General features: G+C 43.1%; 46 protein-coding genes and 1 tRNA gene (1 of these 47 running past the window's edge). 24 read left to right on the forward strand and 23 right to left on the reverse strand.

Annotated features, from left to right (window positions below; all coding sequences use genetic code 11):
• Nucleotides 1–277: 277 nt before the first annotated feature.
• Complete coding sequence (locus NI468_RS00005) at nucleotides 278–646, forward strand: endonuclease domain-containing protein (RefSeq protein WP_253098926.1); 369 nt, start codon at nucleotides 278–280, stop codon at nucleotides 644–646.
• Between the two features lie 702 nt (nucleotides 647–1348).
• Complete coding sequence (locus NI468_RS00010) at nucleotides 1349–1525, forward strand: hypothetical protein (protein ID WP_155237102.1); 177 nt, start codon at nucleotides 1349–1351, stop codon at nucleotides 1523–1525.
• Nucleotides 1526–1572: 47 nt separating this feature from the next.
• Here NI468_RS00010 and NI468_RS00015 read toward each other — a convergent pair whose 3' ends face one another.
• The gene (locus tag NI468_RS00015; protein ID WP_253098928.1) at nucleotides 1573–4467 is read right to left on the reverse strand and encodes a valine--tRNA ligase; all 2895 of its coding nucleotides are present in this window, start codon (nucleotides 4465–4467) and stop codon (nucleotides 1573–1575) included.
• Nucleotides 4468–4641: 174 nt separating this feature from the next.
• Here NI468_RS00015 and NI468_RS00020 point away from each other — a divergent pair, with 174 nt between their 5' ends.
• Nucleotides 4642–5313: a hypothetical protein gene (locus NI468_RS00020; protein ID WP_253098930.1), complete on the forward strand. Its 672-nt coding sequence runs from the start codon at nucleotides 4642–4644 to the stop codon at nucleotides 5311–5313.
• Between the two features lie 20 nt (nucleotides 5314–5333).
• A complete protein-coding gene (locus tag NI468_RS00025; protein WP_253098932.1) occupies nucleotides 5334–6140 on the forward strand; it encodes an SDR family oxidoreductase in 807 nt (268 codons plus the stop codon).
• Between the two features lie 18 nt (nucleotides 6141–6158).
• Here NI468_RS00025 and NI468_RS00030 read toward each other — a convergent pair whose 3' ends face one another.
• A complete protein-coding gene (locus NI468_RS00030; protein ID WP_253098934.1) occupies nucleotides 6159–7265 on the reverse strand; it encodes a GGDEF domain-containing protein in 1107 nt (368 codons plus the stop codon).
• A 342-nt stretch (nucleotides 7266–7607) separates the two neighbouring features.
• Here NI468_RS00030 and NI468_RS00035 point away from each other — a divergent pair, with 342 nt between their 5' ends.
• Nucleotides 7608–8882: a glutaminase gene (locus NI468_RS00035; protein ID WP_253098936.1), complete on the forward strand. Its 1275-nt coding sequence runs from the start codon at nucleotides 7608–7610 to the stop codon at nucleotides 8880–8882.
• 121 nt (nucleotides 8883–9003) lie between these two features.
• Here the strand turns inward: NI468_RS00035 and dhaK are convergent, their stop codons facing one another.
• Nucleotides 9004–10734 (reverse strand): dihydroxyacetone kinase subunit DhaK, encoded by a 1731-nt coding sequence (gene dhaK, locus NI468_RS00040; RefSeq protein WP_253098938.1) that lies wholly within the window; start codon nucleotides 10732–10734, stop codon nucleotides 9004–9006.
• A gap of 435 nt (nucleotides 10735–11169) precedes the next feature.
• Between dhaK and NI468_RS00045 the strand changes: the two genes are divergently transcribed.
• Entirely contained in the window at nucleotides 11170–12318 is a 1149-nt protein-coding gene (locus NI468_RS00045) for a RelA/SpoT domain-containing protein (RefSeq protein WP_253098940.1), read from the forward strand.
• A 50-nt stretch (nucleotides 12319–12368) separates the two neighbouring features.
• Here the strand turns inward: NI468_RS00045 and metH are convergent, their stop codons facing one another.
• Nucleotides 12369–16055 (reverse strand): methionine synthase, encoded by a 3687-nt coding sequence (gene metH, locus NI468_RS00050; RefSeq protein ID WP_253098942.1) that lies wholly within the window; start codon nucleotides 16053–16055, stop codon nucleotides 12369–12371.
• Nucleotides 16056–16591: 536 nt separating this feature from the next.
• Between metH and NI468_RS00055 the strand changes: the two genes are divergently transcribed.
• Complete coding sequence (locus tag NI468_RS00055) at nucleotides 16592–18211, forward strand: inorganic phosphate transporter (protein ID WP_253098944.1); 1620 nt, start codon at nucleotides 16592–16594, stop codon at nucleotides 18209–18211.
• A 430-nt stretch (nucleotides 18212–18641) separates the two neighbouring features.
• Here the strand turns inward: NI468_RS00055 and NI468_RS00060 are convergent, their stop codons facing one another.
• A complete protein-coding gene (locus NI468_RS00060; RefSeq protein WP_253098947.1) occupies nucleotides 18642–20183 on the reverse strand; it encodes a hypothetical protein in 1542 nt (513 codons plus the stop codon).
• Nucleotides 20184–20402: 219 nt separating this feature from the next.
• On the reverse strand, nucleotides 20403–21020 hold the full coding sequence (locus NI468_RS00065) for a rhomboid family intramembrane serine protease (protein ID WP_004646259.1): 618 nt from the start codon (nucleotides 21018–21020) through the stop codon (nucleotides 20403–20405).
• Between the two features lie 158 nt (nucleotides 21021–21178).
• Between NI468_RS00065 and nfuA the strand changes: the two genes are divergently transcribed.
• Both nfuA and NI468_RS00075 read left to right on the forward strand, forming a co-directional pair.
• On the forward strand, nucleotides 21179–21817 hold the full coding sequence (gene nfuA, locus NI468_RS00070) for a Fe-S biogenesis protein NfuA (protein ID WP_044111637.1): 639 nt from the start codon (nucleotides 21179–21181) through the stop codon (nucleotides 21815–21817).
• 193 nt (nucleotides 21818–22010) lie between these two features.
• Nucleotides 22011–24074: a TonB-dependent receptor domain-containing protein gene (locus NI468_RS00075; RefSeq protein ID WP_253098949.1), complete on the forward strand. Its 2064-nt coding sequence runs from the start codon at nucleotides 22011–22013 to the stop codon at nucleotides 24072–24074.
• Nucleotides 24075–24116: 42 nt separating this feature from the next.
• On the opposite strand, the gene NI468_RS00080 is transcribed toward NI468_RS00075, so the two are convergent.
• Complete coding sequence (locus NI468_RS00080) at nucleotides 24117–25118, reverse strand: hypothetical protein (RefSeq protein WP_253098951.1); 1002 nt, start codon at nucleotides 25116–25118, stop codon at nucleotides 24117–24119.
• Between the two features lie 14 nt (nucleotides 25119–25132).
• Nucleotides 25133–26170 carry an alpha/beta fold hydrolase gene (locus NI468_RS00085; RefSeq protein ID WP_044111633.1) on the reverse strand — a complete coding sequence of 346 codons (1038 nt, stop codon included), beginning with the start codon at nucleotides 26168–26170 and terminating at the stop codon, nucleotides 25133–25135.
• Between the two features lie 315 nt (nucleotides 26171–26485).
• Here NI468_RS00085 and NI468_RS00090 point away from each other — a divergent pair, with 315 nt between their 5' ends.
• Complete coding sequence (locus tag NI468_RS00090) at nucleotides 26486–27100, forward strand: carbonic anhydrase (RefSeq protein ID WP_004646264.1); 615 nt, start codon at nucleotides 26486–26488, stop codon at nucleotides 27098–27100.
• A 43-nt stretch (nucleotides 27101–27143) separates the two neighbouring features.
• Here NI468_RS00090 and NI468_RS00095 read toward each other — a convergent pair whose 3' ends face one another.
• Nucleotides 27144–27773, reverse strand: coding sequence for an arylesterase (locus NI468_RS00095; RefSeq protein ID WP_253098953.1), 630 nt, complete (start codon nucleotides 27771–27773; stop codon nucleotides 27144–27146).
• An 11-nt stretch (nucleotides 27774–27784) separates the two neighbouring features.
• Here NI468_RS00095 and NI468_RS00100 point away from each other — a divergent pair, with 11 nt between their 5' ends.
• Both NI468_RS00100 and NI468_RS00105 read left to right on the forward strand, forming a co-directional pair.
• The gene (locus tag NI468_RS00100) at nucleotides 27785–28510 is read left to right on the forward strand and encodes an ABC transporter ATP-binding protein (RefSeq protein WP_253098955.1); all 726 of its coding nucleotides are present in this window, start codon (nucleotides 27785–27787) and stop codon (nucleotides 28508–28510) included.
• Nucleotide 28511: 1 nt separating this feature from the next.
• Nucleotides 28512–31004 (forward strand): ABC transporter permease, encoded by a 2493-nt coding sequence (locus NI468_RS00105; protein WP_253098957.1) that lies wholly within the window; start codon nucleotides 28512–28514, stop codon nucleotides 31002–31004.
• A gap of 34 nt (nucleotides 31005–31038) precedes the next feature.
• Here the strand turns inward: NI468_RS00105 and NI468_RS00110 are convergent, their stop codons facing one another.
• Nucleotides 31039–31857 carry a rhomboid family intramembrane serine protease gene (locus NI468_RS00110; protein WP_114541160.1) on the reverse strand — a complete coding sequence of 273 codons (819 nt, stop codon included), beginning with the start codon at nucleotides 31855–31857 and terminating at the stop codon, nucleotides 31039–31041.
• A 77-nt stretch (nucleotides 31858–31934) separates the two neighbouring features.
• Here NI468_RS00110 and mtgA point away from each other — a divergent pair, with 77 nt between their 5' ends.
• Complete coding sequence (mtgA, locus tag NI468_RS00115; RefSeq protein ID WP_004279409.1) at nucleotides 31935–32609, forward strand: monofunctional biosynthetic peptidoglycan transglycosylase; 675 nt, start codon at nucleotides 31935–31937, stop codon at nucleotides 32607–32609.
• 111 nt (nucleotides 32610–32720) lie between these two features.
• On the forward strand, nucleotides 32721–34802 hold the full coding sequence (gene ppk1, locus NI468_RS00120) for a polyphosphate kinase 1 (RefSeq protein ID WP_005246972.1): 2082 nt from the start codon (nucleotides 32721–32723) through the stop codon (nucleotides 34800–34802).
• A gap of 39 nt (nucleotides 34803–34841) precedes the next feature.
• Here the strand turns inward: ppk1 and NI468_RS00125 are convergent, their stop codons facing one another.
• From NI468_RS00125 to rubA, 5 genes are all read right to left on the reverse strand, one after another.
• Nucleotides 34842–35453 (reverse strand): response regulator transcription factor, encoded by a 612-nt coding sequence (locus tag NI468_RS00125; protein WP_005262366.1) that lies wholly within the window; start codon nucleotides 35451–35453, stop codon nucleotides 34842–34844.
• Nucleotides 35454–35637: 184 nt separating this feature from the next.
• Nucleotides 35638–36546, reverse strand: coding sequence for a LysR family transcriptional regulator OxyR (gene oxyR / locus NI468_RS00130; protein ID WP_005262365.1), 909 nt, complete (start codon nucleotides 36544–36546; stop codon nucleotides 35638–35640).
• 13 nt (nucleotides 36547–36559) lie between these two features.
• Complete coding sequence (gene estB, locus NI468_RS00135) at nucleotides 36560–37498, reverse strand: esterase EstB (RefSeq protein WP_005262363.1); 939 nt, start codon at nucleotides 37496–37498, stop codon at nucleotides 36560–36562.
• Nucleotides 37499–37555: 57 nt separating this feature from the next.
• Nucleotides 37556–38734: a rubredoxin reductase RubB gene (gene rubB, locus NI468_RS00140; RefSeq protein ID WP_034439193.1), complete on the reverse strand. Its 1179-nt coding sequence runs from the start codon at nucleotides 38732–38734 to the stop codon at nucleotides 37556–37558.
• 91 nt (nucleotides 38735–38825) lie between these two features.
• Entirely contained in the window at nucleotides 38826–38990 is a 165-nt protein-coding gene (gene rubA, locus NI468_RS00145) for a rubredoxin RubA (protein WP_004646274.1), read from the reverse strand.
• 487 nt (nucleotides 38991–39477) lie between these two features.
• Between rubA and NI468_RS00150 the strand changes: the two genes are divergently transcribed.
• Complete coding sequence (locus NI468_RS00150; RefSeq protein ID WP_005262359.1) at nucleotides 39478–40020, forward strand: adenine phosphoribosyltransferase; 543 nt, start codon at nucleotides 39478–39480, stop codon at nucleotides 40018–40020.
• A gap of 44 nt (nucleotides 40021–40064) precedes the next feature.
• Here the strand turns inward: NI468_RS00150 and NI468_RS00155 are convergent, their stop codons facing one another.
• On the reverse strand, nucleotides 40065–40559 hold the full coding sequence (locus NI468_RS00155) for a YqiA/YcfP family alpha/beta fold hydrolase (protein WP_004730287.1): 495 nt from the start codon (nucleotides 40557–40559) through the stop codon (nucleotides 40065–40067).
• Between the two features lie 388 nt (nucleotides 40560–40947).
• Between NI468_RS00155 and lysS the strand changes: the two genes are divergently transcribed.
• On the forward strand, nucleotides 40948–42477 hold the full coding sequence (gene lysS, locus NI468_RS00160; protein ID WP_253098959.1) for a lysine--tRNA ligase: 1530 nt from the start codon (nucleotides 40948–40950) through the stop codon (nucleotides 42475–42477).
• Nucleotides 42478–42831: 354 nt separating this feature from the next.
• Here the strand turns inward: lysS and trpS are convergent, their stop codons facing one another.
• Nucleotides 42832–43845, reverse strand: a complete 1014-nt coding sequence (gene trpS, locus NI468_RS00165) for a tryptophan--tRNA ligase (protein WP_004279419.1) — start codon at nucleotides 43843–43845, stop codon at nucleotides 42832–42834.
• Between the two features lie 189 nt (nucleotides 43846–44034).
• On the opposite strand from trpS, the gene NI468_RS00170 reads away from it, so the two are divergent.
• Together NI468_RS00170 and ypfJ are read left to right on the forward strand one after the other, a co-directional pair.
• Complete coding sequence (locus tag NI468_RS00170) at nucleotides 44035–44961, forward strand: DUF808 domain-containing protein (protein ID WP_004279420.1); 927 nt, start codon at nucleotides 44035–44037, stop codon at nucleotides 44959–44961.
• 48 nt (nucleotides 44962–45009) lie between these two features.
• Entirely contained in the window at nucleotides 45010–45915 is a 906-nt protein-coding gene (gene ypfJ / locus NI468_RS00175; protein WP_004279421.1) for a KPN_02809 family neutral zinc metallopeptidase, read from the forward strand.
• A 37-nt stretch (nucleotides 45916–45952) separates the two neighbouring features.
• On the opposite strand, the gene NI468_RS00180 is transcribed toward ypfJ, so the two are convergent.
• Nucleotides 45953–46507: a hypothetical protein gene (locus NI468_RS00180; RefSeq protein ID WP_005246964.1), complete on the reverse strand. Its 555-nt coding sequence runs from the start codon at nucleotides 46505–46507 to the stop codon at nucleotides 45953–45955.
• A gap of 216 nt (nucleotides 46508–46723) precedes the next feature.
• Between NI468_RS00180 and NI468_RS00185 the strand changes: the two genes are divergently transcribed.
• Together NI468_RS00185 and NI468_RS00190 are read left to right on the forward strand one after the other, a co-directional pair.
• The gene (locus NI468_RS00185; RefSeq protein WP_253098961.1) at nucleotides 46724–48223 is read left to right on the forward strand and encodes a cation:proton antiporter; all 1500 of its coding nucleotides are present in this window, start codon (nucleotides 46724–46726) and stop codon (nucleotides 48221–48223) included.
• Between the two features lie 159 nt (nucleotides 48224–48382).
• Entirely contained in the window at nucleotides 48383–48724 is a 342-nt protein-coding gene (locus NI468_RS00190) for an MGMT family protein (RefSeq protein WP_253098963.1), read from the forward strand.
• Nucleotides 48725–48764: 40 nt separating this feature from the next.
• Here NI468_RS00190 and NI468_RS00195 read toward each other — a convergent pair whose 3' ends face one another.
• Together NI468_RS00195 and NI468_RS00200 are read right to left on the reverse strand one after the other, a co-directional pair.
• The gene (locus tag NI468_RS00195; RefSeq protein WP_004279425.1) at nucleotides 48765–49205 is read right to left on the reverse strand and encodes a universal stress protein; all 441 of its coding nucleotides are present in this window, start codon (nucleotides 49203–49205) and stop codon (nucleotides 48765–48767) included.
• A gap of 240 nt (nucleotides 49206–49445) precedes the next feature.
• On the reverse strand, nucleotides 49446–49790 hold the full coding sequence (locus tag NI468_RS00200) for a hypothetical protein (protein WP_253099239.1): 345 nt from the start codon (nucleotides 49788–49790) through the stop codon (nucleotides 49446–49448).
• A 235-nt stretch (nucleotides 49791–50025) separates the two neighbouring features.
• Between NI468_RS00200 and NI468_RS00205 the strand changes: the two genes are divergently transcribed.
• A tRNA-Met gene (locus tag NI468_RS00205) sits at nucleotides 50026–50102 on the forward strand.
• Nucleotides 50103–50318: 216 nt separating this feature from the next.
• On the opposite strand, the gene NI468_RS00210 is transcribed toward NI468_RS00205, so the two are convergent.
• The 3 genes from NI468_RS00210 to gltA all read right to left on the reverse strand — a co-directional run bounded on the left by NI468_RS00210 (nucleotide 50319) and on the right by gltA (nucleotide 54251).
• Nucleotides 50319–51944 (reverse strand): NAD+ synthase, encoded by a 1626-nt coding sequence (locus NI468_RS00210; RefSeq protein WP_004646285.1) that lies wholly within the window; start codon nucleotides 51942–51944, stop codon nucleotides 50319–50321.
• Between the two features lie 372 nt (nucleotides 51945–52316).
• Complete coding sequence (locus NI468_RS00215; RefSeq protein ID WP_253098965.1) at nucleotides 52317–52820, reverse strand: hypothetical protein; 504 nt, start codon at nucleotides 52818–52820, stop codon at nucleotides 52317–52319.
• 156 nt (nucleotides 52821–52976) lie between these two features.
• On the reverse strand, nucleotides 52977–54251 hold the full coding sequence (gene gltA, locus NI468_RS00220; protein WP_004279429.1) for a citrate synthase: 1275 nt from the start codon (nucleotides 54249–54251) through the stop codon (nucleotides 52977–52979).
• A 1006-nt stretch (nucleotides 54252–55257) separates the two neighbouring features.
• Here gltA and sdhC point away from each other — a divergent pair.
• The 3 genes in view from sdhC to NI468_RS00235 are tightly spaced (at most 12 nt apart) and all read left to right on the forward strand, a layout consistent with a single transcriptional unit that may run on beyond the window.
• Entirely contained in the window at nucleotides 55258–55656 is a 399-nt protein-coding gene (gene sdhC / locus NI468_RS00225; RefSeq protein WP_004279430.1) for a succinate dehydrogenase, cytochrome b556 subunit, read from the forward strand.
• Nucleotides 55656–56021 carry a succinate dehydrogenase, hydrophobic membrane anchor protein gene (sdhD, locus tag NI468_RS00230; RefSeq protein ID WP_004279431.1) on the forward strand — a complete coding sequence of 122 codons (366 nt, stop codon included), beginning with the start codon at nucleotides 55656–55658 and terminating at the stop codon, nucleotides 56019–56021. The genes sdhC and sdhD overlap by 1 nt, the downstream gene beginning before the upstream one ends.
• A gap of 12 nt (nucleotides 56022–56033) precedes the next feature.
• Nucleotides 56034–57671: the 5' portion of an FAD-binding protein gene (locus tag NI468_RS00235; RefSeq protein ID WP_004279432.1), read on the forward strand. The gene runs 261 nt beyond the window's last position; the window shows 1638 of its 1899 coding nt (coding positions 1–1638); its start codon is at nucleotides 56034–56036; its stop codon lies off the right edge, out of view.

Genomic DNA, 57671 nt, shown 5'->3' on the forward strand with positions numbered 1-57671 from the left:
ATGGCGTTTTAAAACATCAGACTGCCTATCAAAGAGATTATTTATTGGTCGAATAATCTCAAAACCTGATTGACTACCAAGACGGTATCTCATCACTTGCGCTTCGTTTTAAAGCAGGACTTTAAAACTTGCTCAGGATAGGGAACATCCATTACAGAATAAATTTAAGCTAGAATTTCAATATTGGAATTAAATAACAATAATTAAAGTCACAATGAAAGTTCCCTCTCCCTTTGGGATGAGAAGCACTGCTTCGCAAGGGGGAGAGAGAATAACAATGAAAATAGATCCCCAATTACTCACTTTCGCCAAATCAATGCGCCACACCGCCACTGATGCAGAATACCTCATGTGGCAAATTTTACGCGCTAAGCGTTTTATGAATCTGAAATTCCGCCGTCAGCATGTGATTAAGCCATACATTTTGGATTTTTACTGTCATGAAATTGGTTTAGTCATTGAGCTGGATGGCAGTCAGCATGGAACAGATGATGCGATTGAATACGATGTTGAACGAACCAAGTTTTTAGAGGCTGTGGGTTTAACTGTTGTACGGTATTGGAATCATGATGTTTTAGGAAGGACGGATGTGATTTTAGAGCATTTATGGCAAGTATGTACTGAAGTAAAGCAGACCTCTCCCTAACCCTCTCCTAAAAGGAGAGGGAATATTCATTACTAAATTCATGCAGGCATTAAATCCAATGACACTCCCTCTCCCTCGGGGAGAGGGCTGGGGTGAGGGTAATTGATCTTTTACTATATATAGTGTTTTTAATTATTAAATTATCTATATATAGTGTTTTTAATTTGACATTACATTAATGGATTTATATGATTAAAACTTAGAATAAAAAGGTATAAATATATCGATATTGAGTTGGGATGATAGTAATAGTAGTTCCTCGTTGCTCAGTAGAAATAGTAAGTTAAAACTCGCATTAGATATATTAGCAGGTGTTTTATCACGTCTAGGTAATACTGAGTGTGAAAGAACTATATTTGCCCATTTCCAAAAGATGTATCACAATCTATTATCAAAAATAGGCATTCTCGTTGATTTAGATACTTTCCTTTATCACTATATCAATAGAGAAGTTTCTAAATTTTTTTCAAAATCCTTAAAGGGTAATGAATCGGTAAGTTTACAAACATTCTTTAAAATTATTCTATTAGTAGCTTTACCAATTATTTTTATAACCACTCGTAATTTTTCAATTCAAAAAAATCTCTCTATCTCTGCTTGAGTAACTCCTATGACCAAACTGTATTTATTTACACGTTTGGGGCATATCATTAAAAAACTCAGACGTGTAGTCCAAAATTCTATTTAGAAGGTAAAGAATTTATGGCTAGACGTAAAAAGTCAAAAGCTAAAAAAAGAACTAAGGTTGTTAAATCTCAGCCAATTATCATTATTAATGAGCAACCAGAAAGTTTGCGATATTGGCAGCAGGTGTTAGTAATATTAATAGTTCCGCTATTTAATTGGATAAAAGAAATTATCCAAACATATTGGAATTAAAAAAATCCCCTCACTAAGAGGGGATTTTTTTGAATCAAACTACAGCCTTAAAGCGCCGCAATCTGCTCCATATTCGCTTTAATCTTCGCTAACTGATCAGCAAACTCAGCAAGTTTTACTTTCTCGCCTTCAACCACAGCCGCAGGTGCTTTTGCCACAAAACCTTCATTCGAAAGTTTATTGGCAATTTGATCATGCTGTTTTTGAACCTTGTCTAAGTCTTTTTGCAGACGACCCAATTCCGCTTTCGGGTCAATTAAGCCCTTCATTGGAACGAATACAGATACATGACCCACTACAGATGAAGACGACAATGGTGGTTGTTCACCGTCAGCAAGGAAAGTAATGCTCTCAACTTTAGCCAATGCTTTAAACAACGCTTCAATACGTGTGATCTGTGCTTTTTCAGCATCAGTGGTGTTTTGCAGAAGAACAGGCAATAAACGCGCATTACCTAAGCCCATCTCACCACGGATGTTACGTACCGCACCAATCAAACCTTGAAGCCATTGCATATCTGCTTCAGCCTGGTCATTAATCAATGCTTGCTCAGCAACAGGGTACGGCGCCAACATAATGGTTTCGCCCGAAATGTTGAGTTTCGGTGCAAGCGTTTGCCAGATTTCTTCAGTCAGGTAAGGCATTAACGGATGGGCCAAACGTAACGAAGCTTCCATTACAGAAAGAAGAACACGACGCACTTCAGCTTTACGCTCAACCGATACGTTTTCGTCATTCAGAACAGGCTTAGTCAGCTCTACATACCAGTCACAGTATTCATTCCAAATAAACTCGTAAATCGCTTGTGCAGCCAAGTCTAAACGGTAAGTAGCAAATGCTGTTTGCACTGCTTGTTCCACTTTTTGTAGACGGCTCACGATCCATTGTTCAGGCAATTCCCAAAGATCAGGACGTACTTCTGAACCAATCGTTTGACCTTCGACATTCATCATTACGAAACGGGTTGCGTTCCAGATTTTGTTGGCAAAGTTACGGTAGCCTTCAACACGCTTCATGTCGAACTTGATGTCACGACCGGTGTTTGCAAGCGCACAGAAGGTGAAACGAACCGCATCTGTACCGTAAGACTGAATCCCTTCAGGGAATTCTTTACGGGTTGATTTTTCAATCTTCGCCGCTTGTTTCGGGTTCATCAAACCTGTGGTACGTTTTTGTACTAAAGTTTCAAGATCAACACCGTCAATCAAATCTAATGGGTCAAGGACGTTACCCTTAGATTTAGACATCTTCTGACCTTCGCCATCACGTACCAAACCGTGAACATACACCGTTTTAAACGGCACTTGTGGCGTACCATCTTCATTTTTCATGAAGTGCATGGTCATCATGATCATGCGGGCCACCCAGAAGAAGATGATGTCAAAACCTGTCACCAATACATCTGTTGGGTGGAATGTATTTAAGAAGTAGTTTGCTTTGTCTTTTGCTTCGTCGCCAGTCCAACCTAAAGTTGAGAATGTCCAAAGACCTGAAGAGAACCATGTATCCAGTACATCTTCGTCTTGGTTTAATTGAACATCGGCAGGGATGTTGTTTTTCGCACGAACTTCAGCTTCGTCACGACCAACATATACATTGCCTTGTGCATCGTACCAAGCCGGGATACGGTGACCCCACCACAATTGACGCGAGATACACCAGTCTTGGATGTTGTTCATCCATGCCATGTACATGTTGCTGTACTGCTCAGGCACAAATTTAATGTCGCCATCTTTTACAGCTTTAATTGCAGGCTCAGCAAGCGGTGCAATTTTCACATACCATTGGTCAGTTAATAGTGGCTCAACGATCACGCCTGAACGGTCACCGCGAGGTGGCTTCAGCGTATAGGGTTGAATTTGGTCTAACCAGCCTTCAGCTTCCGCTTGTTCTACTAATTTTTTACGTGCTTCAAAACGCTCTAAACCAATGTAGTCCGCAGGCGCAGGGATGGTTTTAGAAATTTGTTCGCCCGCTTTTGCGATGTATTCAAACTCAGCCAACACTTCAGCATTTTTGTTGAAGATGTTGATGATTGGCAATTCGCAACGTTTACCCACTTCATAGTCATTGAAGTCATGAGCAGGGGTGATTTTTACACAGCCTGTACCGAATTCTTTATCTACATATTCATCTTTAACGATTGGAACAGCACGACCTGTAATTGGCAGGATGATGTTCTTACCAACTAAAGCTGCATAACGCTCATCATCAAGTGCAACCGCAACTGCTGTATCACCCAATAGTGTTTCAGGACGAGTGGTTGCCACAACGATGTAATCTTTACCATCGTGGGTACGAAGTGACTTATCTTCAAAGAAGTATTTGAAGTGCCAGAGTGAACCTGCTTCTTCTTTATCAGACTCAACTTCTAAGTCAGAAAGGGCAGTTTGTAATTTTGGATCCCAGTTCACCAAACGTTTGCCGCGGTAGATCAGACCTTCTTCGTGAAGTTTTACAAACACTTCTTTTACTGCGTTTGATAAACCCTCATCCATGGTGAAGCGTTCACGTGACCAGTCAACTGAAGAACCTAAGCGACGGATTTGACGGGTAATGTTACCGCCAGACTGTTCTTTCCATTCCCACACTTTTTCGATGAACTTTTCACGACCCAAGTCATGACGGCTAATACCTTGCGCACCCAGCTGACGCTCTACAACCATTTGCGTTGCAATACCTGCATGGTCAGTACCCGGTTGCCATAAGGTGTTTTTACCTGACATACGGTTGAAACGCGTCAAGGCATCCATGATGGCATTGTTGAAACCATGACCCATGTGCAGGCTACCAGTGACGTTTGGTGGCGGAATCATGATACAGAAAGATTCGCCTTTTTCAGACGGCTTAAAGTAACCACGCTCTTCCCAAGTTTGGTACCATTTTTTCTCGATCTCGGTCGGATCGTAGGTTGTCGCGATATTTTGCGCTGAGTCAGTCATAGTCTAAACAGATCAAAAGTGAATGAAAAATTGCATCTATTGTAGCAAAAAAAATAGTGCATGCGGCAGCTTAACCAAATGCAAACTTTAGCCAATTGGCATGTATAGCAACTCATCGTATGATAGATTGATAAAAAACGCGACTCATCGCAGCATATCAAAAAGGATAATAAGATGAGCTATAACATTTCCCTGAAGCTTCAACCCGAAACCCATCAGCGCTTTAAAGACCTTCATTCCAGATTAAATGCCGGCGAGCGAGACAGTCTTGCCAGACCCTTAGGTGAAAATCTGGCCGATATGGCCTGTGAAATTATTGACCAGATTTTTGGTCAGGTGGTGCAGTTGGCCAATTCACCGGACAGCGAGTCCGAAAAAGTGATTCAGCAGATTATGCATAACACCCGTAAATATATGCCGTGGTCGGTTTCGTTGTTTGGCAATGAGCGTCTGATGCCTATGGTGAACTATTTGCATCGCATGACCTATGAGCATCAAGGTGATGCTTTTGTTCGATATCCGGTGGAAAAATTGCTGGTGATGGAGTTGCTCGGCTGTATTGACCAGATGAAAAATGGTAATCATCAATATGTATCACCAGCTTTAAAAGCCTTTACTCAGGTGGTCGATCAAGGGGTGACACATCTGATCCGTGAACCGAAAAAAATGTTGAAATTTAATGTGGTGGTCGATAAAACCTTGAATGGGGTGATTCATATAACCACCCAGTTAGGCTATAAACGTTTTGACAAACTCGGTAGCATCTATGATGCCGATACAATGAGTTATTATTTTGAGCATTTGTTGGTATTTCTGGAAGATGAAATACCGCACCATATTCATTAAAACAAGGGAAAGAGGATTTCATGGCGAAAGTTGAAGACTTAAATGGAAAAGTGGTCTGGATTACCGGCGCATCTTCAGGGATTGGCAAGGCGATTGCACAACAATGTGCTGCACTCGGAGCACAGGTGGTACTGACTGCACGCCGGCATGCAGAACTGGAAAATGTTCGCCAAAGTCTTGCTCATCCAGATCAGCATATTTCAGTCATTGCCGATATCACCGATGAAAGTCAGGTTCGTCATGCTTATGAGCAAGTTTTGCAACAAAAAGGCCGGATCGATTGGCTGATTAATAATGCTGGGCTAAGTCAACGTGCCCTGATTCAAGACACCACCATGCAGACTGAACGCGCCATTATGGAAGTCGATTACTTCTCTCAGGTGTTTCTCACCAAAATGGTATTATCGACCTTTCTGGCACAAAAATCTGGTCGTATCGTGTTTATTTCCAGTGTGGCAGGTTTGCTCGGCACCCAGTATCGAGCTTCTTATTCAGCAGCCAAAGCAGCGATTCACATGTGGGCCAACAGCTTGCGTGCTGAAGTGGCTGATCAGGGCGTGCAGGTCTCGGTGATTTTCCCGGGCTTTGTTCAAACCAATGTGTCGTTTAATGCTTTAAATGGGGAAGGCAAGCCACAAGCCAAGCAAGATGAAGCGATTGAAAATGGTCTGTCGGCAGAGGATTTTTCCCGTCAAACAGTACAAGCCTTGCAGTGTGGCGAAGAATATATTGTGATTGGCGGCAAGAAAGAAAAACTCGGTGTGCTGGTTTCGCGTATTTCACCCAAGGTGTTATACAAAATGATTCGCAAAACCAAGGTCAAATAATTTAAAGCCTGATCAAATTCAGGCAATTTTCTCTTGCGCGAAATGAACCTGATTGCGGCCCATCTGTTTGGCCTGATACATGGCATGATCGGCCGCTAACATGGCTTCTTTAATTTGAGTAGGATGGTTAAAGAAGCTGACCCCAATACTGATAGTAAGGTAAATATGCTGCTCTTCATGATGTAATGGAGTTTCTTCAAGCTGCAACCGGATCCGTTCAGCAATTTTAAAGGCGGCATCCTTTTGAATATTATGCAAAACGAGCAGAAATTCTTCACCGCCAATCCGTGAAACCTGATCTTTACTGCGAATGTTAGCTTTAAATATCTGACTGATATGTTGTAAAACCAGATCACCGACCTGATGTCCATAACGATCATTAACTGCTTTGAAATGATCTAAATCTGCCATCAAAACTGCATGCTGTAAGGCAGGATTAGGATCTATTTTTTGAATATAGGCTTCAAAGCCACGGCGGTTTAATAATCCGGTCAGCGGGTCGTGATGGCGCTCCCGTTGCAACTTTCGCACCAGATCCAAAATTGCACAGCCAATGAATAAACCTAAAAAGATCAGATCAATCAGCAGCAGGAGCAGCTGCGTAAATGCCCATGCCGGTTCGTAATGGGCGACAAATCCCTGATCCTCAAGCAAAACAGAGAACAGCAAAGCACGTCCCATGATGATGAACGTGGTCGCGAAGGTAAAAATTTTCAGGTAACTGTCGATACGTAAGCGTGTACTCGTCCGAATAAAGGCAATCGGGCGATGCAAATAAATTGCCGCAGTAATGCTACCAATAATCAGCAAACGGACAGTCTGGTCAGCAGTCACTTGGGTAAAGTAGTAAATGCCAAACGCACCCAAGGCAATCAGGTAAATATAGTTTGGCCATACATAGTCGATTTTTAAACGCTCATAAATGGCTTTGCTGTGAAAGGTACAGGACAAGAAGTAAAGAGCAGCAATGAAACTGGAGATTTCAACTAAAACTGATGCAGATAAAACGGTATTGAGTAATATCGTCACGCCAATCAGAATTAGTGCATAAGCGTAAGATCTTAAATAATTGGGTAAGCCTTTATAATAGGAAATACTCAGCGTGATGATCCCCAGGCTCGACATGATGCTGGGCACGAGTAGACTGTAAAAATTCAAATCCGGGATCAGCATGTTGGATTATAATGTGAGCAGGTGGGTGAATAATATCATTTATTACGATGAAAAATATAAATAAAATTGACAATCAAACTGATCGAAATGACCTATAGAACTGCTTGATATTTTATAAAAATCAAAAAAATATTATCAAAATTCCTCTCACGCCTGATGATCATGGAGCTGAAAAGGCATTTGTTTTAGTTCAAATCAATGGACGTATTTATAAAATGCTACCAATTTGGACTTGTAGTTTTATCCTGAAAATTTAAGGTAGAAAAAGGATAAAAATATAAAGGATCTATCTGAATGAAAACCCCGGTGCCCGATTATCTCCAGCATGTATTAACGGTCTGTCATGATAATAATCAGGGCGCTTTGGCTGATTATATCCCTGAACTGGCAGCGGTAGATCCAAACAAGTTCGCTTTGGCGCTGACTACGGTGGATGGCACGATTTATTCCACGGGAGATGATGAAACCGAATTTACCATGCAGTCGATGTCCAAGCCTTTTGCCTATGCCTTGGCATTACAGCATTTGGGAATTCCAGCAGTACTGGAAAAGGTCGGCGTTGAACCTTCAGGAGAGGCTTTTAATCAGATTTCACTGGATAAAGAAACCAATCTTCCGAAAAATCCAATGATTAACTCGGGTGCGATCACCACGCATTCTTTGATTCCGGTACAAAAAGGCATTTCACGTGCGGAATGCTTGCGCCGTTTTTTAAGTGAGCTGGCAGGCCGTCAACTGGAATTCGACAAGCAGGTATATAAGTCGGAAGTCAAAACTGCATTCCGGAACCTATCGATTGGCTATATGCTGCGTACTGTAGGTGTGCTTGATTCGGATCCTGTGGAAATCGTCAATGGATATATTAAGCAATGTGCGATTAAGGTGACGGTCAAAGATCTGGCAAATATCTGTAGTGTGCTCGCTAATGGTGGTGTTCAGGCCAAAACTGGCAAACAGTTGTTAGAGCGTGATGTAGTGCGCCAAGTGCTCAGCGTGATGATGACCTGTGGCATGTATGATGCGGCGGGTGACTGGCTGACGACGGTGGGCATTCCTGCCAAAAGTGGTGTGTCGGGTGGAATTATCGGGGTATTGCCTGGGCAGGTGGGAATTGTGGTTTTTTCTCCTAAAATTGATGAGCATGGGCATAGTGTACGTGGGGTAGATATTTTTGAGCGTTTGTCGCGTGACATGGGCTTGCATCTGATGGAAGGGACGCCATCGGCACAGACCATTTTGCAAAGTCGTTATACAGCAGGTAAGAACAATGACATTATCGTGTATGAGCTGCGCGGTGTATTGCAATTTACCGAATCGGAAATGTTGCTGCGGATCTTGCAGGATGAGCCAGATGCTAAAACACGTATAGTCATAGACCTGACCAATTTGACTCTGATTCATGATGTGGGTGCACGCATGTTATTTGAAGGCGTTAAACGTTTACAAGCAGCTGGACACAAAGTGGTAGTCATTGATTCTGAAGGCGTATTGAGTGAAGAACAGGTAAAAGGCAATAAGCGGGTAGTAGTGACAGAAGAACTAGAGCGCTATTTGGACAAGTTGCATTAAGCCAAATCCATAGGAATGAGTATGCCTTTCATTATTTGTGCTTTTAAACTTACTCAGTAGAGGAAATGAAATATAAAAAAGCCCCGAACAGTGTCGAGGCTCTTTTCAAATCTTGAAAAGTTTATTTAATATGCTCGGCAATGTCCGTAAAGATCACGCCTAAGCCGTGTGCGCCTGCGTCCGGATAGCTTAAGCTACGATCACCGACTGTACCAGCACGGCCCATACGCGCCACGATCTCTTTGGTCGATTCTGCACCTTTTACCGCAGCCTCTGCACCAAGTATAAAGTTCTCTTTAAAAGGTTTGTCTGTATTGGCAGACCATGAATCTGCACAAGGAAACAAAGCATCAATCAGGGTTTTGTCGCCCACTACAGCGCCACGACCAAATGAACGCTCACCTGTCACTTGAATGCCTTTGACTGCTGCTTGAAGCATCTCGGCAAAATCTGCCACGCTTAGGGTTTGTTTCCCTTGAATGGTTTTACTGGCCGCACGGAATGCTGAACCCCAAATTGGACCGGACGCACCGCCACAGTGTTCCATAATAATCATGGAACTATTCAGCAGGAATTCATCCATGTGCTGCGCTTGAATCAGGCTTTGCCATTCGCGTTTCAGCTGTTTAAAACCTTTGGCAACACTCATACCAAAATCACCATCGCCTGCATGGGCATCCAGCTCGCAGAATGGCACTTCATTTTTGATAATACAGGCTGCCATCACATCGACCACATAACGCATATTTTCTATCGTGAATTGCTCATTCTGAATTTCAGCATGTTCAGCTTGGGTTTCAACCTCGGTATTGGCGGTTTGTTTTACTGCTGCTTCTTGTGCTGCAAATTCAAATGGTAGAGCAGGCGAGCCGTCAAGCTTAAAGGCAGGGGTATTGGCTTCTGCATCCAGATAGATTTTCAGTTCATCATCCACAGCAAGCAATGAAACCGATGCACCATTCATGTCGATACTGGTCATATAGTTGCCAACGAATGTGCGATAAATTTTGATGCCTTTACGCGCCAGATGTTCGCATACATCATTGTTAAACACATACAGTTCTTGCATTGGTGTTGAACCAAAGCCATTCACCAACACCGCAACTTCTTGCATGTCAGGACGGTCAAGGAATAAGTCATCGACCATACGTTGTGCCATTTCTTTCGATGGTAAGATTTTTTCACGACGAATGCCCGGTTCACCGTGGATGCCGACGCCGTATTCCATTTCATCATCGGCTAGGGTAAAGGTCGGTGTACCTTTCGCCGGAACGGTACATGAGCTATAAGCAAAACCTAAGCTAATCACGTTATCTGCCGCTTTTTGAGCCACAGCTTTGACTTCCGCAAGCTCTAAACCTTTTGATGCTGCTGCACCTGCAATTTTGTGCACGAAGATGGTACCAGCAACACCACGACGACCCACAGTGTAGAGGCTGTCTTTTACTGCGATATCATCCGCCACTTTGACATAATCGACTTTAATGCCATCTTCCATAGCTAAAGCTGCACCATTCTGGAAATTCATCATATCGCCAGAATAGTTTTTGATAATCATCAGCACGCCTTTGTCTGTTGCGACATGCTGTAGGGCTTTATAGACTTGAATTTGAGATGGCGATGCAAATACGTCACCACATACGGCAGCGTCTAACATGCCTGTACCAACAAAGCCTGCATGTGCAGGTTCGTGACCACTACCACCGCCACTGATCAGTGCGACGTTATTGTGTTTTTGTTTACGTGAAATGATTTTATGCGATTCGGTAAATTGTAGTTCAGGGTGAGCAAGGACAAAGCCTTTGCACATTTCGACAACCAGATTTTCTGGGTTGTTGATGAGTTTTTTCATGGAGGAAAGCCTTCACGTATTCTGGGAGATGTCTAAAGTCTTATTATTATGGAAATGTTTGAAATTTGCTGACTTAAAAATGTAAAAACAGATGATTTTGGGGTGAGCGTTCAGAAAAGGGGCAGTTTCAGATTTTTTATTGGTTGTTAAATTTTACCTCTCCCTAACCTTCTCCTAAAAGGAGAGGGAATGTCTATTCATAAATTCATGTCAGCATTCAAATAGTAATGAATGCTCCCTCTCCCATTGGGAGAGGGTCGGGGTGAGGGTGGAAACAGTGATTGAGTATGATTGTAGTCAATACTTCACTGATGATGGATTAGAAGCAGATCGAAACTGAGATGAAGCTTTGGCACAACTTAGGTTAGTCAATTAAATGAACTACATTTTTTCTGTAAACTATTATAAAATTTAAAAAATAAGAAAATTAGTGCTATGAAGTATTCGAAAAAACAAATCGAAAAAGCTGGATTTGACTTAATTGGTTCAGCTATTGAATTTGATAAAAAATTGTTGTCTGAAACGATGAGTGTTTTGACTGATTGGAGAGATAGTCATATTACTGCATTGGATACATGCGAAAATTTTCTAAAAAGTAAAGTCTATTCAACTGATAGCGCTGCTTTTATTGCTAAAAGAATAAAAAGAACTGAATCTATCGTAAAGAAATTAAAAAGATTTAATAAAATGAGCCTGAAAAATATGCAGGACATTGGAGGTATTAGAATTGTCTTGGCAAATAATAAAAAAGTAAAAAAATTATTTGATGAATTGTGTAAAGAACCAAATTTTATGAACGATGATGGCAATGTTAAATTCAAAGACTATATTCTAGAACCTAAAGCTGATGGATATAGAAGTATCCATATAATTGGAAAATTTTTAAATGATGATCAGGAACTCAAAAATATAGAAGTTCAATTAAGAACAGCATTACAACATTGTTGGGCTACTAGTTTAGAAATTATAGATTTATTTACGAATCAAAATTTGAAGTTGAATGAAGGCACAACAGAGTGGCGTCTATTCTTCAAGTATGTAAGTAATCAGTTCGAAATTATCGAAAGTTTAAAAGGATTTAAAAGAAATGATCAACGATCAATGGTTACAGAATATATAGAGTTTATAAAAAAAGAAGAGAACTTAAATTCGATGAATGAAGCTGTATATATACATAACTTTGTGACGAAATTAATACCAGGTAGTAGTTATACTATTGAGTCCTTATTGCAAGAATATGCGAGATCATTGCATTCAATTGATGAGAAAATTCTTAAGGGGAAATCTAAGCAAGGCTATGTTTTACTAAGGTTAAATGTTTTTACAGGGCGGTTGGATACAGAATACTATGATAAATCTCAATATTCTGAAGCGTCTAAACGATACAGTTTTTATGAAACTACTCTAGCTGCTAATAAAAGTTGGGTTGTCGCATTAGTTTCATCGAATGCCGTTGGTGGGATTAAAGAAGCTTATCCAAATTATTTTGCTGATTCGAAGGTTTTTTGGAATTACATTGCGTTAATTAGACAAGCAGCGTTTATTGGATACTTTACTAATCAAGCAAGAAAAAAAGTAAGTTAAAAAAATCCCCTCATTCGAGGGGATTTTTGCTTCTCTAAATTAGAGGGTTCTTAAACCACAGAATCATCCAAATTTGGCGCTAACCAACGTTTCGCTTCATCCAGCGTCCATCCTTTACGCTTCGCATAATCTTCTAACTGATCGCCAGAGATTTTACCCACGTTAAAGTATTCGGTTTCAGGGTTCGCATAATAGAAACCGCTGACTGATGAAGGTGGCCACATCGCAAAACTTGTCGTTAAGTACGTACCAATCTTGTCGGTTGTACCTAACCAATCAAACAATGGCGCTTTTTCAGAATGTTCAGGACACGCAGGGTAGCCCGGTGCAGGACGAATACCCACATACTTCTCTTTAATCAAATCTTCATTTGAAAGTTGCTCGTCTGCTTGGTAGCCCCAGAACTCTTTACGAATACGCTCATGTAAGTGCTCCGCAAATGCTTCTGCAAAACGGTCACCCAAGGCTTGAACCATAATTGCGTTATAGTCATCGCCTTTGGCTTTGTATTCTTGAGATAACTCTTCCGCACCGAAGATTGACACGGTAAAGCCACCCAAGTAATCCTGAGCTACATCTTTTGGCGCAACAAAATCAGCTAGAGAATAGTTGGCTTTACCTGTGACTTTGTCAGACTGCTGACGTAAGTGTTCGAAACTGTGAGTTACATTGCCTGTTTCATCCACAACAGCAACTGTATCTGCTGCTACACGGTTTGCAGGATAAATACTAAACGTCGCACGCGCATCGAAACGTTTATTCTCGATGATGTCTTTCAGCATGGCTTGAGCTTGTTCATACAAGTCACGCGCCGCTTCACCCACCACTTCATCTTCAAGGATTTTCGGGAATTTACCCGCCAGGCTCCATGAAATAAAGAACGGTGTCCAGTCAAAATATTCCACCAAAGCTTCAAGCGGATAATTTGTGAAAGTTTCAGATCCAATGAAGTTTGGTTTAACCGGTGCATTCTTGTCGAAGTCGATCTTGAAGCCATTTTCAACAGATTCTTGATAAGACAATTTCGCCGCTTTCGGTTGCTTGTTGGCAAGACGGGTACGAATTTTTTCATAATCCGCTGCATAGTCAGCCAAAAGCTTAGGTTTCATCTCAGGAGAGAGCAACTGCGTGGCTACACCCACGGCACGTGAAGCATCCGCGGTATAAAGCACGCCATCATTATGATATTGCGGTGAGATTTTCACTGCGGTATGCGCTTTAGAAGTCGTCGCACCACCAATCATTAACGGAATATTAAAGCCTTTGCGCTGCATTTCTTTGGCAACAAAGACCATTTCATCCAGAGACGGCGTGATCAGACCAGACAAACCGATGATATCGACTTTTTCATCAATCGCAGTTTGTAGAATTTTCTCACATGGCACCATCACGCCCAGATCCACGATGTCATAACCATTACAGCCTAATACTACGCCAACGATGTTTTTACCGATGTCGTGTACGTCGCCTTTCACCGTAGCCAGCAGGATTTTACCTTTTGCTTCGGCTTGGGTTTTCTCAGCTTCAATGAACGGGTTCAACCACGCTACAGCCTGTTTCATCACGCGTGCAGATTTGACTACTTGTGGCAAGAACATTTTACCGGCACCGAACAGATCGCCGACTACGTTCATACCCGCCATCAATGGACCTTCAATCACATCCAGTGGACGTGTAGAGTTTAAACGCGCTTCTTCAGTATCTTGATCGATATAAGTCGTGATGCCTTTTACCAATGCATATTCAAGACGTTTTTCAACAGACTCATTACGCCATTCCAGATTTTCTTCGGCTTTTTGCGTACCACTTTGACCACGGTATTTTTCAGCAACAGCAAGCAGTTTTTCGGTTGCTTCCTGACCGCTTTCACCCTGGTTCTGGTTTAAAACAACATCTTCAACCGCTTCTTTCAATTCTTTATCGATGTCATCGTAAATCGCCATCTGACCGGCATTTACAATACCCATAGTCATGCCTTGCTGAATGGCATGGTACAGGAACACCGAGTGAATCGCTTCACGTACCGGTTCGTTACCACGGAACGAGAACGATACGTTCGACACACCACCAGAAATCATCGCATTTGGCAGGTTCTGTTTAATCCAGCCAGTCGCTTCAATAAAGTCCACGCCATAGTTGTTGTGTTCTTCAATACCGGTCGCAATCGCAAAGACGTTCGGGTCAAAGATAATATCTTCAGAGGGGAAGCCCACTTCATTCACCAGAACATCATATGAACGCTTACAGATTTCTTTTTTGCGCGCAGCTGTATCGGCCTGACCATCTTCATCAAATGCCATCACGATGACCGCAGCACCATATTGACGGCAGAGGCGGGCACGTTCGACAAACTCGTCATGACCTTCTTTCAGGGAAATCGAGTTCACCACGGCTTTACCTTGTACACATTTCAGGCCTGCTTCGATAATCTCCCATTTAGAAGAATCCAGCATGATTGGTACGCGTGAAATATCTGGCTCAGAAGCAATCAGATTCAGGAAGTGCACCATCGCACCTTGCGAATCGAGCATGCCTTCATCCATGTTGATGTCAATGATTTGTGCACCGGCTTCAACCTGTTGACGAGCAACATCAAGCGCTTCGGCAAAGTTTTCTTCACGAATCAGACGCAGAAATTTTTTCGAACCGGTGACGTTGGTACGTTCACCGACGTTCACGAACAGTGAATCTTTGGTGATGTTAAATGGTTCTAAACCGCTTAAACGACACGCCGGTTCAATTTCAGGAATTTGACGTGGCGCAATGCCTGCAACAGCATTTGCAATCGCGCGGATATGATCCGGCGTAGTACCACAGCAACCACCGGTAATATTAATTAAACCGCTTTCTGCAAATTCTTTAATAAATGCGGCAGTTTCTTCCGGCGTTTCATCATATCCACCGAAGGCATTTGGCAACCCAGCGTTTGGATGCGCTGAAACAAAGGTATCGGCAACGTCAGACACGGTTTTCACGTGTGGACGCATTGCATCTGCACCCAGCGCACAGTTAAAGCCGATAGATAACGGCTCTGCATGACGCATTGAGTTCCAGAAGGCTTCTGCGGTTTGACCTGTCAATGTACGACCAGAGGCATCGGTAATCGTGCCTGAAATCATGATTGGCAATTCATAGCCTAGTTCTTTAAAGACTTCTTTCACCGCAAAGATCGCGGCCTTTGCATTCAAGGTATCGAACACGGTTTCGATCAGGATGATATCTGCACCACCTTCAATCAATGCTTTGGTTGATTCGATATAGTCAACTTTGAGCGCATCAAAAGTGATGTTACGGAACGCCGGGTCATTTACGTTTGGAGAAATAGAGGTGGTACGTGATGTTGGTCCGATCACACCGGCTACAAAACGCGGTTTTTCAGGCGTTGAATATTTGGCACAGGCTTCTTTGGCCAGACGCGCTGCTTCACGGTTAATTTCAGGAACTAGATCTTCCATGTGGTAATCCGACATTGAAACGCGGGTACCGTTAAAGGTGTTGGTTTCAATAATGTCGGCGCCAGCTTCCAAGTAAGCTTCATGAATGCCTTGAATGATTTGTGGCTGAGTCAGCACCAGCAAATCATTATTACCTTTGAGATCATAGGCCCAGTCAGCAAAACGCTCACCACGATAATCGGCTTCTTCCAGTTTATGGCGCTGGATCATGGTACCCATCGCACCATCGATAATTAAAATTCTTTTGGCAAGAAGTTCTTTTAAAGTGGTAAGTGTAGACATTCAAACTTTCTCAGCAGAAATCAAAAAAAACGACGCTAATCTTAGCAGATTAGTTGGCTGATTTCTGCTGACATTGCTCAGAATGATGGATAAGTATGATATGAAAATTTGATAAGTCATCTAGAAAAACAACAAGTTTTAACATCCGGATCAGAAAATATTGCAATCTCACATCTGATTCGATGCCTTTCAGGCAGTAAACAAAATCAAAAAATTAAGCTGATGCTTTCATTCATGAAATTGTCATATTGATGGCTTATGCTGTGCAAATGAAACTTTTGCTCAGCTTGATGACAGGCAGGGTTTGAATCGTTTTGGTAGCAAAATATGTGCGGTTGCTAAGCTTAAATAAGCTGGAATCTTATCTTAAGTAAATGATTTATAAAATCAAAATCTAGTGTTTTAGTCGGAATTAAACAGGACGAATAGCAGCAAGAAAATCCAAATAATTGCTTCATATGACAGCAGTTTGTCATATAATTGTCACAATTTAACTGAACAATATGGGGATTCTTGAATCCTCTATTCCTGCTTGCATGAATCCTAATCAAACTCCCGTAGATTCAGCACACGGGTCGGCTTTCCAAAAGTCGACCAATGTTCATGTGCCAACACCGAAATTCTTTATGCCGGTGTTCCTGACTCTTATTATCACTACGCTGATTTATATCGGCTTCCAGTTGTCTGCAGATTTAGCGCATGTACCGGCCTTGGGCTTGTATTCAGTTATTTTGTTAGCGACAGCACTTTTTATTGCGTTGAGCTTTGAGTTTGTCAATGGCTTCCACGATACCGCCAATGCAGTTGCCACGGTCATCTATACCAATGCACTTTCTGCTCCTGTCGCAGTGATGTGGGCCGGCTTCTGTAACTTCCTTGGGGTTATGGTGGCCAGTGGTGCGGTCGCTTACGGCATTATTGCGTTATTGCCGGTCGAGCTGATCATGAATGTCGGCTCCGGAGCAGGCTTTGCCATGGTCTTTGCCATGCTGATCGCGGCTATTCTCTGGAATCTGGGAACCTGGTTCCTCGGTATTCCGGCATCCAGTTCTCATACCCTGATCGGTTCGATTCTGGGTGTGGGCATCATGAACTACATTTTGAATGCCAGTACTGGCGCTTCAGGTATAGACATGGAGCAGGTGATGAAAGTCGGTAAGGCGCTGTTATTTTCGCCTTTAATCGGTTTTGTATTTGCTGCGATTGTGTTCGTGCTGGTGAAAAAAATCTTCAAGCGCCAACTGGAACTGTTCCAGCCACCTGAAGGTAACAAGCCACCGCCACCATTGATTCGTGCCATGCTGATCTTTACCTGTACTGGGGTGAGCTTTGCCCATGGTTCAAATGACGGTCAAAAAGGTATGGGGCTGATCATGTTGATTCTGATCGGTTGTGTGCCTTTGGCGTACTCGCTGAACAAGAGTCTGGATGCACAACATATTCAGTCTTTTGGTCAGTTATCTGCACAAACAGCGGATGTGATCTATCCAAATCATCAGGATATTCCGGATGAACAGGCCCGTGATGTCATTACCAAGTACATTCAGACCAAGGAAATTACGCCTGAAGTCGTGCCTGCATTGGCAAGTTTGACGGATCATCTAGGTGAAAAAGTTGCTAGCTATACCAGCATCAAGGATGTTCCTGAAGCTCAAGTGTCTGAATTCCGTAATGATATGTACCTGAGCACTACCGCATTTAAACGTTTGGATAAAGCAGAAGCTTTACCAACAATGAGTGCTGCACAGGAAAAAACAGTAGATGAATACCGCGACAATCTGGATTCATTCCTGCAATACATTCCGACCTGGGTGAAAGTGGCGACAGCCTTGGCACTTGGTCTGGGTACGATGGTCGGCTGGAAGCGTATTGTCGTGACGGTTGGTGAGCGTATTGGTAAACAGCATATGACTTATGGTCAGGGTATGTCTGCCGAACTTGTGGCAATGTCAACTATTGCAGCGGCAGATGGCTTTGGTATGCCGGTATCCACTACCCATGTATTGAACTCTGCAGTAGCAGGTACCATGGTGGCGAACAAGTCAGGTCTGAACTTCCAGATGGTGAAAACTATTCTGTCTGCCTGGATCTTTACTTTACCAGCAACGATCTGTCTGTCAGGTAGTTTGTACTGGGTACTGTTAAAAGTATTCTAAATTATTTAGACATAAAAAAGCTGCTCTAGAGCAGCTTTTTTTATAGTTTATTTAAATTTTAGAGATGTTCAAAAGAGAGTGGAGTCACGATTAAGGTGACAGGGATGTCGCCGTTAGGCTGTGATATAGGGACATATCATCAGCTTAACAAAAGATTTTTGTTACTTTTGATCTTTCAAAAGTAAAGAAAAAAAGAAGCTATAAAATAGATCAACTTAAATCTGCCCAAAGCACATTCATAAGAATTTGAATGATTGAAAGCCTAAATTAACCTCTCCCTAACCCTCTCCTAGAAGGAGAGGGAACGCCCATTTTCAATTAAAGTTCTCTCTGCTTTAGGGATGAGCAGCACTGCTACGCAACGAGGGGAGAACTTTAAAAATAACGATTACCTTTCTTATGGAAAAATTGGATGAAGATAATAAAAAAATTACTTCTTCAACTTACTCAATAATCCTTTTGGCAACTTCTCTGTCGCAAAACCATATAGTGCAGCAAAAGGTAGTGCGGTACGTGCCAGATAGGCCACTCGCCACAAACCACCATGATTCGCGCCATGCATCATTAATTCAAGCGGATGGTTCAGCTTCACTTCAGGATTGGCCACCGATTCCGGATTGCGAAGGTCATGAATCCATAGTGCCGCCATAATCGCATTGGTGGTTTCAGGCGCGAAAGCTTCAACATCAAACAGGCTGGCACCGTTAAATGCGGCTTTTAATAGCGGATTCTTGGTCACGGAATAGGTGGTCGTCGAAGGCGCAATATTGATACTGACCCGTTGGCCTTGAGCGCGAGCCAAGGTGGCACGCCATTGCTGGATACGTTTTGCCAGCGCATAGTTCGGGCCTTGTTCAACTACTAGACAGTCACAAATGCCATATGCCTGATCACCAGACTGAATCAGTTCATGCGCATTTTTCTGGAAAAAATGTTTGCGGCTTAAAGTGGAAACACCTTTGGAGATGATTGCCTGTGTCTTGGAGCGTTCAGTATATTTTACTTTAGAGGCTTCGATTACTTCACTCGGCACCGCATAAACATCGGTCGGCGTACACATGTACATCAGACTGGTATTGGCTTTTTGCTGACTAACATAGTGCATGATGGCATCCATGGCCATGGAGACGCGGACATGCTTTTCACCATCCAGATAAGCAATTGCAGCCAGATCTAGGTCCTGCTCAAACTGTAATAGCCATGTGGCAATTTCAGGAATCTGGGTGAGCAAATTTGCGCCCAGTTTTTCTTTTAAAATGTCAAGTGAAGTATCAGCAGGTAAGTCTTCAATACAAGGTGCATACAGTGTGGCATTGCCTTGGCTAATGGTATCGATAATCTTGCTCCATACCCGGGTGTTTGGCAGATCAATCGCCACAATGTTGGCTTTCCATTTCGTCAGCCAGGTCAAAGGGCCGGCTTCAGATGCGGCACCAAACAGCACCGCCGTCCGATCTGACAAGTCAAACCATTCAGGATGTACCACACATTCACGCAGGGCATTGGCATGACTGGTTTCCACGATGCCTTGGCTTTCCCAGCGCTCAATCTGCTCCAATAAGGCATCACCTTGCAGCTTTTGACCGTGGTAAGGCACATACCATTCTGGTACAGCTTTACTGCTACCTGTGAGTTTGAATGTATGTAGTTGTTCAGCGGGCAGAGTTAAGGCATCTTGCAATACATACTTTTGACCATCACGATAAAATTCAAAAGTCTGATGGGCCTTTGCTAATCCATCTTCGGCAATTTTCAAGCTGGCTTCAGGGGAACTTAATCCTTGCTCGACCAGCTGCTTAAAATGTACTGTGTAGTGTTTGCGCCAGTTTTTTTCTGATTGTGCCTGTTGAGAACTGCGTGAATCGACATTGGCTAAGGCTGCTGCGATGATCGCGCGTCCTGCTTTGGAGCTACTTGGTTTTTGTTGCGGAGACTGAAGAGGAAATTGAAGACCGTCTGGTGTAATGGACATGCAAAATATCTCGAGAATGACAGTAATTAATATACAGATGTATACATTATCGCTGCAAAATTCAGTCCAAGATTGGCATTAAGTGACATCATCACTTTCTAATATATTACGAGATGTTTCAAACGAATAAGAGAGCAGTAGCTCTCTTATCCATTTTCAGCAGAAATATGAGGCTTAACTCATATGTAGCTTTATTCCTTCAATATTTAAAAAACCTGATTAAAACGGAACCTGCATCAGTTTATTCAGGAAATGCGGAATCAGGCGTGGCTCCAGAATAATCGTCATGACCACCCCGTAAGCCGCTCCCCATAAATGCGCGCTATGATTAATGTTGCTATTGCCTTTTTTGCCTGACCAAATGCTATAGGCTACATACAGCACAGCAAAAATAATGGCAGGAACCGGAATGAAGAACACAAAGATCAACTTCCAAGGTTCAAACAGAATATAGGCAAACAGTACAGCCGAGACTGCACCGGAAGCGCCGAGACTGGCCCAGCGCGCATCATTTTTATGCTTCAGGTAACTTGGCAGAATCGCTGCGATCAGACCACCGAGGTAAAACAGGATAAAACCCAGGTCATACAGATATTGACGATAAAAGCTTTCAATCACGCTGCCGAAGAAGAACAGGGTAATCATGTTAAACAAGAGATGAGCTCCATCCGCATGGATAAAGCCATGCGTAATAAAGCGGTCATATTGTCCACGTTGCAGTGCCGGTGGCCAGAAAATCAGGCGATTCATCACCGTCTCTTTGGAGAAAGCAATAAATGACACAATACAGGTGATCAGAATAATGGTCACGGTATGATTAAAAGGTAAATCAAGCATATAAATGATTCTAAGGGTGCCTATTTGCCAATTATCATGCCATTAAAATTGAGCTAAAGTTGTACTTTTATAATAAATCCGACAATTTTAGTTGATTTTTAAAAATTACCCCGCATCTTCAGTTAAAATGGCCGCTTGAGCTTGAGGAAATTATTGTTATGTCGACTGAGAACAGCAGCACTCCAGTTGTTGGTGAAATTCCCAACTTATTGATTACACCAACAGCACAAGAGTATTTAAAGGATCTACTGGATAAACAGAACACCCCGGGTATTGGTGTGCGTGTTTTTGTAGAGCATCCGGGTACTCCTCGCGCTGAATGTTGCATGGCCTATAGTGCACCTGATGAAGTTGTACCGACGGATTATAAGCAGGAATATCCTGATTTCCCTGCTTTTATCGACTCGCCATCTATTCCGTATTTACTCGATGCCGTGATTGACTACAACAAAGACCGTTTTGGTGGTCAGTTGACTTTCCGTGCACCGAATTCCAAAGTGCCACGCGTGGGTCCAGATGCATCGGTAGAAGAGCGTATTACCTATGTATTGCAGTCTGAAATTAACCCGGGCCTGGCAGGTCATGGCGGTAACTGTGCACTGGTTGAAGTCAAAGAAGACCCTGAAAAAGGTTTAACCGCTGTACTTAAATTTGGTGGTGGTTGCCAGGGCTGTTCAGCGATTGATATCACTTTGAAACAAGGTGTAGAAACAACGCTAAAACAGCATATTCCTGAATTGATGAATGTCGTTGATGAAACGGATCATAGTCAGTCTGAAGGTGCGTATATGAAATAAGCTGTTCTATATAACAGTTCATTTATCGCATATAAAAAAAACCTCGAACTTTCGAGGTTTTTTATATCTGGCTTAAAATTTAGTAAATATTAATGATAATAATTATCAATAGCAATTGAATTTGAGTAGAAAGCTGTTACACTTCGCAACCGAATAAACATGATTTCTTCATAAATATTGGGGCGCGCAAGGTATGAATAAGCCATTCTTAAAAACCACTTTGGCATTTGCTGTAACTTCACTCATGACGGGTAATGCATTTGCAGTCGAAGCTGTTGTTCCACAGGCGGAAGCGACTAAACTGCAAACGATTGTGGTGACCGCAACAGGTTATGAGCAAGATTTGGCTAAAGCACCTGCTTCCATTACTGTGATTGATCGTGGAGAATTGGATAAACGTGAATATAACGACATTACTGATGTGCTGCGTAATACGCCTGGGGTCGTGGTTTCGGGTTCGGGTTCTGCACAGACCATCAGTATTCGAGGCATGAGTTCAAACTACACCTTGTTTCTGGTCGATGGTAAGCGTCAATATGGCAAGGATGTGAACCCGAATGGGGATGATGGCGGTTTTGAGAAAAATATTCTGCCACCACTTGCCGCCATCGAACGTATTGAAATTATTCGTGGTCCAGCTTCTACACTCTATGGTACGGATGCTATGGGCGGGGTAGTCAATATCATTACCAAAAAAGTGTCGGATGAATGGTCTGGTCATGTCGAATTAGGAACCACAATTCAGGATAGTAGCCGTTCAGGTGATATTAAAAATGGTTCTGCATATCTTTCGGGTCCTTTAATTGCAGACAAGCTGGGCTTGCAGCTGGCAGTCAATAAGCAGGAACGTAATGAAGATCATTATGTTGGCGGCTTCCGTGGGACAGAACGTGAAAGCTTAAATTCACGTCTGACCTATGCCATTAATGATGATCATGATGTACAAGTTGAAGCTAATTTCGTGCAGCAGGAATCAACTACGTCTGTAGGGGAAACGGTAGCACCTGCTCAAGGTGCTGCAGATTCATTCTCGCGTAATTATCGTAATGTTTATTCCTTAACCCATAATGGCCGTTATAGCGATAACTTAGACAGTTCATCTTATATTCAATATGAAAATTCAAAAAATCCAGATCGTGGCAATACGGAACTCGGCACCAAAGGGATTACCCTGGATACTTGGACAGCGAACAGTCAATGGAACTTAGCCTTAGGTGATCATACGCTGTCATTCGGGGGATATCTTAAAGATGAAAAACTGGTCGATAAAGCGACTAACCGGAATCCTAATGCACCTGAATTTAGTGAATTAACACGTTGGTCTGCTGCCGCTTTCCTTGAAGACACCTGGAGTATTACGGATCGTTTCGACTTAACCGCCGGCTTACGTTATGATCATGATGAAAACTATAGTGGCCATTTATCGCCACGACTGTATGGGGTGTACGCGGTAAATGATAACTTTGTAGTAAAAGGTGGTGTGGCTACAGGTTATAAACAGCCTGATATTCGTGCAGCCACAGAAGGTTTCTATAGCGTCACGGGTGGCGGTGGTTCACCCTTAGCAACAGGCCGTGGCATTATTCGTGCCAATCCGGACTTGGAGCCTGAATCAAGCGTATCCACTGAATTAGGTTTCAACTGGAAAAATGATTATATCAATACATCGCTGACTGGCTTTATCACTAAATATGAAGATCGTATTACGGAAGTTCGTGCCTGTGAAACCGATACTGATGGCACCACAACAAACCGTAATAACTGGAAGAATTGGAAATGTTTCGAAGGGGATATTCCATTCTACTTTATTAGTGAACGGATTAATGTGGATGAAGCAGAAATTCGCGGTATAGAAGCAACCGTAGAAGCCAGTCTGAATGACTACACAACATTGACTGCAAACTATACCTATACCGATTCAGAGTTTAGATCGGGTGCTTTTAAAGGTCAGCCGCTGAACCAGATGCCGGAACACATGTTTAATATTGGTGTGGATTATGAGCTAAATGATGCACTCAATGTATGGAGCCGCTTGCACCATCGTTCTGAAACCTCTGCTTACTTGAGCCGTACATCTATGGCTCAGCCAAACCCAGGTTACCAATTTGTAGATGTCGGCTTTAACTATAAATTCAGTCCGAATCTAACAGGTAAATTTGGTGTCTATAACCTACTGGATGAAAAAGCTGAAGATATTGATGGTGATCAACTATTGGATGGTCGTCGTTACGGTATCAGTCTGAATGCAAAATTCTAAGCAAATGAAAATATAAAAAGCCGCTATAAAGCGGCTTTTTATTTAAATCTTAAGAATTTTCAAAGTATCTGCATGGTAATAAAATTGTGCCAGATATTTGCGCGCACGTTCACGTAAATGGCCTTGAGAAACCATCTGCTGAATTACCGGGCTGAGCAGTTGCTGCAATTCATTCTGAATTAGCGCTTCATCAATATTCAGATCACGTAATAACTGATCAAAGGTATGTTCCTGATTGCGGACATACCAGGTATGAATTCCGTCATGCACTTGCTGCTGCAGATAGTCTGTCTGACGTATATGATCCCAGATATCATGACCTAAGCCGACCGTCTGATTCAGATCCTGCAGTTCAATATAATTCTTCAAGACTGATACTGGCATGTCTTTGATTTTATGCCAGAGATTGGCCTGAAAATGATAGAGTTTCTCATCGTCAAAATGCTGGTTCAGCACATGCTCACTCATCTGGCTGAGCTTTAGAATATTTTTTTGCAGATAACGCGCAATGGTGCTATCGAGGTTGGTATCGGTGACATTTTCCAGTACAGATTTGCCCATTTTCATAAAGCGGGAAACCCCGGGCACGCTTTTGGCAATCATGGAGTTATCCAGATAATCCTGAATCGAATGCTGGATCAATTGGGTAATCATGGCTGAAAATGCCGGATTATTGACTACGGTTTTAATCAGGCGCTGCCGATGGCCACTTTTGCTGGCCACATACTGGGCGATCTTGTCTACGGTCAGTACTGGAATCAGATCGGCAATCGTGGTGGAATCATTGGCCGGATGCACCAGGGCAAAACGGATATGCTCGGCAATCTGTTCAATCAGAAAGCTGCTGGCGGCAGTACCCAGAATCTGTTTTTGTAAAAGCTGATTGATCAGTTCACAGCTCCACAGCTCTTTTAGCGTCTGTTTACGCAGCCACAAATAAAATGCATGAAACTCGCTTTGAATCGTTTCAGATTGAGAAAATGCCTGATCGAGAAAATCAAGTTGAGCATCGATCAACTGCTCAATCATCGGGTGTTTCTGCATAGCATCTCTGAAACTTAATTTAAAGGAATGAGTTTATCAGCAAGCGGATTTTTTAGGGTCTGCGTCTTGGCCAGAAAAGGCAAATAATGTTGTGCGACCTGTTTTTCTGCTTCCAGAATCGGCATATGCCCGACATTGTTTAAAATCACCGGTTTTTCGGCACGTTTCAGCAGGGCATGCAGTTCTTTAACTACTTCGACATTAATGATCCGATCCTGTCTGCCCCATAAAATCAAGGTGGGTGCTTCTACCGTGCGGGTCAGGCGGGCAAAGGTTTCCGGTGTATAAATCCGATTTAGCATCACCACCTGATCAATCGATTTGCTGGTTTGTTCAGCGCGTGAAATCAACAGTTTTTCCTGTGCATGCCGTAACTGATAAGGAATCACTGGCGGATTCTGCATCAGCTGTTTGGAAACATCTTGCAGATCACCGGGTTTGCTGACGATCAGGTCTTTTAAGGCTTGAGGATCTTTGGTATAGGGAGTATTCCCCATTTTGTAAAGACCAGCACTATTGATTAAAAAAAGACTTTGCGTATCGAAAGGATATTGTGAAGCATACACCGTAGCAATCGATCCACCCAGAGAGTGGCCGGCAATGTGTAAATTTTCGTCCACATTTAAGGTTTCAAGGAACAAACGCAGTTGAGAGGTCACATTGGGCACAGAAACATCAAAATTGTCCGGAACTTTGGTGTCGCCGTTGCTTGGCAGATCCGGAATAATGACATGATAATAGGGCGTCAGAAACTGGGCGACCCGGTTCCAGTTGTCGCGCGTGCCGGCCAGACCATGAATCAGTAGAATGGATGGTTTGTTCTTGGCACCGCCTTCGCTATAACTCCAGGTGACCTCGCCAATTTTGAGGGTCTTGGATTTGAGACCGGCAAGGCTGCGTTCTTGTAACAGATGCTGCTGCAAGACTTTGGCAGATGTTTCATTTTTCTGGCTAAATAGTATTTGAGCATGTGTCAGGCCCGGTAATGCCATGCTTAAGGCAACTACGGCTGAACAAATCATTTTCGAGCGCAATTTTATTATTTTCTTCATTGGCCATTCCCCAAAACAAACCCAGTGAGCAAATTGCTCAATCAAAATACTTCCATGTTATAAATTTGCAATTTTCATTCAAATAAAAACATTATTCTTCATTCTATTTTAAATCAATCCTTGCGCTTGTCACCCATTAGTTTTTTGCTAGATTGCATTAAATGACTATAAAATGTGATGTATTTCGCATAAATTTCCTGCAGAAATGAAATTAGATAAATGCTAAAAATTTAATCAGCTAAGATTTTTTGCAAGTGACATTCAAAAAAACTGGCAGTAAGATAATGCAACTAAAACCATCGGTGATAGAAAAGAATGCTCACAGCTCAAGAAGCTTTAGAACGTCTTAGACAGGGTAACCAACGTTTTGTCAGTGGCGATACCACGCATCCAAAACAACTTAGCCACCAACAGCGCGCAGAAATGGCAGAGGATCAGAATCCGTTTGCGATTGTCTTGGGATGTTCAGATTCGCGCGTTCCAGCCGAAATGGTTTTTGATCAGGGTCTCGGCGATCTTTTTGTGATTCGTGTTGCAGGTAATATTGTTGCACCCTCACAGGTCGGCAGTGTTGAATTTGCCGCGGCACGTTATGATTGCGCGATTGTGGTGGTGTTAGGTCACAGTCACTGTGGTGCGATTAAAGCCACCATTGATACCTTGATGTGCCCGGATTGCCCGCCATCGGCAAACCTGATGTCGATTGTGAACCGCGTACGCCCTTCAGTTGAAACCTTAATGCAGACTGAACTGAAAAATGACTTGGCAAAATTGTCCAAGCATGCAGTACGTTCCAACGTATTTGCTTCGGTGAATCAGTTGCGTCATGGTTCAGCCGTTCTGGAAAACCTGATTGGACAAGGAAAATTAAAAGTCGTCGGTGCTGAATATTCACTGGAAACTGGTGAAGTGACCTTCTTTGATTTCTAATCACGATTCATCTAAATACATTCTAAAATAAGTTAAAGGCGCTTTATAAAGCGCCTTTAATGTATGGATAAGCATTATTTAACAGGATCGTCTGTGCTTTAGCATTTGGATGAATCAGATCCTTTTGCATCAGGGTTTTGTTGCCGGCTACACCTTGCATAAAGAAGGGCAATAACTTCACCTTATATTGCTGACTGACCACTTTATAATTATTTTCAAAAGCTTTGCTATAGGCCTGACCGTAGTTAGGCGGCATTTTCATACCAAATACAATAACCTTGGCTTTGGCTTTCTGGCTCTGCTGAATCAGGCTGGCTAAATTTTTTTGAATCATTTTCGGTGGTTGTCCACGCAAGCCATCATTGCCACCTAACTCAATCACCACAAGGTCTGGACGATGTGTTTGTAGCAATTTTGGTAGTCTGGCCAGCGCTCCGCTGGTGGTTTCGCCACTGACACTTGCATTGACCACTTTATGCTGTTTCGGATACTGTTGCTCTAAACGCTTTTGTAATAAATGTACCCAACCTTGCTGGGGCTGGATACCATAACCTGCACTTAAACTATCACCTAAAATCATAATCGTCTTTGCTGAAACCCCAAGAGGTAATAGGCACAGACTGAGCAAAAAAAAGTAAGGCAATAGCCGAGTTTTCTGATTAAGATCTTTCATATAGGACACGTATGATTCAAAGCAGCAACGATTCGACCATCATGCCACAGGCTATTATTTCTGCCCAGAAATTGACACAAAAGATACAACTTTCACAAAAACAACTCACCATTTTTGAGGATCTTGATCTGGATATTCAGGCCGGAGAACAAGTGGCTATTACCGGTCGTTCCGGTTCCGGAAAATCCACATTACTGGGTATTCTGGCGACACTGGATCAGGCAAGTTCAGGTCAGCTTCTGGTCTGTGGCGAATCAGTGTCTAACTTGAATGAAGAACAACGTGCGCTGGTACGTTTAAGAAATATCGGATTTGTCTTTCAGTCTTTTCAGCTCTTACCGCACCTGACTGCACTTGAAAATGTAATGCTGCCACTGCGCCTGCAGCCCGGCTTTAAATATGCAGAAGCCGAGCACAAAGCCTTGGCTCTGTTGCATAAAGTGGGTCTGGATCGACAGGCACAGCAGACGCCCAAAGTACTGTCTGGCGGTGAACAACAGCGTGTGGCCATCGCCCGTGCACTGGTTAGTGAACCCAAAATCATTTTTGCCGATGAACCTACGGGCAATCTCGATGGTGAAACGGCCAGAGAAATTGAACAACTGCTGTTTCAACTAAACCGGGAACTGGGAACGACCTTGGTGCTGGTAACGCATGACCGAAAACTGGCACAGCAGTGTCAGCGGCATTTTGAACTGCTGAATGGCGAGCTGATTGAATATCCGAGTGGAGGATGAAATGAATCCATTATTTCGTCCTTTACTGACGCAAAGCTTTAAAACCACCGGGATTTATCTGCTGATTATTGCCTTAACGCTGGCAATTAGCGCGACCACTGCACTCAAGTTTAGTAACGAGCAGATCCAAAATGCAGTCGCCTTGCAGGCAGCAGAAATGCTGGCCGGTGATCTGGTGCTTTCAGATAATGAGCCTTTGCCGAAGCAGTGGCGTGATCAGGCCAAGCAGCTGGATTTAAAGCAGTCAGAGGTCACTTTCTTTAGCAGTATGGCCTATACCGATGCGCAGTTTGTCATGGTCAATGTCAAAGCCATTGATCAGGCTTTTCCTTTGCGTGGTGAACTGCGGGTGCAACCGGCAAAAAAATCGATTCAGTCTGGTGAAATCTGGCTCAGTCCACGAGCCATGGATTTGCTCAAAGTCAAACTGGGGGATCAGCTCAATATTGCCGATGCGGCGTTTAAAGTCACCGCCAAGATTGAACAGGACTCCAATCAGGAACTTGGATTTTCCGGATTTTCGCCGACCGTAATTATTTCCCAGGCAGATGTCGCACGAACCAATGCCATTCAGGTGGGGAGCCGGATTGAATATCGCCTACTTATGGCTGGCCGTCCGGATGATACCCAACAATATGAAGCCCTGTTCAAGCAGCAGGTCAAGTCAGCAAACGCCTCAGCTGAAACACCAACGGAAGTGCAAGGGCAGGAGTTTGAGGAGCAAAGCAGTCTCAGGTTACGCAATGCCAGTGAAGGCAATACCCGCTTGATGAAGCCAATCGCCAATCTGGACACTTTCCTGCAACTGGCCAATATTCTGACCATTCTATTATGTGGGATTGCCATTGCTTTAACCGCGCAGCGTTATGTGCAGCAGAATCAGGATCATATTGCCTTGATGCGTTGTATCGGTGCCACCAAGCAGCAGATTCTGTCGGCTTATCTGGCTTTACTTGGGATGGTGCTGTTAATTGCGATGCTAATTGGTACCGTGGTCGGGATCAGTCTGGGTTATGGACTGTTGCAATTGATGTTGCAGCTGATTCCAAATTTGCAGATTGAATTTTCAGCCCTGGCAATGTTGCTCGGACCATTGCCAGTCGCGATGCTGACCAGTGCCGTGGTGTTACTCGGCTTTGTCATGCCAAGCTTGTTGCAATTGCTGAATACCCCGCCAATTCGGGTGATCCGCCAGCAGGAAAAATCAGTGCAATCCATGCTGTGGATGCTGCTGACTGGAACGCTCAGCCTGATTATTTTTAGTGTGATTTTGACTGAAAACTTGCTGCTGACCGCCTGGGTGATTGGCGCGATTATTGTGTTATGTGCAGTGCTGTATCTGACGGTATGGGGGATGTTGAAACTGCTGCGGAATATGAAGTTGAATCTGTCAGCCTATGTACGCACACCTTCTCAGACTGCTTTGCAGATTACGGCTTTAGCCTTGGGCTTGAGCCTGATTACAGTATTGGCAGTCTTGCGTACTGATCTGCTGGATCGCTGGCAGCAACAGTTACCGGAAGGTACGCCGAACCAGTTTGTTTATGGTTTACCGCCTTTTGAGATGCCAGACCTGAAAGCCCAACTTGAGCAGAATGGCTGGAAAAGCACGCCACTGTATCCAAATGTCCGTGGGCGTCTGGTCGCCAAGAATGATCAGCCTTTTGCCGAGGAACTGGTGAAAAGCAGCAATACCTTAAGACGTGAACTGAATCTGACCCAGTCAAACCGCTATCCACAAGATAATGTGATTGTCAGTGGTGACGCGGTATTAAAACAAGTCGGCACCGTATCGGTCGAAGCCAATACTGCGGAAGAGCTAGGGATCAAGATCGGAGATAAACTCAGTTTCAGTCTGCCAGAAGGGATACTGGAAGCTAAAGTCGTTAATCTAAGAACCGTCGAATGGGAAAGTTTTAGCCCGAATTTCTTCTTTATCTTTGCACCGAATAGCATGGATGCCAATGCCGGCAGTTATCTGGGCAGTTTTTATGTCCCGGAAACAGATAAAGGCAAACTGGTCCCTGTGATCCAGCAATTTTCCAACACGGTCTTTATTGATGTCAGCCTGATTCTGGAAGAGATCAAACGCATTGTGAATGTGCTGGTGCAAATCGTGACGATTCTGGCGGTACTGGTCAGCATTTCCGGTTTTCTGGTGCTGATGGCCTGTCTGAACCTGTTGATGGATGAACGCAAACGTGAAGTGGCTTTGCTACGATCATTCGGTAGTTCCAAGCAGAAACTGAAAACCATGATGAGTCTGGAAATTGGTTTTATTGGGCTGTTTGCCGGAATAGTTTCCTGCCTGTTTGCCGAAGTGATCAGTGCGATTGCCAGTTATAAAATGGATTTAATGATTCAGCCGCATTGGGAAATCTGGATTATCCTGCCGATCTTTATGACCTCTTTATGTGCGCTGATTGGCCGTTATCGCCTGAGTTATCTGTCAGAGATTCCACCCTTACAAAGTTTGCGTGAGATGAATCAATAAGATTCATCTCCGTGATTTTTAAACTGGCTGAGAGTTAAAGTTTTAGTTGCTGTTGCATCATTTCCAGAATCTCTTGCCACAGTGGGCGAATGGGTTCGAGTAAGGCCAAGTTATGTTGATAAAGCAGCACACAAAGGCCGAACCCGACAATCAAGGCAATCAGATTGAACAGGTGGCTACGCTGCATTTTTTGCCCGATGTACCAGAGCAAGGTGAGAAAAGCCCCCATCAGCATGCCGCCAATATGTGCGGCATTGTTGATTCCACTGATCATAAAGCCCAGCGCGAGGTTTAGACCCATCACCATCACCAGGGTTTTTTTATCCAGAATAAAACGTTGCTGTGGCAGCATTGGCAATAAAGCCAGCACCGTGAGTGAAGCACCGAGTCCCATCACGGCACCAGATGCGCCGGCACTGACCGCAGGCAATAAATCGGGATTGGCCACACCGCCTTCGATCAGGCTATAGCTGTCCTGAATGTTCATATAGCCACTGAGCAGGCTGCCCATTAATCCGACACACACATACAGGCCAATAAAATACATCCGGCCAAACAGCTGTTCGGCAACACTACCAAAAATATACAAGGCCCACATATTCAACATCAGGTGAATCAGGCCAAAATGAAAAAACATGCTGCTAAACAAGCGCATGGGTTCCGCTAAATAGGTTAAAGGTGCATAATCGGCACCCCAGAGAATAGCGTCTCGGGTACTCGGCTGGCTAACATCCATGCCATGCATGGCTTGCCAGCCAAATAATCCAACATTGATCCCGATTAAAATGGCGGTGATCCACCAGAGATGCATTTCAAGTTTGCGATGTTCGACAGGGGGAGAGTATTCAGACATGCTATTTTTTTGCTGTGATTGTATATTTCGAATAAGCTTAACACGAAAAATTAAATTTTCAGGAGTAACGCACTGACATGAAAGCCTTTCTGATCCGCACGATGCTCGTCATCGTCAGTGTGATTCTGCTGGTTCAATTGTGGATCTTTGCCAGTCTGGCCTGGTGGCGAACCAATCCGGTGAACACCACCATGATGATGCGGATTGATTACTGGACAGAACCTTCCAAAGCGATTCAGCATCAGTGGCGTCCCTATGACGAAATCAGCCTGAATCTGAAACGTGCCATCGTCACTGCGGAAGATGGAAAATTTATTCATCACCATGGTTTTGACTGGGACGGAATTCAAACTGCGCTGAATAAAAACAGAAATCAGGGCCGTGTAGTGGCCGGTGGTTCGACAATCTCCCAGCAATTGGCGAAAAACCTGTTCCTCGTCAACAAGCGTTCCTTTGTGCGTAAAGGTCAGGAAGCAGTCGCGACCTGGATGATGGAACGCATGTGGTCGAAAGAACGAATTCTGGAAGTCTATTTAAACTCGATCGAGTTCGGGGATAATATCTACGGCGTTGAAGCAGCGGCCAAACATTATTTCGGTAAAACCGCACAAAGCCTGACCCGCGATCAAGCCATCTTTCTGGCTGCCATTTTGACCAATCCGAAATATTTCCAGGATCATCGCAATTCCTCTGCATTAAATGCTCGTAAGCGGATGATTCAGCGCTATATGCGTTATGCAGAATTACCTTAATTGATGATTTGAAGAGAAAGCCCAATTATTTGGGCTTTTTTTATGAAATTGTCATCAATTTGAAGCATACTTGGAGGGATAAGCACAATTTTAAATCCGCATAGGTTTGATATGAATACGGCAGCCAGCACAACTTCAGCACAGCCCGAATATACATATAATGATCGTTATATTAATCGCGAACTGTCTATCCTAGACTTCCATTTACGTGTCCTGGAACAGGCTGTCGATCCTTTACATCCATTGCTCGAACGCATGAATTTCCTGTTGATTTTCTCGCGTAATCTGGACGAGTTTTTTGAAATCCGGGTCGCAGGAATGATGGAACAGCTGGATCTGGATAATGAAAGTCGGAGTCCGGATGGCTTGACTCCAAAGCAGGTTTTAGAACAGATTTCTAAAACAGCACATGCCGCCATTGAACGCCAGTACCGTATTTTAAATGAAGAAATTTTGCCAAAACTGCGTGAGGAAGATATTTGCTTCTTGCGCCGTGGTGAGCTGACTCCGGCACAATCTGCCTGGATTAAAAAATATTTTCAGGAGCAGGTAGCTCCTGTCCTCACGCCGATCAGCCTGGACCCAGCGCATCCATTCCCGCGTCTGGTGAATAAATCACTGAACTTTATTGTGACGTTGGAAGGCAAAGATGCCTTTGGCCGTCAGATTGATCTGGCTGTGGTACCTGCACCGCGTTCACTGCCACGTGTGGTACGTTTACCAGATGAACTGACCGATGGAAAAGAACATCATGTGATGCTGTCGGCGATTATTCATGAGCATGTGTCTGATCTGTTCCCAGGGATGACAGCGACTGGGTGTTATCAGTTCCGTGTTACCCGGAATGCCGATTTGGCCTTGAATGAAGATGTCGAAGATCTGGCCAAGGCGCTCAAAGGCGAGCTTAGCTCACGCCGTTTTGGTCGTGCGGTACGTCTGGAAGTGACAGAAAATTGTCCGCAGCATATTTATGAATATCTGCTGAATGAATTTGATCTGGACGACGAGCAGCTTTATAAAGTCGCCGGCCCGGTCAATCTGGCACGTTTGCTGTCTAATTTTAAACGTCCGCATTTACGTTATGACTCGCATACTCCCATCATTCCTAAAGTACTAAAAAAATCTGAAAATATTTTTAGTGCGATGCAGAAACAGGATATTTTGCTGCATCATCCCTTTGAATCTTTTGCCCCGGTCATTTCATTATTACGTGAAGCGGCACGCGATCCGCAAGTACTGGCGATCAAGCAAACCTTGTACCGTAGTGGGCCAGATTCTGAAATTGTGCAAGTGTTGGCAGAGGCTGCCCGCAATGGCAAGGAAGTGACCGCAGTCATTGAACTGCGTGCACGTTTTGATGAAGAATCCAATATTGCGGTGGCCAATGTCCTGCAAGAAGCGGGTGCAGTCGTGGTCTACGGCATTGTCGGTTACAAGACTCACGCCAAGATGATTCTGGTGGTGCGCCGGGAAAATAACAAACTGGTGCGCTATGTGCATCTGGGTACCGGTAACTATCATGCCGGCAATGCGCGAATCTATACCGATTATGGTCTGTTAACGACGGATAAAGATTTGTGTGAAGATGTGCATCGTATTTTCCAGGAATTGACCGGTATGGGGAAAATGGCCAAGCTGAAAAAGCTGCTACATGCGCCATTTACCTTGCATGCCCAGTTACTTAACTATATCGATAATGAAATTGCCTATGCTCAAGCAGGGAAACCGGCGCAGATTATTGTCAAAGTCAATGCACTGACCGAAATGCAATTGATTAACAAACTCTATGAGGCTTCTCAGGCCGGGGTACAGATTGACCTGATTATCCGCTCAATTTGCAGTTTGCGTCCGGGGTTGCCGGGTCTGTCGGAAAATATCCGGGTGCGTTCAATTGTCGGGCGTTTCCTGGAACATACCCGCGTGTATTATTTCAGCAATAATGGCAATTCACGTATTTACTGTTCAAGTGCAGACTGGATGGATCGCAACCTGTTTAATCGGGTCGAGGCCTGTTTCCCGGTCGAAGATGAAGCCTTGAAAAAACGCATCTATCAACAAGGTCTGTTGAATTACTTGAAAGACAATCAGCAATCCTGGTTATTGCAAGGTGATGGTACTTGGCTGCGGGCACAGCCCAAAGAAGGTGAAAAACCGCATAATGCACAACGTATTCTGTTAGAGCTGTTTAAATAAGTTTAAGTATTTAAAGAGGCTGAATATTCAGCCTCTTTTTTATTTCGAACATACAATTGAACTGTTCAAGCTGAGTCTGAACAGTTTTCGATAGATGTATTTGACCCGGCTATATATCTGATAGTTCTTCATCTGGAGCTGATCTTGTCGTTCGGTTTGCGATTGATGTTGACTCAATACTTTTAATAACTGCAATTCAGCGAAGTTGAGACAGGTTTTGGCAATGGGCTGGTGCAGGATATAGTCTGCCAATTCAGTATTGACGTAAGCTCCACCGCGCAAGACAGTTTTCAGACTTTCAGCAAACTCGGAAAATGAATTCTGATGCTGCATATAGCTATCTGCTCCGGACAATAAAGCAGAATAGATCAGTGCTGTGGAATGAGTATTGAATATGGCAATAACAGGTGTATCTGGGCTTTGCTGTTTCAGCTGATGAATCAAACTGATCTCTGAAGTTGTTGCTGCATGATAAAGAATCAGGTTGGGTAGATGTTCAGTAATCATGGATTGTGCAGACAGCATATTGTCCGCATACAGCAGCATATCTGGCTGATAGCCCAGTTGCAGCAGCACGGTCTGGATTTTTGACAGGTCGAGTCCAGTCGGTGAACGAATCACTAAAACTGGTGCAGGCAAGAGGCTAGCCAATAAAACACGATCCTGTAGATGCTGATAGAGAGCTATACTGTGAATCAGGCAAATGCAAATGCCTATCCCAAAGAATAGGGATTTAGCTGAAATGTAGAGATTTTAAGTTTCTAGGCGGACTGAATGTATTCAATTCAAGATATAAAAAAGGAGCAACATGTGCTCCCTTTTTATTCGGTGAAAATCAAGCAGCGTTGTGCTGAGTGATTTTCTGGAAAATCTGTAATAACACATCAAACTCGCTTTGCAGCGGCGTGCTTTTACGGGTCACCAATGCCAGGGTACGACTTGGGGCTGAATCGATCGCTTTTACCTGAATCTCAGGATTGCCTTTAATCATATTGGTATGGATCGCAATTTCAGGCAGCAGGGTAAAGCCCAGATTTGCAGACACCATTTCGATTAAAGTCGGCAGTGAGCTGGCTTTTAAACGGTGATCATTTTTACGCTCACCAATCGGGCAGGCACTCAAGGCATGATCACGCAGGCAATGACCTTCTTCAAGTAACATCAGACGAGACAGATCCAGATCTTCTAAAGAGTTTGCTTGTGCAGCATGCTGATCAGATTTTTGGTAAACCAGATACAGATTCTCTTTGGCAATTTCAGCAACTTTCAGACCACGGGTGTCGAAAGGCAATGCCAAAGCCACCATATCCAGGTTGCCATGTTCCAGCTTTTCTACAATCTTTTCACTTTGTGCTTCATGCAGATGCAACTGGATTTTTGGTAATTGCTTATGTACTTCATCCAGCAGTTGGGACAATAGGAAAGGTGCAATTGTTGGAATGACGCCGAGATGTAGATCACCGGTTAAAGGTTCACTCATCTCACGACTTAGACGCATTAGGTCCTGAGCATCGGCCAGTAGAACACGTGCGCGTGCAACCACTTGTTCACCAAGAGGCGTTAAACGAACATTCTGGCGGTCGCGTTCAACAAGTACGCCACCGAGTAAACGCTCCAGTTCCATGATGCCGCCAGACAAGGTTGACTGGGTGACAAACGAACGACGAGCAGCTTCTGTAAAATGTAGCGTCTCTGACAGTGTTACGAGGTATGACAGCTGTCTTAAAGATGGTAATGCAGCCATAGTGTCCTAATGTTTATGATTTAAAATGATCAGCAAATAATTCGCTAAGATATGGAATAAAATGCGGTGGGATATCATGCCCCATTCCATCAATTAATTCAAATTTAGCCCCTGAGATTGCTTTCGCAACGGCCTTGCCATGGCTAGGAGGCAGCAATCGATCTCGAGAACCATGGACCACCAGGGTTTCTTGTTTGATTTGCTTGTCCAGTTGCAGCAATGAGCCTGTACATAATATTGCTAAAAACTGTTGAAGTACACCAGCAGGATAGTAACTTCGCTTATATAATTTACGGGCGGTCTGCACCGCTTCCAGATGATTGACATAACCTGGCGAGCCGATGATCTTAAACAGTTTCAAACTATGATCAACAATGCCATCTTCATCTGTTGAAGCAGGTTTGTCAATCAAACTAAAGAGTTGCTTCGGGAAGGGCGGTGGCAACATCGGCTGGTTATTGCTGGTAAACAGTAAGCCCAGTTTTTTGACTTTGTCCGGATAACGCGCGGCCAGAATCTGGGCAATCATACCGCCCATGGAGGCGCCCAGTACATAGACCTGTTCCAGCTGCATTTTTTCAATCAGCAGACTGACATCTTCGGCCATATCATACAGATCATAAGGTGCACCCTGATTCCCCAGACCCAGCGCAAAACGGCTCATCATTTTCAGGGTATTCAGGCGTGGGCCTTTGTGATGGACTTTTGAAGACAGGCCAATATCACGATTATCAAAACGGATAATGTGATAACCATTGTCAATCAGTGACTTGCAGAAAAAGTCAGGCCAGTACAGCATTTGTCCACCTAGCCCCATAATCAGCAAAATGGTGGGATGTTGCGGATTTCCGCCAACCTCGACATGTAGCTGGATCCCATTGCCAAGATCGACCTTGGTTTCATGCATGAACGAGGTGTAGGGGGAAAGATTAAACTGTGCTGCGCTGTACATGATCGCTGTCCTAATTAAAGGATATTTCGTTTAAAAAATATCCTTTGTATTAAACCTCTAAACTGCTGCAGGAATCAAGTCAGGAACCTGCTTGGTCAAGGTCAGACGCTGTTTGGCTGCAGTGGCGCCCAAAAGCACAAATCCGCGTAAGGTGCCGTTCGTATCGAACGCTTTGGCCAGCATGCCATCGTCGAACTCTTCAGTTTCCCAAGTGACATCCACATCAACTGGAGCAGGCAGAACAGTTAAAGGGGCAGCAGGCGTTTTGACTGCCACCGGCATTGCCGGATAATGCACGGCAGTATGTTCGCCATTTAAGGTTTTTGCCAAAGCGCGGGCTTGTTGCATGATCGGCATGACATAAGGCAATAAGGTGCCATTGACCTCGGCACAGTCACCTACCGCATAGATATCGGCCTGGTTGGTTTCCAGTTGCGCGGTGGTTAACACTCCGCGACTGGTGTGTACGTCTGCCTGTTTCGCCAAAGAAATATTCGGCTGTAAGCCCACCGCAGATAACACCACATCCGCAACCAAAGACTGGCCATTGGCCAGCGTGACCAGATAATCACCATTGTCCGCACGAGAGACTTTTTCGACTGTTGTGCCCAGGACAAAATGAATGCCGGTTTCTTCAAGATTCTTCTGGAATGCAGTAGCAACATGTTCTGGCAATAAACGGCCAAGCGGCTGCGGCGCCAAATCAATGACTGTGACCTGATGATCGGTATTTTGCAGGTCATTGGCAAATTCACAGCCAATCAGGCCTGCACCTAAAATCACCACACGTTTGTCTTCACTTGCTGCCAGATTGTTACGGAAAGCTTTATAGTCACTTAAATTGTTGACGACATGAATGTCATCGCTGGCATCACCGGCGATCGCCAGACGTACCGGATTGGCACCAATGGCTAATACCAGTTTGCTATAATGTTGTGTACTTTCCTGACCATCTTTTTCCAGAACCAGTTGATGATCTTCCGGATGAATGGCTTTGACCCAGGTATGCTGTTCAATACGCATATTCAGCTGTGCTGACATTTTAGTGGCATCGCCCAATGGAATTTGTTCAGGTGATTTATTGCCGGCCAGAGCGTTGGAAAGCGTCGGTTTGGCATAATTGACCGCATCATCCGCACAGATCATCAGCAATTCATGTTCTGGATTGAGTTTACGAAATTCACGTGCTACGGCATAACCCGCCATACCTGAACCAATAATGACGATAGGATGCATAGTTGTTTCCATATGGTAGAGCTCCATGCTGTATAAATGATTGAAAGGCATAAAAAAAGACCATATGGATATGGCCTTTAACTGGACGTGATTAGACTTCGATCATTTCGAAATCAATTTTAGACACGCCGCAATCTGGACAGGTCCAGTCATCTGGGATATCTTCCCATTTGGTGCCTGCCACGATCCCGTCTTGAGGCCAACCTTCTGCCTCGTCATAAATCCATCCACATACGATGCATTGAAACTTTCTCATGTAACTCTCCAAAACTGAGCAACTGTAGGCGTCAGCTTAAAATCCATAAAAGGCAAGACTCTAAAAGAATATGACTTTTTAACAGTGAACATATTTGGCTAAATTTTTACGCAGTTCTATTCAGAAAGTAAAGTGAATAAAAGCCTAATCAGCGAAATTAGCAGCAGAATAGACGACACATTCCTCATTTATCTAAAAATCACGCCAATCAGCTTTTCTGGCGTAGGCGGTTAAAGAATAAAAAGCTGACAATGGCAAAAATGAGCGTTTATCTTGTGGGATAGACCAAAGTCGAGCAGTTAAAACTTGAGTTTTTAGGTAATTTAAAATTAGTGAAGTCTGGATTAAATTTTTTTAAAATAAATCAATATAATAAAATCAATATCTTATAATTAAATTCCGAGTTTTTATTAGGCAGCTTGGCTTGTCCGTTCTATTCAAATAGGTTTAAAATTCCCATATTCCTTTTCTTTTTTTAAGATCTCCCATGAGCAATTTGTCTACTTCTTTGTGGTCTCACATTCGTACGGTCCAAGATTTTCCAAAACCAGGAATTTGCTTCTTTGATTTGACCCCACTTTTCATGGGCAATATTGGTCCATTGACTGACGCTTTGATTGCCAGCATTCCTGCTGACAAACTGGCAGAAGTAGAAAGCTTTATTGCGGTTGAAGCGCGTGGTTTTGTGTTGGCAAGCTTGTTGGCACAACGTACAGGCAAAGGTTTATTGTTGGTGCGTAAAGCAGGTAAATTGCCGCCTCCAGTGGTCGGTGTGGGTTATAGCCTGGAATATGGTATAGATCGTTTAGAAATGTCTGCGGAAGTTCAGTCCCAGAAAGTAATTATTGTGGATGATGTTCTGGCAAGTGGCGGAACCTTAAAAGCAGTGAATGAACTGGCTCAAAAATGTCAACATGAAGTACTTGGTGCAAGTATCTTCCTTGATCTTCCTGACCTGCATGCTGAATTAGGCCTGGATATCTGGTCAGTATTGGATGACAAATCTCAGCCTGAAGCGGCAGTTGCTTAAGTCATAATTTTTTGTAAAAAAAGCCCCGAAATTGTGGGGCTTTTTTATTGCCTGATAAAATGATCTTCGATTTCCTGAATCAGCGTATTAATTTGCTCAGGATGTTCCAGACGATGATGGCCGCCATCAACTGCCTGAATTTGCATATAGTCTTCAAGTTGTGTCTGAACCGCATGCATATCCAGAATTTCATCGCCCAGTTCAAGATAGGCAAATTGAGGAATGTCATGCTGTAAATCGTGATGCCCAATCGGCGGATAATCATCGCGGAAGTTAGGCTGCAAAATGGGATTGGCCACTACACAGGGAATTTGATACGCCTGTGACATTTTCAGTGCCCAATAACCGCCAAGACTGTGGCCGACCAGAATATCTGGTTTGATGGTTTCAATCATCTCATGATAAAACTCGGCGACCGAACTATAGCTCAGATTTCGGTAATCGACATCGATACAGTACTTGTGTACCACATCAATGGCATGGAACTTGGTGGATTCTCTGGAGGAATCTAAGCCATGTATAAACAAAATCTTAGACATAGTACATTACTCATTTTTATGGGATATGCCATATTGGTTATTTGTTGATTGGCACATCATCTTGAAGCTGAGTGTCATTGTAGAACGTCTGGGTATACAAGGCAGTTAGCTATTGGTCTAAGCCGGAGTTTTGCAGTGCAATGAATTTATATAAGACTTGTCTGGTTTAGACTTTAATCCCAACTGGGAGCAGCTAGGTGCTGCAAAAGGTTGAAGAAAGGCAATTTAAAAGAGTGACAGACGAGCAGAACCGAATGGTGTAAATAGCAAGATAGTGGATTTTTCCAAAGAAAAGCCGGTTCCTGAGAGTGTTTACGCTACGATTTGAGAAGGATTTCTGCTATTCTATGCAACTTATATTTTTTAACTAATCTTATTCGAGGCAGAGATGACGCAAACTAACGCTCAATCGACTTCTGAACAAATCATTTCCGAAAACGATTTAATTGCACAGCGTCATGCCAAGTTAAAGCAAATCGAAGCTCAGGCAAAAGAAACAGGTAAGAGCCCATGGCCGAATACCTTTAAGCGTGAGCATTATGCCCAAGATTTACAAGACCAGTTCGCTGATAAATCTAAAGAAGAAATTGAAGCAGGCGAAAAGGTCTACGTCAAAGTTGCCGGTCGTGTGATGTTGAACCGCGGTTCATTTATCGTGATCCAAGACATGACAGGTCGTATCCAGCTTTATGTGGCGCGTAAAGAACTCGCTGCAGATGTACTGGCCACTATTAAAGGTCTGGACCTTGGCGATATCATTGCAGTTGAAGGTTATATCGGCCGTTCGGGTAAAGGCGACCTGTATGTACATATCGAACATTTTGAATTACTGACCAAATCATTACGTCCACTTCCAGACAAGTTTCATGGTCTGAACGATACTGAAGTAAAGTATCGTAAACGTTATCTTGATCTGATCGTTAACGAAGAAACGCGTAAAACTTTTGAGATTCGTGCCAAAGTTGTGGCGGGTATCCGTGCCTTCCTGACTGAAAAGCGCTATATGGAAGTTGAAACGCCAATGATGCATGTGATTCCAGGTGGGGCATCTGCACGTCCTTTTGAAACACATCACAATGCATTGGATATGTCATTATTCCTGCGTATTGCGCCAGAGCTTTACTTAAAACGTTTGGTAGTCGGCGGTTTTGAACGTGTGTTTGAAATTAACCGTAACTTCCGTAACGAAGGTGTTTCTACGCGTCATAACCCTGAATTCACTATGATCGAATTCTATCAGGCTTATGCAGATTACAAAGATTTGATGGAATTGACCGAACAGATGCTAGAGCGTCTGGCGATTGATATCTTGGGTACGACTGATGTGCCTTATGGCGATGAAGTGTATAGCTTCAAAGGGCCATTCAAGAAAATTTCAATGTTCGATGCGATTCTGGAAAATAACCCGCAATTTACTCCTGACAATGTCAATGACCGTGAGTTCCTGGCAAAATTCCTTCAGGAAGAATTGAAAGAGCAAGTGAAATCAGGTTTTGGTCTGGGCAAACTGCAAACCATGGTATTTGAAGAAACTGTAGAAACCAAATTGCGTCAGCCGACGTTCATTACTGAATATCCAGCGGAAACCTCTCCATTGGCGCGCCGTAATGATCATAATCCGCACATTACTGACCGTTTTGAATTCTTCATTGGTGGTCGTGAATTGGCCAATGGCTTCTCGGAATTGAATGATCCAATTGATCAGGCTGAACGTTTCCAGGCACAGGTTGCTGAAAAAGATGCCGGTGATGACGAAGCTATGCACTACGATGCAGACTTTGTAGAAGCATTGGAATACGGTCTTCCTCCAACTGCAGGTGAGGGTATTGGTATTGACCGTCTGGTGATGATCTTTGCCAATGCAGCAAGTATCCGCGATGTAATCTTGTTCCCGCATATGCGTCATAAAAATGCTTAAATGCTGAATACAAAAAACCCGCTCTGGCGGGTTTTTTTATGCTTGAAATAAAATATACTCAAAACTTCAAGACAAAAAAAACGCAATGATTGGGGTTGTCATTGCGTAGAAAAAGGAACGTTTTTTCAAACTACTTCAAAATTAACTGTGGAGAGAGTTAAATCTGATTCCTTACTGAATATGGTTATAATAGGACGCATTCTCATATGACTCATCAGTATTCATGTTAATACATGTTAAATAAGGTTAAAACTATGAAGATTATGTGGGGATATTTGCATCATTTTTGCGTAATTTTAGCTTAAATAAAAAAGCCCTTCATCAGAAGAGCTTTTAAGAGCAATTTTTTTCTGATTAAAAATGGAATACGCCGAGGCCAGATTTGACTTCATCCAGGGTTGCCTGGGTAATATCGCGACATTTATCCGTACCGGTTTTCAGAATATCCATGATGTAATCCGGATCTTTAGCCAGTTCGATACGACGCTCACGAATCGGACCGATCAATTCTTTTAAAATGCTTTCCAGACGTTTTTTCACTGTACCATCGCCTAAACCACCACGACGATAATGGGCTTTGAGTTCTTCCAGCTCTTCTTTATTTGGGTCAAAAGCATCTAGATAAGTAAATACCACGTTGCCTTCGACCTGACCTGGATCTTCAATACGCAGGTGATTCGGGTCGGTATACATCGCGTTGACAGCTTTCTTGATATCTTTATCTGTCGCATCCAGAACAATGGTATTGCCCAAGGATTTCGACATTTTCGCTTTACCATCAAAACCAGGTAGGCGACCAACATTGGAAAGAAGAGCCTTACATTCTGGTAGCAGGTCATGACCAATTTGACGGTTCAGGCGACGCACGATTTCGTTGGTCTGTTCGATCATTGGAATCTGATCTTCACCCACAGGAACCACAGTGGCCTTGAATGCCGTAATGTCAGCAGCTTGAGCCACCGGGTAGCACAAGAAACCGGCTGGAATATCACGTTCAAAACCACGCATCTGGATTTCAGATTTAATAGTTGGGTTACGCTCAAGACGTGAAACCGTCACGAAATTGAGGTAAAGCATGGTCAGTTCATTTAGTGCAGGTAAACATGACTGAACACAAATGGTGGTTTTGGTTGGATCAATACCCACAGCCAGATAATCCGTTGCCACTTCAATAATGTTACGGCGTACCTTTTCAAAATTGTCCGCATTATCGGTCAATGCCTGAGCATCAGCGAGTAACAAGTGTTGATGGTGAGAATCTTGCAGACCTACACGAGAGCGTAATGAACCCACAAAGTGGCCGAGGTGGAGTTGTCCGGTAGGACGGTCGCCCGTCAAGATCACTGGACGATTATCTTGATTACTCATTATCTATTCCAAAGGGTAGTCAGTACTACAGCTGTATTTTAACGAATGGCAACATTGTACGGCATTCTGTTTTTGATTGTCAGCCAGAAAAAAAGCTGTCGTAAAAAAATCTTATAAATTAAACAAGTGAATACAATATTTTTAAGAATTTTGATTAAACTATCTGGAAAGAAGATAAGGATAATAAGTATGGCGAGCAGTTTATTACTATTATTAGATGATATTGCTACTGTTCTGGATGATGTCGCTGTCATGAGCAAAATGGCAGCAAAAAAAACAGCAGGCGTCCTTGGTGATGATCTGGCTTTAAATGCGCAGCAAGTGACAGGTGTGCGGGCTGATCGTGAATTACCGGTGGTCTGGAAAGTTGCCAAAGGTTCTTTTGTTAATAAACTGATTTTGGTGCCGCTGGCATTATTAATCAGCTTTATTGCAGGCTGGCTGATTAATCCCTTGTTGGTGCTGGGTGGTTTGTTCCTATGTTATGAAGGCGTGGAAAAAATTATTCATACCTTGCATACACCGAAGGCCAAGGACGCGGAACAGGCGCGTGAGCAATTGATTCATACAGAAATGGATTTGCACCAGTTTGAAAATGAAAAAGTCAAAGGTGCTATTCGCACTGACTTTATCCTGTCTGCTGAAATTATCGTGATTACTTTGGGAACGGTCGCCGCAGCCTCGATGCTGACCAAAGTGACTGTTTTAAGCCTGATCGCGGTGGTGATGACCATTGGTGTTTATGGTTTTGTTGCGCTGATTGTCAAACTGGATGATATCGGTCTGCATCTGACTGAACAGCAGTCCGATTTTAAACAAAAAATAGGACGTGGCTTGTTGGCATTTGCTCCGGTTCTGATGAAAATTCTCTCCATTGTTGGGACCGCTGCGATGTTTCTGGTGGGCGGTGGAATTATTAACCATGCAATTCCTTTTATTCATCACTTTACTGAAGACAGTGTTGCTTATGTGCAGGATATTCCCAGCATTGGCAACATTGTCGGTGCCGTAACACCGACCTTGATTAATTTCGCAGTAGGAATTTTAGCGGGTCTGCTGGTCATGTTGGTCATCAGCCTGATTAAGAAAATCTGGCCTAAATCATCAAAAGCTTAAGGTGTGGAAATATCTGGATATTAAGCAGATTAAGAAAAGGAAAAGACTATGCGTTGGAAAGGTCGTCGTGTCAGTAGCAATGTAGAAGACCGTCGTGGTGGTGGTGCCAAAGCTGGCGGAATCAGTATTGTTGGATTGATTGTGGCCTTTGTGGCCTGGAAGTTTTTCGGTGTCGATCCACAACAGGCTTATCAAACCACCAAGCAGGTCACTCAGGGGGTATCGGGTGCGGCAGAAACACGTGGCCTGGAAAATCCCACGCCAGAACAGCAGGAGTCGATTGATTTTGTTGGAACTGTATTGGCAGATACTGAAGATACCTGGAATCAGGTGTTTCAGCAGCAGTTAAATCAGCAGTATGTCCCACCGAAACTGGTGTTGTTTAACGGCATCGTGAATTCTGGTTGTGGTACTGCTCAGGCAGCGATGGGGCCTTTCTACTGCCCGACAGACCAGAAAGTGTATATCGATACTGCATTCTTTAAAGATATGCGTACCCAAATGGGCATTACCGGAGAACAGAATGCCACCGAACTTTCCCGCAATGATCAGGCGGGGGATTTTGCGCTGGCCTATGTCGTGGCCCATGAAGTGGGGCATCATATCCAGACGATTTTAGGTATTTCTTCTCAAGTACAGCAAGCACGTCAGCAAGCAAGCGAAGTGCAAAGTAATCAGCTTTCAGTGCGTCAAGAATTGCAGGCAGACTGTCTGGCCGGCGTTTGGGCTTACCATAATCATGAACGTACCCAATTTCTGGAACAGGGTGATGTGCAGGAAGCGATGGATGCCGCCCATAAAATTGGCGATGATTATTTACAGAAACGTGCTCGCGGGCAGGTGGTGCCGGACAGCTTTACCCATGGCAGCAGCGCGCAGCGGGTACAATGGTTTAACACCGGCTTGAAATCCGGTCAAGTTGCGAATTGTGATACCTTTAATCAAAATATTTAAATGACTTCGATAAAAAAAGGAGCAGATGCTCCTTTTTTTATTTATGCAGAAAACGCCGGAAGTTTCTTAATATCTTGATACTGACAAATAATGCAGCCAAAGCAAACAGTGCAATTGCAAAGACTGTATATTTGAGGTTGCTGATGTCATTCTGATAAAACTGCTGAATTTCTTGTTTGTTATATTCTAAAGCAGTTGCTTTGCCGGTTCGGCTATCTCTGAACTGGATTTTTTCAATATAGAACAGATTTCCCGCTTTGATTAAGTCAACAGTCTGGATTTGACGGGTATGCGATTGATTGTCTTCATCGCTACATAAAGCGCTGTAATGTTCACAGTTGATTTTGGCCACATAACCATTTCCTGCAATCAGAATAAAAATTGCATTGTCTGGTCGCTGGTTATTGGACACCAATACATACTGTTCGCCGGCTGTACTTTTTAAGGGAATGCTGGTGGCTTGCTGATAATGCTGTTCTGCTTGCAGAATTTCCTGAATTTTAGCAAAGCAGGTAAAACATAAGGACAACGTGATCAGAAAAATCACGCTGGCAAAACAGAGACGAAAAATGGTTTTGACAGTTTGATGCATGGGAGAAAAATTCAAAATAGAATGATGGGAAAGCAAAAGCCGAGTGCTGATCTGTATGTTAAATCATCATTCGAAAATACTGAAAAGAAACTTAACTCAATTCGATAAAAAAGCGGACTAAACTTGTTTTGCCAGAATACCTTGCTATTTAAATCTCTATTTTAACAACGCCTCTCGGCGCATAGTGCTCCATATCGCCCGATTTTAGGAAACCGAATGGGAAATTTCTTTTTTCTTCAGCTACTCACGGTGGTCTTTGCTCTGTCTATTGCCACGACCATGTTTAATAAGCGCGTTTTAGGCTTTCCGCAAGCGATCGGTGTCCCTATTGTCTCTGCAATCTTTGTTTTCATTTTGCAGTGGGGCGCCAGTTTACTGCATGGTAATCCATTCTTTAGCATCAATATTGACAATATCGAGCAGGCTGTTCGTCACATCGATTTCTATGACTTTCTGATCAATGGGGTGATCTGTTTTATCCTGACTTCATCTGCGCTGAAGTTTAAGGTTTCAGATTTGCGTAATCACTGGCGGCCGATCAGTATTCTGGCTGGTCTGGCTTTGGTGTTCTGTGCAGTGTTCTTTGGCGTGGTGTTGTATGGTTATCAGTTCCTGATTGGTAAGCATGTTGACTTGCTGGTTTTGCTATTGCTAGGGGCGGCCTTGGGCGCCACAGATCCGATCGGCATTAAAGGGGTATTGAGTTCGGTTCGTGCACCGCATCATTTGATTGTCAAGCTTGAAGGCGAATCACTGTTTAATGATGCAATGTGTATTGCCTTATTTATGACCTTGCTCAATGTTCTGCAAGGTGAAAACTTTACGGTACTGGCAGTGCTGCAAACCTTGCTTTATGAAATTGTCGTGGCGGTGCTGATTGGTCTCGGATTTGGTTTTGCGATCTTGCGGATTTTGCGCGGTAAGCATGAAATGGAATCTCTGATTTTGACCACGGCCTTGCTGGCTTGTGGTTCCTATCTGGTGGCTTTGCTGGCACATGCTTCCGCGCCAATTGCCTGTGTGATTGGTGGTTTGATTGTTGGCAATAAATGGAAAGAAATCCTGGCAGATGCTGAAATTGGTGACGTTAATCATTTCTGGCATACGGTTGAGGGAATTATCAATTCATTCCTGTTTACCCTGATTGGTCTAGAATTGTTTATTCTGGACTTGAGTACTAGTCTGGTTCTGGGCGGAATGGTGGCTTTTGTGATTCTACATCTGGCCCGTTTTGCAGCCAACTATCTGGCCTTTGCCATGTTCCCAAAAGTCAGCAAGAAAAGCTATAACGGCAGTTTGACCATCCTGTCTTGGGGCGGAGTACGGGGCGGGATTTCTTTGGCCTTAATTCTGGCGGTCGCCAATGTTCCTCAGCTGGAAGCCTATAGCAGTATTCTGGTGGGCTATACCTTTATTGTAGTGCTATTGTCCGGTGTGGTATGTGGCTTGGGCCTGCCTGCGGTGATGAATGCGTTTTATTATAATCCCAATGAAGAGACGCAGGGCTTTAAAGGCTGGTATCAACGCATGTGTCATAAAATGAATCGTAAGGGTTTTCGCTATATTGTTGGAGAAGATGCCAAAGGAAATGAGACTATTACTATCTTTCAGCCAGAAATTCTGATTGATCAGAAAGATGCAGATGGCGTTGCCACGGTGCATCATCCAGATAAAGTTCAGGAAGTAAAAAGACTGGAAAATCCGGATAATTTCTAAAGATAAAACTTAGAAGATCAAGAGACTGTTAGATTGGTTTTTATAGTGAGATGAGAGCTTGAATCAGCGTATTTCATCAGGCTTAATCACTCTCCTATAGCTTTTTTACTGGGGGTGGATTGTGATTTTTGATTTAAATAAGCTATTAATGAGATGAAAATGACCCAGACAAGTTCAGCCAGTCAGGAAATGGTAGAAATGATTTTGGCTGTGGTCAATCAGATTCCATATGCCAAAGTCGCCACCTACGGACAGATTGCCAGGCTGGCAGGTTTACCCAAACATGCGCGATTGGTCGGACGGGTATTAAGTCATCTAGATTCGGACACTAATATTCCCTGGTATCGGGTGATCAATGCCCAGGCGAAAATCAGTGTGAAGCAACTAGACGAATATGGCCAGAATATCCAGCAGCAAAAACTTATGCAGGAAGGAATTTGTTTTAGAGGTGATCGAGTGGATTTAAAACGCTATCAATGGGATGGTCGAGTAGAGATATAAAAATCCCCACTTGGTGAAAAGTGGGGATTTTAAAGATGATTTAGTTGCGAATCACCATTACTGGAATATCCGCTTGGCCGAGAATGCTTTGCGCTACGCTGCCAAGGAACAGTTTTTTGAAGCCAGTACGGCCATGAGAACCAATCACGATCAGGTCAGAATTTAAATCTTTAGCTGCTTTGACAATCTCGCTATAAATTACCTGACCCTCAAGGAGCTGTGTATCCACTTCAACACCGGCACCAGAGAATTTTGCTTTGGCTTCATCCAGCGTTTTCAGGATGGAAGTGCGGGCACGTTCAATCAGGTCATTGGTTTGTGCCGCAGAGATATATTCTGCAGCGATATAAGGGTCCAGCGCTAGCACTTGAACCACTGTGACTTTACTGTTAAATGCTTTGGCAATTTCTACAGCTTTATCTACTGCAGCATACGATGTTTCTGAACCGTCAACAGGTACTAAAATATGTTCAAAAGGCATTAGAATTCTCCTAAGGGGAATTTAGAGTTATAAAATTATGACGCGTTAAACCGGGTACGAATAGTTGTTTATACTTTGATCATAGCCTGTATTGTATAAAAATAAAACCAAGTAAATACATAGGTATAATGTCTAATAGATTAAAGAATAAAGCACCTGTTTAGAGCTATTGAACCGAGTTGTTTATTTAGCCTAAGTTAATAATTTATATGTAATTAATGTGATAGCTTAAGACAGTGATTAATCACATCGAATAGAGGTCGGGTCTAATTTTATTTGCGGTGACAGCTGTTCATAACGATTTAAAATTGTTTGAGTTTCACCTGCATAAATTTTTTGCTGTAGCTGCCGGATTTTATGTTCTGTCACATGTAAACGCGCACAATGTAATGCAATCTGATTTTCCCGGGTTACCGCCAGTCGTTGACTCTGCTCATATTCCGGATAGGGCTCGATTTTCTGCTGTGCTCTGCTGAGTTGTGCCAAAGATCGTTTTTGCTGCATGCTCATCAGTTGCTGCTGATTAATCCACTGTGCCACATCACGTCTGACGCCATTATAATCTACGAAAATAGGCGAGATGATCTAGCAGGCACTCAGACTTGAAAGGCCAATGAGTAAAATAGATATTTTGATTTTATACATTTGATGAATCCTCGAAGAATTAAAGGGTGCTATGAATGCGTGAATTACATACTAAAAAAACCTTTTTTGTTTAAAATTTAAAAGTTTATTCCGTATTTGCATAAAGACTGAACATTTGTGTTTTAAAATGCTTGACGATAGAAGCTGAAATTACGATAATGCGCACACAGTTTACGGCTATGTAGCTCAGTTGGTTAGAGCACCGCACTCATAATGCGGGGGTCACAAGTTCAAGTCTCGTCATAGCCACCATTTTAAAAGACCAAGCTCTCAGCTTGGTCTCTTTTTTTGTCTTTTAAAAAGTACTGCAAACTATAAAAAATATTTGAAGCATCCACTAATTTTTTCAGATTTCTCAAAACATCATTTTTCCTTAATATTGAGTCTGATCTTCATTTTACTGTCGCATAAAAAAATCGCCCAAGCATTCACTTGGACGATTCTGATTTACATCATTGAGAGCAGAATTTAGCTACCTGCTTTCCATCCATTGACGATTGGATAACGACGCTCACGGCCATAAGAACGTGAACTGATACGTGGTCCAATGGCACCTTGGCGGCGCTTGTACTCATTGATATCAACCAGACGAATCACTTTTTTCACGACTTCAGCATCAAAGCCTTTGGCAATGATATCGTCTTGACTCATATCTTCTTCAATATACGAATACAAGATCGCATCCAGAATGTCATAAGCAGGCAAAGAGTCTTGATCGACCTGATCCGGACGCAGTTCTGCTGAAGGTGGGCGGGTAATCACACGTTCCGGAATCACTGGAATTTCTGAAATGCTGTTACGATACTTCGCCAGTTCAAACACAATGGTTTTATATACATCTTTCAGAACTGCATAACCACCGACCATATCGCCATACAGGGTGCAATAACCGACAGCTAGTTCAGATTTATTACCGGTTGCCAGCACCAGATTACCGAATTTATTAGACAGGGCCATCAATAAGGTGCCACGTGAACGTGCTTGCAGGTTTTCCTCGGTGGCATCGACTGGAGCATTGCCAAAGAATGGGAATAGCACCTGCATAAAGCCGCTTACCACTGGATTGATTTCGGCAATACCGAAAGTCACGCCCATATTTTTGGCTTGAGCCGCTGCATCTTCTACACTGATTTGTGCGGTATAGGTATAAGGCATCATCACAGCCTGAACTTTGTCTGCGCCAAGCGCATCTACAGCAATCGCTAGGGTCAGGGCAGAGTCAATGCCGCCAGACAGTCCCAGAATCACACCTGGGAAGCCAGAACGCTGTACATAATCACGTGTAGCCATGACCAGGCTTTGATAAATCTCAGCCATGGTGTCTAAAGCAGGTGCAATTGCACCTTTACTGAATTGCAGTTGTTCAGCATTAAATTCTGCAATTGCCAGATTTTCCTGGAAAGTTGGTGCCTGTAAAGCCACCTCGCCAGATTTGTTCAGCACAAAACTGGTACCGTCAAAGATCAGATCATCCTGACCACCGACCTGATTACAGTACACCAGATTGATATTCAGCTGTTTGACCAAGGCCGCCATGGTTTCAATGCGATGTTGTGGTTTACCCACTTCATATGGCGAGGCATTCAGTACCAAAGCTGTGTCGATATTCAGTTTTGCCAGTTGCTGAACAGTCGCCAAAGACCAGACATCTTCACAGATCAGTACGCCAAATTTATGTCCAAGATACTCAAAAACCAGATGCTGATGACCTTCGCCAAAATAACGCTTTTCATCAAATACGCCATAGTTTGGCAACACTTGCTTGTTATAAACACCCAGTACTTCGCCATCTTTCATGACAGCAGCCGAGTTATAACGCTGACCATCTTCAGTTTGATTAACAAAACCAAAGACCATGACAATATCTTTTACTTCAGTCAGTTTTTCAAAAGCAGCTTTGGTGCGTTTCACCAGACTTGGGCGAATTAATAAGTCTTCTGCAGGATAGCCCAATGTTGAAAGTTCAGGAAAGATAATCAGATCTGCTTTATCTTTTTTAGCCTGATTGGCCAGATCAATCATTTTTTGCGTATTTGCATCCAGATTGCCCACATGTGGAGAGAATTGAGCAATCGCAATTTTAAAACTTTTCATTCCAAGTAAATCCTATTCCTATAGGTTGATACACTAAATTACTGATTTTTATAATTATAATTATTCAGTTGAGTGCACTTCGATATTCATAAAATGCCAAATGGCTTAAATAAAAAACTTTTTATCGCATGATCATTGAATCTTAATCTGCGATGCAAAATAATCATACCGGCTTATTTTATCGAAATTTTATCGATAAGCTAGAGCTGATTTAGCAGAACAGGCATTGAGTGAAAAAAGTTATTATATAAACTTAGAAAATATGCTGATTTTTTATGCATCTAGGCGTATATAAATTTAAAGGCTGAAGTCGAAATTTGGGCTTTTAAAATATGCCTTAGCTATATTGCTTAGAATTAAACTGATTAAATATCATCTGTTTATTTGGGGATTTAAAATAATATTCGGAATTTTTTTTAGAAAAATATCTCGGGCAATATCGCCTTGTTGTTCAATATTGTAGGTTGAAAATGATTTGTTGGGATTAAATTGATATTTGTACGGATTATATTTTCCCAAGCTGAGAAAATAAGCACTTTGTAAAAATGCCCCTTTTAAAAGCACATTGATCTGACATTGGTGTTGATAAATATGCGCCATCTCATGAATAAATAGTGCCTGATAAGATAAACTCTCGCGCGAATAATCTTCCTGATAATTTAAATTGCGTACATGGATGTAGCCACTGGGCGCCATAATGACATGTTTGGATTGCCAGGGCAGGTAGGGGTGATTCATGATTTTAACGCGGGAATAATCGATCAGGTTGCCAAATACTCGTTGGGAAATTTTGATTTCACCAGACGTTAAACTGCGGCACTTAAACTGTTCAAAACGAACCAGTCTCAAAATAAAGGGCAGAAAATACAACAGCATTCAATATACGTCCTGTTTTTAGGTGACTTAATCCGTGAATATGATTTTGATATATTCATTTTAAAACGTTTCAGGTCAATTTTTTGTAGGCTTTTGTCAGTGCTAAAAAAACCACCCGGGTGGGTGGTTTTCTTGAGTCTTTCGACGCGGTTCGAATTAACGAACGATATCGCGTTGAACTTCGCCAGTATAAAGCTGACGAGGACGACCGATCTTGTAAGGACCGCTGTGCATTTCTAACCAGTGGCTGATCCAGCCAACAGTACGTGCAAGCGCGAAGATCACAGTAAACATTTCTGTCGGGATACCAATCGCTTTAAGGATGATACCTGAGTAGAAGTCTACGTTAGGGTATAGGTTACGCTTGATGAAGTATTCGTCAGAAAGTGCGATACGTTCAAGTTCCATAGCCAGTGCAAGCTGTGGATCATTGATGCCAAGTGCACCAAGAACTTCGTCACAAGTTTCTTTCATTACTTTCGCGCGTGGATCGAAGTTTTTGTAAACTCGGTGACCAAAGCCCATCAGTTTAACTTCTTTAGTCTTCACTTTTTCCATGAAGCCAGCAACGTTTTCTACAGTGCCGATTTCGTCAAGCATCTTAAGAACAGCTTCGTTCGCGCCGCCATGAGCAGGACCCCAAAGTGCAGAGATACCAGCAGCGATACATGCATACGGGTTAGCACCAGTAGAACCAGCTAAACGTACTGTAGACGTAGACGCATTTTGTTCGTGGTCAGCATGAAGCGTGAAGATACGGTCCATTGCTTTTGCAAGAATCGGATCAACTTTGTAATCACGGTCTGCAGGAGTAGCAAACATCATGTGCAGGAAGTTTTCTGCATAACCAAGGTCGTTACGTGGGTAAACGAATGGTTGACCGATGGTGTACTTGTAGCTCCAAGCTGCCAGCGTAGGAATCTTCGCGATTAAACGAATCGCAGTGATTTCACGGTGGTTCACATCTTCGATGTCAAGGTTGTTGTGATAGAATGCAGACAACGCACCAACCACACCTACCATGATCGCCATAGGATGCGCATCACGACGGAAACCATTGTAGAAACGGCTAACTTGATCGTGAACCATTGTATGGTTACGTACTTTAGCGTCAAATTCTTCTTTTTGCTCAGCAGTTGGAAGTTCGCCATTTAACAATAAATAGCAAGTTTCCAGGTAATCAGCTTTAGTCGCCAATTGATCGATTGGGTAGCCACGGTGTAAAAGTACACCTTTGTTACCATCGATGAACGTGATTTTAGACTCGCACGCAGCTGTCGCCATAAAACCAGGATCAAAAGTAAAGTGACCTGCAGCCAACACATCTTTAACGTCGATTACATCTGGGCCCAATGTGCCGCTGTAAATTGGTAGTTCAATTTCTTTGCCATCAAGCTGTAAAACGGCTTTCTTGCCAGTTGCTTCAGACATTCAATAGATCTCCTGTCCTGGTGAATGTATATCCGCTTTGTCTATCAATCTTTTAATGCACAAAACGGACGGATCAAAAATTTGCTATAAGATTAGTGAGTACTGAAATTTTGTCAATTATACTTATGGATGAAAAAATGGCGGCCGCACAGCGGTTTAGTCATATTCGCTCAGTATAAAAAGTTCAGTAAAATCACAGCATCAAACCTCTATAATAAGTCAAATTGATGCAGAGGTGCAGAAAAAAATAGACTGCCTGGAGCATTTGTAAGCGTTTTTTCGTAGCAAGAAATGCGAGCGAAAATAGTGAGAGATTAAGGTGAATATGCTTAAAACTATATAAATCTCATAACTTACATCGTTTTTACCAAGCTGAATTTCACAGGTGGAATTATAAATAAAAGCAATTAATTGAATTTTAAATCCGTTTTAATTGATTAAAAAATAGCTTAATAAATGGCCAACTTTGCAGCAAAGCTAGGCAGGATAAAAATAAATGAATGATTTTTTGAATCTAAATGCTTCAAATTGATTGAAAAACCCATCATCTGATGCACTAAGTCGCTATTTAACATCAGGTTATCTGAATCACTGTGCTGCTGCTGAATTGGGGCAAGTGGTCTGTTAAATATAGGCGCTTGATTTAAATCTGAATTAAAAAGAGATTTAAATAATATTTGTGATGGAACTGTGCGTCTTTAGTCTAAAACTCAAACATGATCCTGTAGGCTGAAAACCGAGTAAATTAATCATCTTAATTATTTAAAAACAATCATATAGATAGGAATTGAAAGGGTGGAATAATATATAAAGTCTGACTTATTGTTGTTAATGATTCTTATTTAATGGTTTTTTATCCAAAAAGCCAAATTCAGCCGTTTGTATTTTAATAGTTCACGTTTTATAATTCAGTGTCGTTTTGATTTTAGGCATGTATTTGCCTGAGAATGCCAGCTTTCCTTCGAATTAATTCCAACAAACTCCGGATGGAGTTTTTACTTACAGGATGCCCGCTGTGAAAAGCAACAGACCTGTCAATTTGTCCATGGGTCAAGTTTTAGAAGTAAACTTAAAATCCCCCGTGGCTATTGCATCAATTCTACACCGTCTTTCAGGTGTTATCGTATTCTTACTCGTACCGGTCCTTCTATGGATTTTAGACAAGTCATTGTCTTCGCCTGAAGGTTTTGCGCAAGTTCAAGAAATCTTTAACGGTTTCATTGTTCGCTTTATTGTATGGGTATTTGTCGCCGGCATGATTTTTCACTTTATTGCGGGTGTTAAGCATTTACTTGCTGACATTGGCGTTGCTGAAGAACTAGAAAGTGGCCGTGTTGCATCTACTATCGCATTAATCTTGTCTGCAATCGGTATTGTTGCAGCATTTGTATGGATCGTACTCTAATGAAAAGCGCTACTGGTTTAACAGGTTCAGGTTCTCGCGATTGGTTTCTCCAACGTGTCAGTGCTGTAGTTCTAGCTGTTTATACCGTTGTTGTACTGGGTTGGATTCTACTGAATGGTGGTTTCAACTTTGAACAGTGGTACGGCTTTATGATGACAGTTCCAATGAAGATCATGTCTTTGTTGGCGGTCTTATCTCTTGTTGCACACGCATGGATCGGCATGTGGCAGGTATTCACGGATTATGTGACTACTCGTCAAATGGGTCCTTCAGCTTCAGGTTTACGCCTTGTACTGACTTCAGCAGTGATCATTGCTGTACTTGCATATGCAATCTGGGCGATCCAGATTTTTTGGGCGAATTGATAGGAAACAATCATGGGCGCTATAAACCCTAAAGAAGATTACACAAATATTCCGCACGAAACTTTCGATGCTGTCATCGTTGGTGGTGGTGGTTCAGGTATGCGTGCGTCTTACCAACTTGCTCAAGCTGGTTTGAAAGTTGCGGTTCTGACTAAAGTATTCCCAACTCGTTCGCACACTGTTGCAGCGCAGGGTGGTATTGGTGCATCTCTTGGTAACATGCAAGAAGATAACTGGCACTACCACTTCTACGACACTGTAAAAGGTTCGGACTGGTTAGGTGACCAAGATGCAATCGAGTTCATGACTCGTGAAGCGCCTCAAGTGGTTTATGAACTTGAACACCTGGGTATGCCATTCGACCGTAATGCTGATGGTACAATTTACCAACGTCCATTCGGTGGTCACTCAGCAAACTACGGTGAAAAAGCTGTGCCACGTGCATGTGCTGCTGCCGACCGTACCGGTCACGCACTTCTTCACACACTTTATCAAAGCAATGTGAAAATGGGCACTCAGTTCTTCGTAGAATGGATTGCGCTTGACCTGATCCGTAACGAAAAAGGCGACGTTCTAGGTGTTACAGCAATTGATCAGGAAACTGGTAAAATTGCAGTATTCCAAGCAAAAGCGACTTTGTTCGCTACTGGTGGTGCTGGTCGTGTTTACCGTGCATCTACAAACGCTTATATCAACACTGGTGACGGTCTTGGTATGGCTGCTCGTGCAGGTATTCCATTACAAGATATGGAATTCTGGCAATTCCACCCAACGGGTGTTGCGGGCGCAGGCGTATTGTTGACTGAAGGTTGTCGTGGTGAAGGTGCAATCCTTCGTAACAAAGACGGCGAACCGTTCATGGAACGTTATGCACCAACTTTGAAAGACTTGGCGCCACGTGACTTCGTATCACGTTCTATGGATCAAGAGATCAAAGAAGGTCGTGGTTGTGGTCCTAAAGGCGATTACATCCTGCTTGATATGACGCACCTAGGTGCGGATACGATCATGAAACGTCTTCCATCTGTATTCGAGATTGGCAAGAAATTCGCGAACGTTGACATCACTAAAGAGCCAATTCCTGTAGTACCAACAATCCATTACCAAATGGGTGGTATTCCAACGAATATTCATGGTCAGGTGGTTGTTCCTGAGTCTCCTGAAACAGAAGCGCTTGTTGCTAACTACAACAAAGACACCGACGTTTACTCTACCAATGCTGAAGGTCGTGACTTTGCTAAGCCAGTAAAAGGTTTCTATGCAATCGGTGAATGTTCATGTGTATCTGTACACGGTGCAAACCGTCTAGGTACGAACTCATTGCTTGACTTGGTTGTATTTGGTAAGGCCGCTGGTCAACATATCATTGAATATGTTACTAAACAGCACGATGGTGAATATGAGCCACTTCCAACAACTGTGCTTCAAGAAACTGTTGAACGTATTCGTAAACTTGACGAATCGACTACAGGTGAGAATGCTCAAGACGTTGCTGATGCAATCCGTGATATCGTTCAAGATCACGCTGGTGTATTCCGTACATCTGCGCTTCTGGACGAAGGTGTGAAGCAGATTCTTGCAATTGAACCGCGCGTACGCAACATTCACTTGAAAGACAAATCTAAAGTATTTAACACTGCACGTATTGAA

It is taken from the genome of Acinetobacter lwoffii, assembly GCF_024129355.1.
GTDB lineage: Bacteria > Pseudomonadota > Gammaproteobacteria > Pseudomonadales > Moraxellaceae > Acinetobacter > Acinetobacter lwoffii_I.

Excerpts from the sequence above, each read along its gene's own strand:
- NI468_RS00005 (WP_253098926.1), top strand. The coding sequence starts at position 278 with ATGAAAATAGATCCCCAATTACTCACTTTCGCCAAATCAATGCGCCAC.
- NI468_RS00010 (WP_155237102.1), top strand. The coding sequence starts at position 1,349 with ATGGCTAGACGTAAAAAGTCAAAAGCTAAAAAAAGAACTAAGGTTGTT.
- NI468_RS00015 (WP_253098928.1), bottom strand. The coding sequence starts at position 4,467 with ATGACTGACTCAGCGCAAAATATCGCGACAACCTACGATCCGACCGAG.
- NI468_RS00020 (WP_253098930.1), top strand. The coding sequence starts at position 4,642 with ATGAGCTATAACATTTCCCTGAAGCTTCAACCCGAAACCCATCAGCGC.
- NI468_RS00025 (WP_253098932.1), top strand. The coding sequence starts at position 5,334 with ATGGCGAAAGTTGAAGACTTAAATGGAAAAGTGGTCTGGATTACCGGC.
- NI468_RS00030 (WP_253098934.1), bottom strand. The coding sequence starts at position 7,265 with ATGTCGAGCCTGGGGATCATCACGCTGAGTATTTCCTATTATAAAGGC.
- NI468_RS00035 (WP_253098936.1), top strand. The coding sequence starts at position 7,608 with ATGAAAACCCCGGTGCCCGATTATCTCCAGCATGTATTAACGGTCTGT.
- dhaK (WP_253098938.1), bottom strand. The coding sequence starts at position 10,734 with ATGAAAAAACTCATCAACAACCCAGAAAATCTGGTTGTCGAAATGTGC.
- NI468_RS00045 (WP_253098940.1), top strand. The coding sequence starts at position 11,170 with ATGAAGTATTCGAAAAAACAAATCGAAAAAGCTGGATTTGACTTAATT.
- metH (WP_253098942.1), bottom strand. The coding sequence starts at position 16,055 with ATGTCTACACTTACCACTTTAAAAGAACTTCTTGCCAAAAGAATTTTA.
- NI468_RS00055 (WP_253098944.1), top strand. The coding sequence starts at position 16,592 with ATGAATCCTAATCAAACTCCCGTAGATTCAGCACACGGGTCGGCTTTC.
- NI468_RS00060 (WP_253098947.1), bottom strand. The coding sequence starts at position 20,183 with ATGTCCATTACACCAGACGGTCTTCAATTTCCTCTTCAGTCTCCGCAA.
- NI468_RS00065 (WP_004646259.1), bottom strand. The coding sequence starts at position 21,020 with ATGCTTGATTTACCTTTTAATCATACCGTGACCATTATTCTGATCACC.
- nfuA (WP_044111637.1), top strand. The coding sequence starts at position 21,179 with ATGTCGACTGAGAACAGCAGCACTCCAGTTGTTGGTGAAATTCCCAAC.
- NI468_RS00075 (WP_253098949.1), top strand. The coding sequence starts at position 22,011 with ATGAATAAGCCATTCTTAAAAACCACTTTGGCATTTGCTGTAACTTCA.
- NI468_RS00080 (WP_253098951.1), bottom strand. The coding sequence starts at position 25,118 with ATGCAGAAACACCCGATGATTGAGCAGTTGATCGATGCTCAACTTGAT.
- NI468_RS00085 (WP_044111633.1), bottom strand. The coding sequence starts at position 26,170 with ATGAAGAAAATAATAAAATTGCGCTCGAAAATGATTTGTTCAGCCGTA.
- NI468_RS00090 (WP_004646264.1), top strand. The coding sequence starts at position 26,486 with ATGCTCACAGCTCAAGAAGCTTTAGAACGTCTTAGACAGGGTAACCAA.
- NI468_RS00095 (WP_253098953.1), bottom strand. The coding sequence starts at position 27,773 with ATGAAAGATCTTAATCAGAAAACTCGGCTATTGCCTTACTTTTTTTTG.
- NI468_RS00100 (WP_253098955.1), top strand. The coding sequence starts at position 27,785 with ATGATTCAAAGCAGCAACGATTCGACCATCATGCCACAGGCTATTATT.
- NI468_RS00105 (WP_253098957.1), top strand. The coding sequence starts at position 28,512 with ATGAATCCATTATTTCGTCCTTTACTGACGCAAAGCTTTAAAACCACC.
- NI468_RS00110 (WP_114541160.1), bottom strand. The coding sequence starts at position 31,857 with ATGTCTGAATACTCTCCCCCTGTCGAACATCGCAAACTTGAAATGCAT.
- mtgA (WP_004279409.1), top strand. The coding sequence starts at position 31,935 with ATGAAAGCCTTTCTGATCCGCACGATGCTCGTCATCGTCAGTGTGATT.
- ppk1 (WP_005246972.1), top strand. The coding sequence starts at position 32,721 with ATGAATACGGCAGCCAGCACAACTTCAGCACAGCCCGAATATACATAT.
- oxyR (WP_005262365.1), bottom strand. The coding sequence starts at position 36,546 with ATGGCTGCATTACCATCTTTAAGACAGCTGTCATACCTCGTAACACTG.
- estB (WP_005262363.1), bottom strand. The coding sequence starts at position 37,498 with ATGTACAGCGCAGCACAGTTTAATCTTTCCCCCTACACCTCGTTCATG.
- rubB (WP_034439193.1), bottom strand. The coding sequence starts at position 38,734 with ATGCATCCTATCGTCATTATTGGTTCAGGTATGGCGGGTTATGCCGTA.
- rubA (WP_004646274.1), bottom strand. The coding sequence starts at position 38,990 with ATGAGAAAGTTTCAATGCATCGTATGTGGATGGATTTATGACGAGGCA.
- NI468_RS00150 (WP_005262359.1), top strand. The coding sequence starts at position 39,478 with ATGAGCAATTTGTCTACTTCTTTGTGGTCTCACATTCGTACGGTCCAA.
- NI468_RS00155 (WP_004730287.1), bottom strand. The coding sequence starts at position 40,559 with ATGTCTAAGATTTTGTTTATACATGGCTTAGATTCCTCCAGAGAATCC.
- lysS (WP_253098959.1), top strand. The coding sequence starts at position 40,948 with ATGACGCAAACTAACGCTCAATCGACTTCTGAACAAATCATTTCCGAA.
- trpS (WP_004279419.1), bottom strand. The coding sequence starts at position 43,845 with ATGAGTAATCAAGATAATCGTCCAGTGATCTTGACGGGCGACCGTCCT.
- NI468_RS00170 (WP_004279420.1), top strand. The coding sequence starts at position 44,035 with ATGGCGAGCAGTTTATTACTATTATTAGATGATATTGCTACTGTTCTG.
- ypfJ (WP_004279421.1), top strand. The coding sequence starts at position 45,010 with ATGCGTTGGAAAGGTCGTCGTGTCAGTAGCAATGTAGAAGACCGTCGT.
- NI468_RS00180 (WP_005246964.1), bottom strand. The coding sequence starts at position 46,507 with ATGCATCAAACTGTCAAAACCATTTTTCGTCTCTGTTTTGCCAGCGTG.
- NI468_RS00185 (WP_253098961.1), top strand. The coding sequence starts at position 46,724 with ATGGGAAATTTCTTTTTTCTTCAGCTACTCACGGTGGTCTTTGCTCTG.
- NI468_RS00190 (WP_253098963.1), top strand. The coding sequence starts at position 48,383 with ATGACCCAGACAAGTTCAGCCAGTCAGGAAATGGTAGAAATGATTTTG.
- NI468_RS00195 (WP_004279425.1), bottom strand. The coding sequence starts at position 49,205 with ATGCCTTTTGAACATATTTTAGTACCTGTTGACGGTTCAGAAACATCG.
- NI468_RS00210 (WP_004646285.1), bottom strand. The coding sequence starts at position 51,944 with ATGAAAAGTTTTAAAATTGCGATTGCTCAATTCTCTCCACATGTGGGC.
- NI468_RS00215 (WP_253098965.1), bottom strand. The coding sequence starts at position 52,820 with ATGCTGTTGTATTTTCTGCCCTTTATTTTGAGACTGGTTCGTTTTGAA.
- gltA (WP_004279429.1), bottom strand. The coding sequence starts at position 54,251 with ATGTCTGAAGCAACTGGCAAGAAAGCCGTTTTACAGCTTGATGGCAAA.
- sdhC (WP_004279430.1), top strand. The coding sequence starts at position 55,258 with ATGCCCGCTGTGAAAAGCAACAGACCTGTCAATTTGTCCATGGGTCAA.
- sdhD (WP_004279431.1), top strand. The coding sequence starts at position 55,656 with ATGAAAAGCGCTACTGGTTTAACAGGTTCAGGTTCTCGCGATTGGTTT.